This is a genomic window from Ignavibacteriota bacterium, from assembly GCA_016212665.1.
GTDB lineage: Bacteria > Bacteroidota > Ignavibacteria > UBA10030 > SZUA-254 > FW602-bin19.
This window is the reverse complement of record JACREZ010000006.1, coordinates 1-57,671: the sequence shown is the minus strand read 5'-3', so window position 1 is coordinate 57,671 and position 57,671 is coordinate 1. Positions and strand designations below refer to the sequence as shown.

The following is a 57,671-nucleotide window of genomic DNA, read 5'->3' as shown; positions in this document are numbered from 1 at the left end:
CACTTGATGCCTTTTATTGTTTTGGTGAACTACTTTCTTCCCGCTTGATTGCCGCAACTTGTCAGGAAAAAGGTATTGATGCAGTTTGGCTGGATACGAAAGAATTTATGGTGACCGAGGCAAACCACAATCGTGCGATGCCTATTATGGAACTTGTACAGGAAAAACTATCCGTAATTGCATTGCCGTTGATTCGGCAAGGAAAAGTAATTGTTACACAAGGATTTATTGGTATTACACAAAACGGTTTTCGTACCACGATGGGGCGGGAGAGTTCTGATTATTCAGCAACAATAATCGGTGCGGCGCTCAACGCGGATGAAATTCAAATCTGGACAGATGTTGATGGAATTTTGACTGCAGACCCGCGTGTTGTTTCATCACCTAAAAAAGTAAAGACAATGTTACCCGAAGAAGCGTTTGAGTTATCCTACTTTGGAGCAAAAGTTTTACATGCGAATTCAATGCTACCCGCGTTGGAAAAAAATATTCCGGTTTCCATCCGTAATTCTATGAATCCCAGCCATGATGGGACGAAAGTGACAACCGGTTCAAACACGAAATCGTGTATAAAATCTATCGCTTACAAGAACAATGTCAGTGTCATAACACTGAGCCCTTACAAGAGATACGGGCAGTTTATTTTTTGGGAACACGTGTATAACATTCTTACCAAATACGATGTAACAGCAAACGTGACAACAACATCAGAATTTAATGTGGCTCTTGCATTAGATTCGAAATATAATCTGACAGCAATAGTACATGAATTATCTTCAGTCGGAAAAATAACAATGTTCGACAGGAAGGGAATCGTGTGTGTCGTAGGATTCGGAATTCAACAAACCCCTGAATTTCTCAGTCGAATATTTGCATCACTTCAAGGAATGAAACTTTCCGTAATTTCGTTCGGCGCTTCTAAGTCAAGCATTACCCTCGTGTTGAATGAACAGGAAGTTGAACATGCCGTTCGTCAACTTCACAGAGAATTTTTTGAAGGAGAGATTGATGTTGAATTGTTTGAGCAAAATCTTCAGGAGTGATTATTATTTTACAAACTAATAAGGACGAGGGAATATGTGAAGTACAGAAGTAATCATTGGCTATCCTACAAAATGCAGAGAACGAAAGAAAATAGGCAAAGATATTTTTCCCTTTTTCATGTTTCCTTTTGCATTGTTTTCAGAAACTCCTATATTTGCTCGCCTTTAATTCCACTTATCATGTCAGGAATCTTCCATGAATCAAAAAATACTTGCAATGTTGTTTGCCATCGTCATGCTCGGCACGTTCTATTTTGTTGTCCGAACGGGGCAGAGGAGCGCTGATATGTTGTTGGTGAATGGCGCAGTTTATACGCTTGATGAACGAAACACAGTGGCTCAAGCAGTTGCTATCAGAGGCGAGCGGATTGTTGCGGTCGGTTCGACCGGCGAGTTGATGAAGCAATTCAAAGGAGTGATGGCGATTGATTTGCAAGGCAAAACTATTATGCCCGGATTGATTGATGGACACGCGCACATTCTCGGTGAAGGGGGACGAATTGTCAATCTCGATTTGCGGGGAACAACTTCTGCCGAACAAATTGCCGACATGGTTGGACGACGTGCGCAGGAAATTCCCGCCGGACAATGGATTATCGGTCGGGGTTGGGACCAAAATGATTGGGATGTGAAAATGTTTCCGAACAAGGAATTGCTTGACAGAGTTGCGCCGAACAATCCCGTGATGCTTCGTCGTGTTGACGGACATGCGGCATGGGTGAACAGCAATGTGCTGACACTTGCAAACATCACCTCAGCAACACAAGATACTGTTGGCGGAAAAATTCATCGCAGTGCGAACGGAGAACCGACAGGAATTTTGATTGATAACGCAATGGATATGATTACGAATGTTGTTCCGCCATTGACCGATGCAGAAGTCGAACAGCGACTTCTTGCCGCACTGAACGAATGTGCAAGTCTCGGCTTGACGCAAGTGCATGACATGGGAGTTGGACTTCAGACAATACGGGTGATGAAGAAAATAATTGATGAAGGAAAATGCCCGATTCGGATTTACGCGCTAATTGATGGCGCGGGGGAAACGTGGAATGAATATCAGAAAAAAGGTCCGGAAATTGGGTACGGAAATTTACTCACCATTCGTGGAATCAAAATGTATATGGATGGCGCTCTTGGTTCACGCGGTGCGGCTTTGCTGGAAGAGTATTCTGATGAACCGGGAAACAGCGGATTGACTGTAACGACAGAAGAACAACTTCGATTAATTTGTCAACAAGCGTACGCGAGAGGATTTCAGGTCTGCACACATGCGATAGGAGACAGAGGAAACAACATAGCGCTGAATGTGTATGAATCTGTGCTGAAGGATTTACCAAAAGAAACTCCGTCGCCGCGATGGCGCATCGAACATTGTCAGGTGCTTTCGCCAACGGATATTCCCCGATTCGCTCAGTTAGGAATTATTCCCTCGATGCAACCAACTCACGCAACATCCGACATGTATTGGGCGGAGGAGCGGCTTGGGGCGGAGCGTGTGAAATATGCATACGCGTGGCGTTCATTGATTCAAGAAGGAAATAAAATCATCGGCGGCTCGGATTTTCCTGTTGAAAGTGTGAATCCGCTTCTCGGCTTCTACGCGGCGGCGACCCGAAGCGATGTGAAAGGTTATCCCGCCGACGGTTGGCATCGTGAACAGAAAATGACTCGTGAAGAAGCGGCTCGAAGTTTCAGTCAGTGGGCAACATTCGGTTCGTTTGAAGAACATCAAAAAGGAACGATTGAAGTTGGTAAACTTGCAGACTTTACAATTCTCTCGAACGACATTATGACCGTTTCGCCTGCAGAGATTCTATCATCGGAAGTGGAGATGACTATTGTGGCGGGGAAGATTGTTTATCAGAAGTAGTTGAGATTTTGAGTAGTTGAGTAGATGAGAAGTTGAGTAGATGAGAGCATAGAGTTTAGAGCGTAGAGCGTAGAGCGGTAAGGTGTGGACTTAATTCAAACCAATGTTCACTCACCACTAACTATTCACCACTCACTAATCACTAATGACGAATGACCTTCCTGCGTATCAAATGTAACTCCGTCAGGCAAGAAAAAACAAAGTAAAAAAACAAAGACGAAATAATTCGAAATTGACAATTCGCAATTCGAAATAGAAAGAAAGAGATGTACAAGAAACGATTATTCACTCCCGGTCCGACGCCGGTTCCTGAGCAGGTGATGCTTGCAATGGCTCAACCGATGATTCATCATCGTCATCCTGAGTTTATCGAGATATTTGACCGTGTAAATGAGAACTTGAAATATTTATTCCAAACGCAACAGATGGTGTACACGCTGACGAGTTCCGGCACAGGAGCGATGGAGGCGGCTGTCTGTAATTTACTTTCACCGAATGACGTTGCGCTGTTTGTGAACGCGGGAAAGTTTGGTGAACGGTGGGGAGAAATTTGTAAAGCATACGGTATTCAAACAGAAGAAATAAAAATCGAGTACGGAAAAGCAGTAACTCCGGATGAAGTCATCAAACGGCTACAGGCACGACCGGAAATAAAAGTTGTGTTTCTCACACATAGCGAAACATCAACCGGCGTTGCGACGGATATTAAAACGATTGCACAAAAAGTTCGTGCAGTTTCCAACGCGTTGATTGTGGTTGATGGAATTACATCCGTCGGCTCGCTCGAAATGCGAATGGACGAATGGGGACTTGATATAGTTCTCACCGGCTCTCAAAAAGGATTGATGATTCCACCCGGACTTGCGTTTATAGCAGTCAGCGAACGGGCGTGGAAATCAATTGAAGAATCGAAGTTGCCGAAATTTTATTTCAGTCTGAAGAAGGCGAAGAAGGCAATCACCGGAGAAGGAACGCCGTGGACTCCCGCTGTTTCTCTCATCATCGGAGTTGATGTTGCACTGCAAATGATTCGCGATGAAGGAATTGAACATGTGTGGGCGCGTCATCAACGACTTGCGAATGCAGTTCGTGATGGTTGCAAGAAACTCGGGCTGAGACTGTTTGCTGAATCTCCATCGAACGCGCTGACATCAGTTTGTTTCCCGGATGGAATTGACGAGAAGCAGTTCACAAAAATCATAAAAGGAAAATACGGTTTCACACTCGCAGGCGGACAGGGTGAGATGAAAGGAAAAATTTTCCGCATTTCTCACCTTGGATATTATGATGATTTCGATGTTCTCTCTGTTATTTCCGCGTTGGAAATGACTTTAAAGGAGATTCGAGCGGTGAGCACTGAGCAGTGAGCGCTGAGTTGTCAATAGTCATTTGTCATTTGTCATTTGTGGATCTTGTGATACCTTAACAAAAATCGAAAAACTCAAAACCCAAACCTCGAACCTCAAACCCGTAACCAAAAGAAACAATGAAAGTCTTAATTTCAGAACCAATAGAAGAAAAGTGTGTAGAAATCCTGAAATCGGAGGGATTTGAAGTTGATTTCAAGCCAACGATGACTGCGGAGGAATTGAAGCAATCTATTGGAAATTATTCGGCGTTGGTAGTACGAAGCGCGACGAAAGTAACTGCCGACGTTCTTGCGAACGCATCAAACATGAAAGTAATCGGACGGGCAGGAACGGGAGTTGATAACATTGACATCAACGCGGCGACGCGAAAAGGAATTATCGTTCTCAATGTTCCGGGCGGTAACACAGTTTCTACTGCTGAGCATACAATTTCTTTGTTGATGGCGATGGCGAGAAATATTCCGCAGGCGCATCAAAGTATGAGAGAAGGAAAATGGGAGCGGAAGAAATATGTCGGTGTTGAGTTATGCGGAAAGACGCTTGGCGTTGTCGGTCTTGGGAAAGTCGGGAAGGAAGTTGCAAGGCGATGTCTCGGTTTCGAGATGAAAGTGATTGCGTTCGACCCTGTTCTCGCCCCCGAAGTCGCGGCGAAAATGGGATTCGAGTTGGTTGACCTCGACCAATTGCTTCGCCGGTCTGATTTCATTACGGTTCATACACCGCTTACCAACGAGACAAGAAATCTAATTGATGTACGCGCATTGGCGATGTGTAAGAAAGGTGTTCGATTTGTCAACTGCGCACGAGGAGGAATCATCAACGAACAGGCGTTGCTTGATGCGTTGAATGTGGGCATCGTTGCAGGCGCCGCGCTCGATGTGTATGAAAAAGAACCGCCGACAGAAAGTCCATTGGTAAAACATCCGCATGTCGTTGTGACTCCGCATCTCGGCGCATCAACAGAAGACGCACAGGAAAAGGTCGCAGTTGAAATTGCGCGGCAAGTTGCCGATGTGTTGAAGGGAAAAGATATTGTCGGAAGCGTGAACGCAGATATATTCCGTCAGGCGATGCGAGTGGAACTTCATCCCTATCTGACACTTGCAGAGAAGATGGGAAAACTGACGGCGCAACTCATGCAGGGAAAACTCTACACACTGAAACTTCAAACCAACGGAACGATGCTGAGTGAATCAAGCACTGCGCTGACTGCGGCAATGTTAAAGGGGTTGCTCGAGACGATGCTTGATGAACCGGTGAATTATCTCAACGCCCCGTTGATTGCAAAAGAACGCGGGTTGAATGTCAATCTCAGTCGGGAAGAAGACCACGAAGTGTATAATCAATTGTTGACCGTTTCTTATGAAACTGATAAGGAAAAGCGAAGTTTTGCCGGAACGGTCTTTGGCAAAAACATCAGAATTGTAAAGATGGATGGATTCTATTTTGAAATCAAGCCGGAAGGGCATCTGTTGATTTACTACAACGAAGACAAGCCCGGTATGTTGGCGGCAGTCGGTTCGATACTTGCCGGCGCAAGCATCAACATCGCAGGAGTTTCGCTCGGAAGATTCGAACAAGGGAAACAAGCGCTGACTATCATGAGTATTGATTCGCCTGTTTCTCAAGTCGTGATGAATCAAATAGCGGGCGTTGATGGAGTTGTTGGTGTGAAGATGGTCTCTCTTTAGTGAGTGGTGATTAGTAAGTGGTGATTTGTATTCTCAAAATTGTGAATGGTGAATTGTGAATAGTGAATTGTCAATAGTGAATTGATAATTATTATTTGAATCGTGAATAAATTTTATCAAATATTGTTATACCTTTGCTTTGGTTATGGTTGTTTCTATGGGTTGATATTTTCGCAGAAGCAATCAGGCGGAGAAAATCTTTTCGAGCGAAAGTTTCAGGATGCGGTTGCTTCGACTGTTGACCCGTCGGGAAATATTTTTGTGCTTGATAAAGGGACGAGCGAAGTATGTAAATTTTCTCCCGAAGGAAAACTCATTCACAAAATTGGCGGGCAGGGATGGAGCAATGATTCTTTCGACGAACCTTCCGATATTTTTACATCAAACGGACTTGATATTTATGTCGCTGATTATGGCAATCATCGCATTCAACGATTTGATAGAAATCTCAATTACGTTTCAACTCTGAGTTTGCGGGATGAAGAAAATCAAAACAGACGATTTGGTTATCCGGCAAGTGTCGCGGTTGATAGATTCGGCGCGCTATACATTATAGACGGAGAAAACATTCGCATCATCAAACTGAAAGGTGATGAAGTTGAAAGAACCTTTGGTGGTATTGATGCAGGGAAAGGACGTTTGCAAAATCCCCGAAAGATGAGAATCTCAGACGATGATAAAGTATATGTTCTTGATGGTAACGCAATCGTTGTGTTTGATATTTTCGGGAATTACGTACTAACGTATCCTGAAAACATGTTTGCTCAACTTCAGGCGATTGGGCTTTGTGAAGAAAATCTTGTTGTGGTTGATAGTTGCAGGCTTAATTTGTTTGGGAAGTTTGAAGTGGACAGTTCGTTAAGCAAAAGTATTAAAAATGTTCTTTGTGAGGCAGTTGAAGCAATTTTTACAAAAAAGAAAGTACTCGTGCTTACTAAACAAGGGTTGTTTGAGTATGAGAGGGAGAAATTGTTCATCGAAGAAAAAGAAAAATAATTTCAACTTTCCACACTTTTCGCTTGACAAATTCTGATGAAACTGCTATCTTTGTCAAAAATTAAATCCAAAATCTAAAACTAATTGGGAGAAATCCAATGTCATATTCATTAAACAGAGCAACACTTATTGGTCACTTAGGAAAAGATCCTGAAGTGAGTTATACAGCGTCGGGAATTGCCGTCGCTAAGTTTTCTATCGCAACGAACGAGCGATGGAAAGATGAAAGTGGAAATCTTCAGGAAAAAACTGAATGGCACAACATCGTCGCATGGCGGAAACTTGCAGAGATTTGTGGGCAATATCTGAAGAAAGGGAGTAAGATTTTTCTTGAAGGGAAAATTCAAACACGTTCGTGGGATGATAAAAATACAGGCATAAAACGTTACACGACAGAAATTGTTGCTGATAACTTGATTATGCTTGATTCGAAAGGTGGAGAATCCGGAAGCGGAGTTTCAACTCCAACACCGCCGCCACTTGATGATAATTACGCTCCACCACCATCGGTAAAAGATGATTTACCATTCTAATTATCTTTCATAATTATTGAAACGCGTACCGTGCGCAAAGACTTGCTTTCACGGTACGCGTTTTTATTTCTGTTCGATTCAAAACTATGATTCAAAAATTTTTCCTTTGTTTGACTCTCGCTGGAATCTTTTCGTTAAACATGTACGCCGCGGTGAGAGGGAAACATACGATGGTTGTTTCCGCAAATCAACACTCATCGGAAGCGGGGATTGAAATATTGAAACGAGGAGGAAATGCAATTGACGCGGCAGTCGCTGTTGGGTACGCGCTTGCAGTAACGTTCCCTGAAGCAGGGAATATTGGCGGCGGAGGATTCATGCTCATCAGGACGAAAGATGGAAATGCGACCGTGATAGATTTCAGGGAGACTGCACCTGCAAAATCTACTCGTAATATGTTTCTTGATGATTCTGGAAATGTTTCTGATAAAAGTATCAACGGGCATCTTTCTGTTGGTGTGCCGGGAACAGTTGCCGGATTTTCCAAAGCGTTGGAATTGTTCGGCAAGAAAAAACTGAAGGATGTTATCATGCCGGCAATCAAACTTGCGGAGCGAGGGTTTGTTGTTGACCGACGACTTGAATCAAACTTAGAATGGTACAAAGATGCGATGCTTCAATTTCCCCCGACTGCAAAAGTGTTTGCACCAAAGGGAACATTGCTGATGGAAGGAGATACATTTCGTCAGCCGGAATTAGCAGCGACGTTGAAACGCATTCAGAAGTTCGGGAGCGATGAATTCTACAAAGGGAAAACAGCAAAGTTGCTTGTTGAAGAAATGAAGCGAGGCGGTGGAATTATCACGCTGGAAGATTTGAAAAACTATAAAGTGGAAATTCGTCAGCCAGTGGAAGGAATGTATCGCGGGTACAAAATTCTCTCGGTGCCGCCGCCAAGTTCCGGCGGAATTGCTTTGATACAGATGTTGAACATCTTGGAAGGATTTACACTAGATTCGACAGAGTTTCATTCTTCCCGTTCCGTTCATTTGATGACGGAATCAATGAAGCGCGCCTTTGCCGACCGGTACGAATTTGCCTCTGACCCGCTTTTCGTTTCTGTTCCCACCGACCGACTTCTTTCGCAACTCTATCTTTCTCAATTGAAATTTGATATTGATTCAATCAATGCAACTCCTGCTGAAAAAATCAAACATGGAATTTTTCAAACAAAAGAAAGTGATAACACGACGCACTACGTTGTGGCAGATGAAGAAGGAAATGTCGTGAGCGTAACCTACACGCAGAACGATTTATTCGGAAGCAAAGTAACGGTTGCCGGTGCGGGTTTCTTGTTGAATGACATCATGGATGATTTTACAGCAAAACCGGGAGTTGCAAATTTGTACGGACTTGTCGGAACGGAAAAGAATGCAATCGAACCGGGAAAGCGACCGGTAAGCGCTATGGCGCCAACAATTGTTGTGAAGGACAGCCTACCGTTTCTTGCACTCGGCGCTCGGGGCGGACCGAGAATCATAACATCTGTCTTTCAAACAATCGTGAACGTGATTGATTTTAAGATGAGCGTCGAGCGTGCAGTGAACGAGTCGCGCTTTCATCATCAACTGTATCCTGATTCTTTGATGCTTGAACCGTATGCTCTTCCGAATGATGTCATTGCAAATCTTCGAGCGAAAGGACACAACATGATGTTTCCACCTTATTCATTAGCACAAGTTGAGGCGTTGTTTCGTGACCCGCTCACCGGTTGGTATTGGAGCGGAGCCGACAGAAGAGAAGGAGGAGTTGCACTCGGGTACTGAGATTTTGTCCCAACCATTCCACACCTTCCTGCCCTAATCATAAACTTGTGTGACATGAATTCCACACAGAAAAAAAAGTCTTTCTACAAATCTATTAATTGTCTTGATTATGTGTTTATGTTTCCAACGTTTTATTGGCACAGCCTTTGAAATGTTTTAGCGAAACAAAGATGTTCTGTATATTTTCATGGGACGTCTTTTGTTCATCAGTTGTAGTTCAAAATAAAAGAAGTTCTTTTTATCAGTTACGGGTTTTAGTGATGCTTTCTCATCTACAGTTCAATTTTGGAAGAAGCGCATTGGTTGCGGTTCTTCTCTTCACAATCAGTTTTTCTCTCCATTCGCAGTCGTGGACAGGAAGCGGACCTAATCATAAAAATATTCGGGCAGTTGCTCAATCTCCGGTGAGCGGAAATATTCTTTTTGCCGCGGCGTTTGGTTCGGGCGTGTATAAAAGCACGGACGGAGGCGCGTCATGGTTCAACCGCTCTCAGGGAATTATCAACACGTATGCTCGTTCAATACTCGCTATTTCCGATAACGATGTGTTTGTCGGAACAAACGATGGCGTGTTCAAATCAACAAACGGCGGTACTTCTTGGACGCTTGCCGTTACAACTCCTAATTCAGTCAGAGATATCGCGTATGATGTTTCAACAGGATTTTTGTACGCGGCAACGTATGGTGCGAATCTTTATAAATCAACCAACCTTGGAACGACATGGACAAATCATGTGGTGACCGACCCTGTTTCTGGAATGACAATGACGCACTTACGTGCAGTCGAGGTTTACGCACCTGATTCAATCTATGTTGGGGGTTCGATTCTTGATGTTGCTTCCGGCGGCGCGTTGTTCAAAAGTTCAGATGGTGGAGTAACATGGGCGCAAGTGCAACGAAACATCGGTATCAGAAGTACCGTCATGTCCATTGCGCTTTCACGAAATTATCCTGACTATAGTCTCATCATCGGTACTGCATCGAAAGGTGTTTACAAATCTGTAAACTACGGGTTGAACTGGACAGAGATTAACGGCGGCGGGACAACGAACCCGATGACCGATAAAAATACAAGTGCTGTTGCTTTTGGAACAGCATTCAGATATGCGGGAACTGATTCGGCAGGTGATTTTTATCGTCGTTCGCTCGGCGATGTAACAGATGGGTGGCCCAAAGGAACGGGGCTTCCGGGAATTCAGGCAATCATCAACGACATTCATCTTGATAATGTTGATGAATCCAAACTGTTGCTCGCTACTGAAGGAATGGGAGTTTATGGAAGCGTTGACTCAGGAAAGACATGGCAACCGCGAAACACCGGAATGATGGGTGTCTCTGCCCGCGATATTAAAGTTATTACAAATGGAAATGTCGTGCTCGCAAATGGTTTCGGCGATGGGATTTGGCTTTCATCAAATCACGCAACGACGTGGAATACGGCAACAACGTTGACAAGTTCTAACTCGGTTACATCGCTTACAACGACAAATAATGTTTCGATTCTGTACGCAGGTATTTATGGAACCGGAGTGTTCAAGACAACGGATGGAGGAGCGAACTGGGTTGTTTCAGATTCGACAGTCATCAATAAATATATTCGTGCAGTTGTTGCTCATCCTACCAATGCGAGTATTGCGTATGCCGGAACCGGAAACGGCGTGTTCAAAACAACGAACGGCGGCACATCGTGGGTGGCATCGAATAACGGAATCCCGTTCAGCACTTCGATTCGTTCGATTGCGATTGACAAAGCGAATCCGAATGTCATTTACGCAGGAACAGATTTAAATTATCTCTACAAAACATCTGACGGCGGAAGCAATTGGACAAACATCACCAATGCAAATGGATTTTTATTGCAAGATAGTTTTATCAGAACAATTACTGTTGATGCCGGAAATTCAAATATCGTGTATGTCGGTTCGGATAGCGGACGGGTGTATAAGAGTTTCAATGCCGGCGCAAGTTGGACATTACTTTCAAAGATTGCTTCAGTTAATTCGGTTCGTTCGATAGTTCGACATCCAACTGACAGAAGAGTTGTGTTTGCTGCAACGTTCGGAAGCGGTGTGTTTGTCAGCGCTGATAGCGGAAGCCATTGGTTGCCGATGAACGATGGACTTTCGGATTTAGAAATTTATGTTCTTGAGTGTGACAATGCGAATCCAATCAATGTGTATGTTGGAACCGGTTCGACCGGAGTATTTCATACGACCTACTCGTTTGTGAATCAAGCGCCTGTCTTATCAGCGATTGGAAATCAATCACTTCTTGTAACTCAAACTCTTTCATTGAACATTGCATCTGCAGATGGAAACGGAACAATGCCGTCTCTCACGGTTTCGGGATTGCCTTCCGGTGCGACATTTACTGATAGCGGAAATGGTAACGGTTCTTTTCAATGGACGCCGACGTATGCGCAAAACGGAACATACAATCTGACGTTTAAAGCATCTGACGGTTCGCTCGTTGATTCTGAAAAAATTGTAATTACAGTTACAAATCGTCCTCCGGTTTTAACGGCGATTGGAAATAAGTCACTTGTGTTTAACCAATCGCTATCGTTCGGAGTCAGCGCTAATGACCCGGATTTACTGACTCCGACGTTTACACTCCTCAATAAACCCTCCTCCGCTTCCTTTGTTGATAACGGAAACGGGACCGGAAGTTTTTCATGGTCGCCGACGTACTCGGACATTGGAAATTATTTCCTTCTCTTCATTGCTTCGGATGGAGTAATGGCAGACAGTGAAGCCGTTACCGTCACTGTGTTAGATACAACCGGTTCAATTATTACAAATATTTCTGTTGAGGATGGATGGAATCTCGCGTCCGTTCCGGTCGGATTAAATGATATGCGGAAGAATTCAATTTTTCCATCAGCGGCTTCCCAAGCGTTCGCTTATGAGAGCGGTTACATATCCAAAGATACATTGCAAAGTGGCGCAGGGTATTGGATGAAGTTTTCAGGCAATCAGCAACTACCGCTTGGTGGCGCTGTGATAAATTCTGATACGATTGATGTCAATGCGCGATGGAATTTAATCGGTGGAATTTCTACTCCTTTGTTGATTGCTCAAGTCGTTCCTGTCGCGCCTTCTTCGATTGTTTCAAGTTTTTATGGTTTCTCACAATCAGCAGGATATTTTTCAGAAGATACGTTGAAGCCCGGCAAAGCATATTGGGTGAAACTTGACCAAAGCGGACAACTCATTTTGGGAAATACTCTTCTTGGAAAGAACAATCCACGAGGAACTGAATCAGACAATAAGCAAGAAGAATCGTTAGTATTACAATTTACCGATGCAAAAGGAAGGAAACGGAACTTAGCATTGGGCACAAATCCAGCGTTGTTCAATTCGAGTAACGAACTCCCGCCCGTTCCTCCGAGCGGAGTATTTGATGTTCGGTTTGCATCGCAACGTTCTTTGGAAATTATCAATCCGACGAATAATCAAACAAACGAATTTTCTCTTCACATCCGAGGAGCGGAATATCCTGTAACTTTATCATGGAAAGGAAGCGCAACGTTCATGAACTCTACTCTATCATTTCGGGGAATTACGAACACTCAACCACTCAATCTCCGGTCTGATGGATTTGTCACGTTACAATCGGATCCGGAAAAGGCGTTGAAATTATTCATCGGGACAAAGGAAGCGATTCAACATCCAACCACATTTTTGTTGAGTCAAAATTATCCGAATCCGTTCAACCCGACGACAACGATACAGTACAATCTTCCGCAAGATGCGCTGGTGTACATGACGGTGCATAATATCCTCGGAGAAGAAGTAGGACAACTCGTTCAGCAGAAACTGACAGCTGGAGTACACACACAAACCTTCGATGCAAAGTCACTGCCGAGTGGTGTGTATTTTTACCGGCTTCATGCGTTTGATGTTGAAAGCGGATTTTTACTGTTCAGAGATTCAAAACAATTAACCTTAGTAAAGTAATACACCAATGATTGCAGTCGGCTTACTCATCGTTCTCCTTGCGGTGTACGGATTCTGGGAGTTCCGTCGTCATCAGCAAAACATTGATAAAGTTCCGATTCGGATTCTTATCAATGGAACGCGCGGCAAATCATCTGTTACACGATTGATTACCGGTGGTTTGCAGGCAGGTGGATTACGAACGCTCGGAAAAACAACCGGAACCAAACCGCGGTACATTTACCCCGACGGAACGGAAATTCCTATCGAACGAGTCGGACGAGCGAACATCATCGAACAACTGAAAGTATTTCGCAAAGCTGTTGCGATGGATGTGGATGCGCTTGTCGTCGAATGTATGGCGGTGCTACCTCCGAATCAAATCATTATGGAAAAGCAAATGGTGCGTTCAACAGTCGGAGTGATTACGAATGCGCGTGCCGACCATTTGGATGAAATGGGACCGACGGTAGAAGATGTTGCACGTTCGCTTTCACAGACGACGCCGACGAATAGTGTGTTGTTCACTGCAGAAGAAACATATTTTCCTGTTATGTGTACGGTCGCAGAAGAACGAAACAGCAAAGCAGTCCGAACGGTCAGCGCCGATGTTACGGATACGATGATGCAAGGCTTTTCCTATCTTGAACACAAAGACAACGTTGCGCTGGCGCTTGCTGTCTGCGAACATCTTAGCGTTCCACGCGGGCAAGCGTTATTGGGAATGCAGCGTGCGATTCCTGACCCCGGCGTTCTCAGAATATTCAAAGTGCATTACTACGAAAAAGAAATCGAGTTTGTCAACGGTTTCGCGGCAAACGACCCGGACTCGTATGTTGTTATTTGGGAAATGTTGAAGAGTTTCTTTTCAGAAGACAAGAAAGTTATTGTCATCGTCAACAGTCGGCAGGACAGAGTTCAGCGCACGGAAGCGCTCGCGGAATTAATCACATTCAGAATTCGCGCCGACCATTTTATTCTGGCAGGAGAATCCACAACGGTGCTGTACAATCGTGCGCTCGCTCTGGATATTCCTAAATCAAAAATTGCAGACAAAGGCGGTGACTCTGCCGAGGAAATTTTTCAATACGTGGCATCACTAACGCCGCGTAAATCAATAGTTATCGGAATCGGCAATATAGTCGGTTTCGGAGAAGAAATCGTTATGAACTTTACTAACCGAGGGAAAGAAATTGCTTACTGAATCTGCTCGCGAAATAGTATTCCAATCCATTGGTATAGGATTGGTCTTAAGTCTGGTGTTCTCGGAAACACTTGGCATTGCCGCCGGCGGCATGGTCGTGCCGGGATACATCGCTCTGATGATTCATCATCCGTTGAGAATTGTCGGAACAATTCTTGTCAGTTTGATTACATTCTTCACGCTGAAGTTTTTTTCAAACTACATGTTTATCTATGGTCGCCGAAGAATCGTGATGGTGATTCTGCTGGGATTTCTTTTCGGTTGGTTGTCGCGAGAGCTGTTAATCATCCAAACAAATTTCATGTCGTTTGAACTGCACACCATCGGCTTGATTATTCCCGGGCTGATTGCCAACTGGATGGAACGTCAGGGCGTCATCAAAACAATTTCGACAATGTTGATTGTGGCAGTGTTCATTCGGTTAGTGTTGATGATTACAACCGGCGGAGAAGTTTTTTTATATGAGGAATGGGTAATATGAAATGGAAAGATGGAAAAGCAAGTGAAGTGATGCTTGCCGGGCTTGCGTTATTTTCTCTGTTGATTTTTTATCTCGCAGAGCAAACGGCACAGTTGGAACGTCAACCGCATTTCGATAAGAAACTGCAAGCGGCGAAACTTTCGCTTGTCGCGCGTGAAGCAATCAAAAGTTATTCACAAACGCTCGGAATTAAAGTTGATATTCAGAACGACCCATACCGAACAGGAATCATCGGGCAGGAACGAACACCGATTACTTCCGACCGGGGAATTGTGACATCAAAAATTCTCACAACAAATCCGAACTATGCGGCGGCATTTGTTGATATGCTCATCAAAGCAAAAGTGAAAAAAGGAAGCACGATTGCAGTTGGTATGACCGGCTCATTTCCCGGCTGGAACATTTCATTTCTTGCCGCGTGCGCAGCGTTAGAATTGAAACCAATCATCATTACGTCAGTCGGTTCATCCGATTGGGGAGCGAATCTACCCGCGTTAACTTGGCTCGATATGGAACGAGTATTAAACGAACGGGGAATTCTCTCCTTCAAATCTTCTGCAGCATCGGTTGGAGGCGGTGCGGATAACGGGCGAGGTCTTTCACCCGAAGGGCGCGAACTTATCGTTGATGCAATCAGGAGAAACAATGTACACTTGCTTGATGAGGCGACATTAGAAAACAACATTGTGAAACGTATGGCGATGTATGATACGCTCAGCAAAGGACAAGCGATTGCCGGGTATGTGAATATCGGTGGCGGGGTTGCATCCATCGGCGGTTCACAAAACGCACGTCTTGTTCCTCCGGGTATGACACAGCATCTTGCAATAAAAAACTTTCCCGTTCGCGCAGTTATCGTTCGAATGGCTGAGCATGGAATTCCGGTCATTAATTTATTGCAGGTAGAAAAAATTGCCGAGCGGTACGACTTACCTCTGGAAATTGTAGAGAAGGAACCGGAGTTCGGGGAAGGCTCGCTTTTTTTTAAACACAGATATTCGATTACGAACACTGTAATATTGACTATATTTCTTTTGATTGTGTTATTTGTTTTTATTCGCATTGATGTCAAACACTATTTATTAAAACGAACAGCAGTCAAACAAACGAATCCGGAAACTGTATGAACACGAACAAATATTTTTTTATTTTTCTTCTCTTCCTTGTTGCTACGTTGCAAGGATATGCAGCAAAGACAATTACGGTGCGACCGCTTCACGGTGAAAGTGTGAAATTGATGATGAGCGGAAAAGAACGAACGTATTACCGTCTGACAAAATCGAACACCATTACGATTGAAGTTGATGGACCGGGAAAGTTGAAAGTTTTGAACCGGCTTGCATTTGCAAAATCAAGCAACGCCTCTGAACGGTTCACTGTGCGTGCGCTCGAAGGTTCGGAAGAAGTGAAAGTATTTTCCACGCAGACGGAAAAATCAACTATCCCGTACAAGAACAGTGATTTAGTTTCCGGCAAGAATAGAAAATTCACCATTAATGTGCCGGAAGGAACACACACGTATGTCTTTCGCTTGGATGAACCGGTTGCAGGAGAAGCCGCACTGAAGTTTTATTACACGCCATCAAAAATTAAAAAGAAACTTGTTACTATCGAAGCGCTCTCGTACGAGAAAGTTGTTACAGCGGTGGTGAAGGAAAAACTGATTACATACTACATTCACTCGAACAATCACAACGTAAAAGTTCGTGTAGTTGGTCCGACAAGAATGAAAATCAGCGCACGGTTGTGCTACGATGAGAAGATGAAAGGCGGGCAAAAATTTACCGTGACGATGTGGGAAGGGGAGAAGAAAGTGTTGACAAAACCGCTTTCGACGACGAAATCGGTCGGCGTAATATTTCAGGAACTGAAAGATGTCATTCCCGGAAAAGCGAATTCGTTCTACTTCGATGTGCCGGATGGAGAACATACATACAAGTTTAAGTTGGATGAATCTCTTGCGCAGGCAGTCGGGTTAAAGTTTTCCATTCCACAATCGGATTTGGATAATGAAGAATAAGTTTGCAGTTGCGTTTTCATTCATCATTGTTCTTTCATTTTTCGGTGTTGCACAGGAGGAGGATTCGTTGGGAGTAGAAAGCAGAATCTCCGGTGCTCTCGGAGTGACGCAGTATTATAACGACAATATTCTTGATTACTCTGCGAAAGATTTGTCGAAGTTTAACAACTTTGAAACTGAATACCGTGCCGCACTTGACACAAGTGCTCGAAATGCACGATTGTTAAAACAAAAATTCTCCATTGATAAACAAGACGATGCTATTACTGCGCTTCGCATACGGGGCGGAATTTCTACAGAGTTTATCACAAACAATCCGACTACATTCCGTTTCAGGATGGCGCGTTCGCTCTATGCACATAGCCCTATCAAAAATTATACTTCATTCGGCTTCGAGGCGCGACAGCGATTCCTGAAGAAATATTATTTCTCATTCGGTTACTCTCAACTTCCTGAATATTATCTCAGGAATCTTCAGTACAAAGATTACAGTTATCCCAAATCTTCGATTAACTATGTGAAAAATGTTCAGGCATCGCTGAAGAAGAATTCGCTTGAGTTTGAAATCGGCGGGAATCTTACATCGAAATTGTTTTCCTCGCTTCAGTTTGATATTGAACAGACATCGTACAACCGGGAGTTTGAAGAACGCAACAGCACAACAAACGTTTTTGCGCTCGATGGAAGTTACAAACTGACGAGAGCGATGAAACTCAATCTCGATTACACATATTCCAATGCCAAAGCGGACGGTAGCGACAATCCGGACACAAACATTGCCGACGTTACCAACTATTCACATCGTTTCAATGCCGGAGCGGAAGTGGAGTTGAAACGGGCAACAAAACTACCCCTCCAATGGAAATTTGTTGTTGTGTACGAATCTCAATCCTACACTTCGGAAAAGCCAACCGATAAATTTCATCTCGGAAGGAAAGACAATTTCTACAAAATTTTTACCGAGATCGAATACACGGTGTTGAAAAATATCAACCTCTCGTTAAACTATTTTTGGGAAGAAAACACAACCAACCTCGAAGAGACAAGCGACGCGGGAAGTTACCAATCGCATCAGGTGGGGTTAGGGGTTGAGTACTTGTTCAGATTTTAGACCGCTTCGTTTGTTAAGAGAGAACAATGATAGTGGTAAGTTGGGGAGTGAGATTTACGATTCAACATTCAAGATTCAAGGTCAAGATTCAAGATTCATGATTCAGGGTTTATATGTTAAAATTGTTTTTATCTTCATGAATTAGTACAATGCAAATAAAAAGGAATTCCATTGCCAAGAGTAAGCGAATTTTTCGGCGTAATAATTACGATGTATTTCAATGACCATGGACCGCCGCATTTTCATGCACGATATGGTGATGATGAAGCGAAGATTTCGATTGAACGATTGGAAGTCGTGAAAGGTAAACTACCAAGAAGGGCGTTATCGCTTGTTCTTGAGTGGGCTTTTGAACACAGAAACGAATTGTTGAGAAACTGGAATGTAGTTCAGAGTGGAAATCCTGCAACACCCATTAAACCTCTTAGATAAAATTGAAATTATGATTCGCATACAAAATGTAAAGGTTCTTAGTAACTATCGCGTTGAATTAGAATTGACCAACGGAAGAAAAAAAACTATTGACCTTGAACCATTCTTACACGGACCTATATTTGAGGAGATAAAAAATAATCCCAAGTACTTTCGCACTGTCAGAGTAGATAAAGAGTTAGGCACAATTGTCTGGGAAAACGGCGCGGATATTGACCCTGATGTACTGATTGAAGATTTAACTCCTGCATGGATGGAGAACAATTATGCTTATCGAAAAACTTCGGCAAAAGCAGTTGCAGTTATGGAAGGGAAGAGGAAGTATTCTGTTAAGAAAAAGAAATGAGTTGCAGTTGTTTCTGTGTTAGTAAATTCTTACACAGCGAAAAATAATGCAATGATATGAATTCGATAGTTCTTACAATTCTTTCCCTGTATATGTCTTTTGCAACGTCAACATCAATTCTTCAAACCTGTATCCCACCTTCTCCGCCTGATCTCTTACAACAGTAGTTTCTTCAAACAATGTTTGCAATACTTCTTTGGGGGGAGAAGAAGCTTCTTTCTGAGCAATCAAGGTCACTGCTTCTGTAATCATCAACCAATCCAGTAATTCCTCAAATTTTTCTTTACTAAAGTACAACTCATCCTGCCATTGATTGATGCCAATGAATTGCTCGGCGAGAGGTTCATCGAATAATTTTGTGAGTCGCGTGGTGAACGATGGTTCTTGTTTCTTCGAGAACGCGACGAGCAATTTTACAAGTTCGCACTCTCTGAATGAGTTTTGTGTTTCAAGTTTAGAAAATGCCTGCGTGAAGATTCGCTCCATTTTCCAATCATTGATGATGTCAGATTCGGTTGCGCGTAGCGAGGTAAGATGATGCAGGCACATCCAACTGATTCCGACATGCCAACCGCGATGTTCCGCTTCGCCCGAAGTTGCAAGGCGTTGTTTGACTGATGCTTTCAAGGTCTCAGGAACTACCGATTTCTTTGAAGGTTTTGTTTCGTCGAACGTCAGTTCCAGCAACGAAGCATACATTGAATCCAACAGTTCGAGCCGATTTTCTTTTTGAGTGAATTTTCTGTCAAACGTTCTTGCTACGTTGAGCATCTCATTGAAATTGTTTTGTAACAGTCTGAGCGATTTAACAGATGCCTTACGTTTTTTCCTTCCAACGTGTAACGTCGCAAGCGTTTGTTCCGTCAACAAATTTTTGATGAGGTGATGGAGCGGTTCAAGTCGGAGATGCGCCAACTCTTCTTCGATAGATGGAACGCCGTTCCCGTTCAATCGTTCTGCAAGTTGATGATACGGCTTTTCCTCTGATGCAAAATCTTCTTTGAAATTCAGGAAGACATGAACTTTGAATCCATCCAGACGGAATGAAATGCCTTGCTCATACATTTCTCTTGTGGGACGAAGATATTCAAACTTCGATATTTCATCTTTGAGGATGATGAACGAATCGGGATTGAATGAAAGTTGAAGCGCGTCGGTGAGATTTGTTTGCTTCATTGTTCCGTCCACAAGTTGCGGGGCGGCAGTGATGCTTACTGTTCCGCTTGCACGTTCGTACGCGTTGTTGTAAATAACTAACGCACGCTCGTTTCCGAAACGATTGCTGAAGACAAACACATCATCATTCAGCGAACCATCATCATTGAAGAAATCGAACAACTGAAAATTCTCCACCTCGGCAAAGAGGTAACGCTTTTTCAAAAGCGGGAAAATTTCCTGTTCATGCCGCCAGATAAGATGCCCGTCAGGGAATTCGTCGTGATACGCGCGGCGATATTCCATTCCGTACTTTTCCGTGAAGCCCTCGATTTGCCCGTGACCGAACATCGGCAAGCCGGGGAGCGTAATCATCATGATGCAGACGCCGAAATATTTGTCGTGACTTCCGAATTGTGCAATCGCTGTCTCCTCGTCGGGATTGCTCATGAAGTTGACATGCCGCTTCAAAATCTGCGGATTGAACTCCATGACATTTTTTATTGACTGCTTGAAGTTCGCGTTCTCTTCTTTCTTCAACATGTGCATGAACGCGCTGTTATAGACGCGGTGCATTCCCAGCGTGCGGACAAAATATCCTTCCATCAACCAGAATGCTTCTGCGAGGAGAAGCGTGTCGGGAACTTCCTGCTGAACGCGGTCAACAACTTCGCGCCAGAACTCGATTGGCATCAACGAATCGAATTGTTCTTTTGTCAAACCGAACATTGCGCGTGAAGGAACTGCTCCGCCCGTTCCCGGTTGCGGAAACCACAATCGTTGGAAATGTTTTTTCGCCAGCACCATCGCCGCGTCAAAACGGATGACAGGAAACATTCTTGCAACGTGAAGAATAGTTTGAATGACTGCTTCACGAACTTCCGCTTTCAGGAAATTCAACTGTGCGGTATCGTTCCACGGCATGTTGGTTCCATCGTTGCCGTGATACATATATTTCACATCTCCCGTAAATCTATCAACGCGCTTGAACACAACTGCGGCATCGCTGCGTCGCCAATAACCGTCTTCAAGAAAAATTCCGACACGAACATTGTGGCTTAAGTCGGGACCGTTGAACGAATAATTCGGATACGGCGGAAAATCCGTTTGCACAAACCAGTCGGGATGATGAATCACCCAATCGGAATCCATTCCCATGTGGTTCGGAACCATGTCGCACGCCAACCGGATGCCGCGATGTTTTGCCCGCTCACGAAGATTCAGATACGCTTTGTAGCCGCCGAGTTCGTCGCTGACGTTGTAGTTTTCCAGTGAATACGCGGAGGCTTCCGCATCAATATTTCCGTGCAGATGTTTGATGCGTTTTGAAGCGGCGCTCCGGTTCCAGATGCCAATCAGCCACAAGCCGGTGATGCCGTACGAGGAAAGCCGGTCGAGTTCTTCATCAGGTATTTCATCGAGCCGCGTGATGGTGCGCGAATATTTTTTGCTGAGTTGATTGAGCCAGACAAATGCATTCTTTGCTATCAAAATGAGGCGCGGCATCCAACTCAAATCGGGAGAAAATTTTTCCGGCTCCGCTTCAACTATTTCTGTTTTGAATTCAGGAACGGGCGGAGATTCCTTCTCCGTAAATCCGGTAGGGAAGAAAGGCGTTTCAATTGTAGGTGTGATGGTTCGTTCCGCTTCTGCCTGTTGCTTGAAGAGAAAATATTTTCCTTCTTCTTTGATGAAATCAATCGCCTGAAGCAAGGAAAAGTTGAATCGAAGTTTCGGAGAGAACGACTGCCAGCGCGACTGAAGAAACGCAAGCTGATCCATGATGGAATCGGGAGAGCGTTTGATTGGTTCGAGCAACAATTGAAACAGCGGCAGTTCTTCGGAAGCGAATGTCGGTTGTTTCTCAAAAAATTGTTCGATGAGTTTGATTGCCTGAACGTAGGAACTTTGGTTTGCTATTTCAGAATCATCAATCAATTCCCGGACAGAACGGAGCGAAGGATTTTGGTTTTGAAGATAAATGAGGAGCAATTCTTCAAGCATGATATGCTTGTTCGACATCGAACCGGAAAACCCGTCGAGATATTCTTTCGGCGTTTGGTGGCTTTGAAAGACCGGAAGGGGTGGGAATACCTTCGTGACTGTTTGAAGAAGTTTGGCAACAGCATCTTCACCAAGATGTGAGGTCAGAAACTGCTCGCACTTCAAGAACACATCGGGGTTCACCTCTTCACGATAGACTTCCAATAATTGGTGAATCGTTTCGTGGAGCAAACCCATCGCATTGATGTGCGCGGGAGTAACAAATGATTGCTCTTCTGTTCTTGCTTGATTGATTTGTTCGGCGAAGGATTGTGCCGCCTGAAAATTTGCAAAGACAACATTGCCGCGAGTTGAAAAGAACGAATCGGCAAACGCGAACTTGACTCGTGCCGCGCGGTTGATATGAAATTCAAAGAGTGGTTTCATGCGTGTCAAAAGTAAGGAATGTTGACTGACAAAACAAGAAGAATTAACGGATGTATGGAGTTCGGGAGTAATGGAGTATTGGAGTATAAAGACGGACCAACTCTTTCATTCCATAACTCCACGCTCCATTACTCCATTGTTCCACCAATCCGGTTTTCCATACGCCAGTACGGATTGTTGGCAATAACAAGCGGCTCTGTTGGCACACCGGAAGGGAGCGTAGAGCATGACGAACAATGGCGGTGTGCGTCTGAATGAGTTTTGGGGCTTGACCAATGCCTTGGTCGGTACGCCGGTAGGGTTGGTTGGACATGACCGGTGCCTTCGGCGTACGCCGGAAGGGTTGGTCGGGCATAACTAGTGCCTTCGGCGTACGCCGGTAGGGCTGGTTGGGCATAACTAGTGCCTTCGGCGTGCGCCGGTAGGGCTGGTTGGGCATGACCAGTGCCTTCGGCGTACGCCGGAGGCATTGGTTGGAACCAACGAAGGCATCCGGCGTAGAACGAAATAGCTAAAACGTGCTATTTTAATCGTTTTATTGATTTTCCGGGCTGTGGTTCTCCTATACTTGGGTGTAATATTCCATTTGTGACACAAACGTTCAGGTCATGGTCTGTGACCTCCTATCAAAAAGGAGTGATGGAGTATAGGAGTAATAACTACTGCCGGGGAAATGGAGTATGGGGGAATTAAATGAAGGAGTTGGCTTGTCTTTTTACTCCATCACTCCAAAACTCCAAAACTCCATTACTCCAATATTCCACCGCTCCGATTTTCCGAAAAATATTTCTGAAAAAACCTGCTGATCTATTGATTTTCCAAAAATAAAACAGTAAATTTCTCCGTAATTGTATGCCGACTTCTATGGTGAGTTTGGATGTACATCGTAGCGGTGGCAGAGTAAAAAAACAAAATCAATAAAGGAGTACGTTATGAAACGTCGCAGGTTATTTTTCTCGTTGGCATCATTAGTTATTTTTGTTCTTACACTCTCATACGCCGGAAAAGAAATTGGTGTGCAACCTTCTTCCGGTATCGGGAATGGTCAGAAGAAGAGATTGACAAAAACTACTCTTCCTCAAAAGTTGACCGACTCGGATGTATCTGAGTTTCATCTCAACAAAGCCAGGAGTTCCGCCCGAACAGTGAATGCGGATGTGATGAAGTACGCGCACGTCACTCCACAGAAAGATGTTTCCGCTACGACGCCGCTTGCAGGCACGTATCAAATCCCCGGAGATTTTCCCAACATCAGCGCTGCGATTGCCGTTCTCAATTATGTCGGTGTTTCCGATGACGTTACGTTTGAACTTACTGCTTCGTCGTACATTGAGTTTGCCGGAATTGTTATCGGTTCGTATGCAGGGAATGATGACTTCACCGTAACCATTCAACCTGCACCATCAACAGCAGTCACAATCAATTTTTATTCTTCCGCGACGAACGGAAAAGGATTTGCATTTTCCCACGCGAAAAATTTTACCATTGATGGTTTGAATTCCGGCGGCGCGAGTCTCATGGTACAATGGGATGCTACGCAACCCTTTCCGTTATCAGACGGATTTGGTGCGACGGTGTACATCACCAACGCATGTGAAAATATCGCGGTGAAGAATGCTCACATCAAAGGTCACGTCAATAATGTTGTGTGGGCAAATCAGACGGAAGGAAGATCCGGAGTGTTTGTGTTTACGTCGGATTCTGACCCGTACGAAAGTTACGGACTCACATTCGATGGATGCACAATTACCGGTGCAACATACGGAATGAAGTTTTTGAATGGTGAGATGAACCTTTCTGCAGGAGATGTTACAATTTCACATTGCCGTATCGGTGGCGCGTTCGGTGACCCGGTTGTTATCGGTATTTTGGCGACGTTTACATATTATGTGGATTTTCATGACAATGTTATTGATGGCACAACATTCCTGCAGTGGTATTGGAACAATACATATTCGGAGTACGATGATGAATATGTGTTTAGTTGGGGTACACCATTCTTACACGGTTATGGACAGGCGACCGGAATGCACTGGCTGTTGGTTGATGCCGGAACATTTTCAAATAACATTATCCGGAATGTTGGAACCGATGCAAATGCAGGAGAAGGGATTCTGACGTATGGCACAAGAATTTATTCATTCAATCTTGGATTGAATATCGGCGCGAAAGTATTCAATAATCTTATGTATGGGCTTTCAAATCCAGGTGGATCAGGGAGCCAGATTACAGGAATTCGTGGTCCTGCGGGATATGTCAATCACAACTCAGTTCGCTTAACCGGAGTTTCGGATGCTTCGATGTATTCAACATGTATCTATGGTGCTACCTCTGCATATAACAACGCGTTCTCCAACGAAATGACAGGAGGGGATTCGTCGAAGACTCGCGGGATAACCAGAACCGGAACATTTGATAACAATGCAATTTACTCGACCGGATATTATGTCGAAGGGTACGCAACGGTTGCCGGTGTGCTTAATGCAGGAATTAATCCGAACGGACTTTTCGGTCCAATCAATTTTAACAGCGACCTGACTGTTTCAACCGGACCTTCGACCGCTGAAGATATTGGAAAACCCGGACTTGTCACTGATGACTTTGGTGGAACTCCCCGCGACTCAACACCCGATGCAGGCGCATACGAATTTATCAGCACGATGCCGTTGATGCCGATTGATATTGGTCCCGTTTCCCTTCAGACAGGATATGCAGGGACTCTTATTCCTCTGGGAGTGACGGTTACTCCGAAATCGCTTATCAAGAATTTTTCCAATCAGGCAGTAGGTTCATTCACTGTCTCGTTGACATGTACTGATGGTTATTCAAATGTAAAAACAGTTTCAGGTATTCCGGCACATTCCTCAGTTACCGTAACATTTGATAACTGGATTTCTTCAACACAAGGAAGTGTAACACTTAATGTCACAACAAATCTAAGCGATATTGATAATTCAAATAATACTACATTTAAGACTTTCACAGTCATTCCGGGTGACCCGTTAACAGCGGATAGAGTATTCACTTGGGATGCAAGTGACGAAGGCTGGACTCGGACAGGGGATTGGGTACGCAACAACACATTCACAAAACTCGATGGACCGTACTCCGGCTCTTCGATGGTAACGGAACGACCGAATAGAATCTCAACTTATACAGAAGGCGCGTATGCAAGTACACAAGGATATTCAACAAATTATCCGGGTGCAAATATTTTGACCTCGCCGTGGCTTAACCTTACGAACATTGGAGCAGGGACAGATTTATATATTTCATTTTTCCATTCGATGAGAACAGAGTGGAACTGGGATAGAAGTTTTGTGCAGTACACAACAGATGGAATTACGTGGAAACATGTCGGAGTATTAAACGATCCGAATGGTCTGAATTGGTACGATGAATCTCTCTATCATTATGCGCGATACACCCAAATGTGTGATTTTCCACCCTGTTATGTAGGTCCGGATAGTTTCTTTATAGGTGATCCAGATGATTGGCCTTCTTGGACTTCGAATGAAGATGAACTAACTCCTGAAGGTTGGGTATTTTGTCAATTGAAAATGACCGATGCAAATTACCCGGGTGTAACCCGCTCATCTCATGTACAATTCCGGTATGTTGCATTTTCAGATGCAGTGTATGCGCCTGACCCGGGCGGCTGGGCGATTGATAATTTTGCAATTAGTGCCAACCCATGTGCGTGCCAAGGTGGGAGTATATCGGGAGAACTGTTTCAGGATTTTGATGGTAACGGATTACATGATGGTACTGACACAACGATGGAAGGTGTAACTGTTAATTTGTATCGGTATGGTGAGCAAATTGCACAAATAACAACTGATAATAATGGCATGTATCTTTTCGGAATTGAAGTAGTAAACATCCCTGGAACGTATGAAATTGAAGTAGTCCTTCCAGATTACGGATTTACTACTCCGGAAGATGCTGCAACTACAGGAAAATTTACTTTAAATAATAATGCAGACTTTGACGACGACGTTGTAAACTTCGGTGCTTTCTTTGGCTCTGTGAGTGGTAAAAAATTTAATGATGTGAACGGCAACGGAATTGATGATAGTGAACCCGGATATTCTGGCTGGACAATTCAAGTTCACAAAGATTCATGCAACGGAGAAGTCATCGGTTCAGCAACAACAGATGCAAATGGAAATTATTTGATTGGCTTACCTCCCGGCACTTACTACATCTCTGAAGTTTTGCAAGACGGATATAAAGCGACAACTTCTACCTGTGAGATGATTACTATTTCTGTGGGTTCGCCGACGGCGATTGTAAACTTTGGGAATTTCAAGTTTGGTATTATCAAATACGAAGCGTTGAATTATTTTGATTGTGATATTTGTACTGATTATTCTTTACCCGCGGGCGTGTTTGTAAATTTTGAGGTTTATAAAAACGGAGTGCGGATTGATTCCTCTACGATTGGGAGCGGAACTGCTTCAAAATCATATTGGGATTTGGATGTCGGACAATATGTGTTTAAGCAAATTAATGTCCCGAACGGTTGGATTGTCTCGAACGGACTCGAACCTGACACGGTTAGTATTGCAACGAGCGGACAAAACGTTACAATAACTCAACTCCTTTTCAAGAAACCGAAAGTGAACGGCTATGTTTTTGAGGATATTGATGGTGACGGAGTAAAAGATGTCGGCGAGCCGCCGCTTCAAGGTTGGACAATTAACATAAGCGGGAACGGTGGCGGAACATTTATCTCCGATTCGAATGGATTCTATGAAACGTATGTCGAAGGCGGAAGTCATACAATAAGTGAAGTTCTTCAATCGGGATGGTCATTCACTCTGCCTGCTGATTCAGGAATCTATACGTTCGAAGCAGTTTCAGGCACTGTTCCGGGCGCGGATAAAACCAATAAGAATTTTGGCAACTTCAAGAAATACAATGTCAGCGGAACAGTCTTCCGCGATTACAACGGCAATGGAGTACAAGACGCATCGGATGAAGCGATGAGTGGTGTAGAACTTACTTTGTCTGATTCCGGCAGTACGCCTCAATTCAGTTCAGGCGATGGCTCGTTTGCATTTTCCTCGATTGGTCCCGCAAATCATACACTCACTGTCATTCCACCAGCAGGATTTGTTGTCCGCTCTCCTATGAGTGGAAACCACGCCGTTACCTCAACAAGCGGAATGGATGTTTCGGGAAAGAACTTCGCCCTGTTCCAAATCTCGGACAGCACGAATACGTATCGTACCTTCACAGCAGACTCGTTGAGAGCATGGGCAACATTGAAGGCAGTCGCACGAACGAAGACAAATCAACAAATGCCGAACATTCAAAACATGTACAATGAATTGTACATTCAAGCAAAAGCGGCAGGTAGTGCAACGGGAATTATTGTCGGTGAAGCGAATGTCCCGTTATCTGTCGGTTCACCGAAAACGAAAGGCTACATTCTCCCGTTCAAAGGAAGCGACATCAATGCTACACTGTATGATAAGAAAGTTCCGAACGTTCACACGGGAATACCGCGTGGTCTTGATTTCTTCAAAGGAAATGAAAAGCGCATTACCAAGTTGAATAAAATTCTTCCGCCATCAAAACATGATAACGAATTGGTTGCGAACATGCTGGCGCTTGCCATCAATGTTGCGGCGAGCGAGTGGAATAAAACACCTCAGGGATTTGCAGACCTTCTCTTCGATGATGGTGAAGATGACAGTTGGTGCGGATTAACAACAGCGGCAATTGTCGAGCAAGGTGGAAGAATCATGACGAACTGGGAAGGTCATACATCGGCTGAGTTTAATCGGTTGAATGAAGTTTGCAGGAAAATCAATGAAGAATGTTCTGGTGCGCTTGATACAATCCGATTCCTTGATAGTCTTAAGTTGAAATGGGCTGGCGTAAGAAGTATTCATACAAGTTCAATTCTCCGGGCAAACCCATCTCCGCAACCGCGTGTAAAACATCCATGGGTTGATAATCTAACGCCGGAACAGTTCGCTCTTTCACAAAACTATCCGAACCCATTCAACCCGTCAACAACATTCCGGTTCGAACTTGTTCAACCATCAGTTGTCACGTTGAAAATCTACAACATGCTGGGGCAGGAAGTCGCAACAGTGATTGATGCGGAAGATTATTCGGACGGAGTTTGGGATGTTCAGTTCGATGCAAGCAGTCTTACTTCCGGCGTATATTTTTACCGGTTGACTTCATTAGTAGTTGATGAAGAGACCGGAGTACTCTCGACTATCAACCAGACGAAGAAGATGCTTCTGACCAAGTGATTTCAATGTAGGGTGGAGGTAATTACATGGAGTATAATGTGGTGTCAGGTTTCTTCCCTGCACCACATTTTCTTTTCTCCGGATGTCACTTTTTCATTGCTTTCGCCTCTCTATTTTATTATATTTAACGCCGTAAGCCTAAAATATTGCTTGAAATCAACAACCTTCATCATTAGCTCTGATTAATACCATCGAGGTTTCATCCATAATACGATACCCGTGTAGGATTTTTTCTACCGTTTTGCTGATTTTCAGCCTTTCCTGCACAATTTTCCCGCAAATCAAGTTTCTTGAGAATGGACAGCCATCTCCAAAAGGAAGCAGTGCCGCGGCATTTTTTGATTCGCCAAACCGCGTCAAAATTGACTTATCCGGTCAGTGGCGTTACTCACTTGACGGAACCGAATGGTCGGAGACAATGATTCCCAGTGCATACGATGCTATCCACAAAGTTACATTTGAGCGTAACTTCGAAATCAAATCTTCGATGCTGGATGCTTACACGTTTCAGTTGGTGGCGTTCGGCATTAATTATCAAAGCGAAGTAACGATGAACGGAACGCTCATCGGTCGGCATTTGGGTGGCTACTCTTCGTTCGTCGTCCCGATTCCCTCGAACGTGTTACAGGCGGGGAGCGAAAATGTTATTTCAATTTCGGTTGATAATGAACTGACACCGAAGACAACATTGCCGCTTCGACAGCAAGTCGGCGGGTGGCGTTCGTACGGAGGAATTACCCGCGACCTGTTCATCATAGCAACTCCGAAGTTGTTTATTGATGAGGCAGAAATCAACTATATCATTTCACAGGATGGACGCGTAGCGACGTTACAAATCAAACCGGAAATTCTTGACAGAGGATTTTCTGAAAGCGAACAATCGAGCGGAACTGGATTTGTTGTTGAAGCATATCATGCGGGAACGGATTCACTTGCGGGACGCAGTCAAGTTGTGCCGTTGAATTTTCAGAAGAACAAACCGTACATCATCGAAACACAACTAACGTTGAACGAGCCGAAACTTTGGTCGCCGGAGTTTCCCGATTTGTATGTGGTGAAATGTAAAATCATTCATGATGTTGCCGGTGTACCGGAGACGATTGACGAGTTCACAACAGAAGTGGGACTTCGACAGTTCACATGGAAAGCGGGAGAGTTGTACATCAACAACAATCAGACAACGCTGAAAGGAATTTTCTATCACGAAGACCATCCGTCGTACGGTTCTGCGCTCACATACGATGTCATGAAACGGGACATTGTCAGTATCAAGTCGCTCGGAGCGAATCTTGTCCGGTTTCCATATCCGCCGCATCCGTATCTTATCAGACTGTGCGACCAATACGGTTTGCTTGTGATGGAAGATATTCCGTTGGTTGGAGTCCCGAATGAAATTTTGCTGAAAGATTATTTTCAGGAAATCGCGGTCACCTATTTGAAGGAGATGGTCGCACGGGATAAACAACACGCGTCGTTGCTCGCGTGGGGAATCGGAGATGATTTTGAAATAGAAGCGGGCGGCAAGTGTGAGTATGTAAGCACAGCAAGAAGTATCATCAAATCGTTGGATGACCGACCGGTTTATTTTGCAAGCCGGAAAGTGAACGAACCCTGTTTTGAATTTGTCGATATCATTGCCGTGAATGGGTATGAAACCGAACCTGAACTATTACGGAACGTTTTGAATCAATATCGTTCTGCAAGTACGAACAAACCAATTGTGTTAGCGCGTTACGGAAAAACAATCGAGAAGGGAAACCGGAACGGCTACAGCGACCCTCGTTCACTCGAAGCACAAGGTCATTACATCAAACAATGTGTGGAACTCATCAAGCAGGTGAAGATTGCAGGTGGAATTCTGTGGTCATATTCGGATTGGCGCGGTGACCGACCTGCGCTGACAACATATTCTTCCGACCCGTACATGCAGACGATGGGAATTGTCAGTTATGAACGGGAAAAGCGGGTTGCGTTCGATGTTGTCCGTTCGTTATACAGCGGAGATAAAGTGCAGGCGCTTTCGTTCGGGAAGTTCTCTCCGAGCGCGCCGATTATTTATGTCGTTGCCGGACTGATTGTGTTGATTAGTTTCGCGTTTTTCTATAATGGCAACCGCCGCTTCAGGGAAAGCGTGAACAGGGCATTGATGCGGAGTTATAATTTCTTTGCCGATATTCGCGACCAACGTGTTGTCGCGTGGACTCATTCAATTGTGTTGGTGCTTGTCTATTCGGTGACGTGGTCAATCATACTTTCGAGCGTGTTTACTCATTACCGCGAAAGTATTTTGCTCGATAACATGCTCAGCCAATTCCTGAATGACACAATCAAAGAATGGTTTGTGCGGCTTGTGTGGATGCCATCGAAATTCATTCTCATGATTTCGCTTCTCATCGCAGTGAAGATTGTCCTGCTTGCTGTGTTCGTGAGGGCATGTGCTGTTACTGTTCGGGCGCACGTACATTTTTATCACGCGTTTTCTGTGACAATGTGGTCCATGTTGCCATACATCGTTCTCATCCCGATTGCAATGATATTGTACCGGTTGATGGAAAGTCCGACGTATGTTTACGCTGTCGTTGCAATTATTTTTTTAATTTCGGTTTGGGTGTTTCTCCGTTTGCTCAAAGGCATTTCCATCATTTATGATGTAAAGCCGATGAAGGTCTATAGCGGCGGTGTTTTGCTTCTCATCCTTTGTGTCTTCGCTGTGTATGCCTATTTCGATTACACGCAATCAACTTCGATTTATTTGAAATATCTTCTTCAGTCAATGAACGTGACGTACTGAGATGTATTTATCAAGTTTAGAAGTCATAGGATTCAAATCGTTTGCGCAACGCGTTGACCTGAAATTCGATTCGGGTGTGACCGCAATTGTGGGACCGAACGGTTGCGGCAAGACGAATATCGTTGATGCGCTTCGTTGGGTGTTGGGCGAACAGAAATACAGTACGCTCCGAAGCGATAAAATGGAAGACGTCATTTTCAATGGAACGAGAAATCGCCGTGCGCTTGGGATGGCTGAGGTTTCGCTCATCATCGAAAACACAAAAGGAATTCTCCCGACCGAATATTTACAGGTAACAATCACTCGCCGCGTTTATCGCTCCGGTGAAAGTGAATATCTGTTGAACAAAGTTCAATGTAGGTTGAAAGACATTCTCGATTTGTTCATGGACACGGGAATGGGACCCGATGCGTATTCAGTCATCGAATTAAAAATGGTCGAGACGATTCTCAGTGAGACGGCTGACGAACGACGGAAATTATTTGAAGAAGCGGCTGGAGTGACAAAGTACAAACATCGCCGCAAAGCCGCGTACAGAAAACTGGATGAAGTCCGGGTTGATTTGTCGCGCGTGAATGACATCGTCAAGGAAGTGCAAAAAACAGTCAACCAACTTGAACGACAGGCGAAGAAAGCGGAACAATTCAACGAAGTTGCCGACCGGTTGAAAGCGGGCGAGATAGAATTGCTTGAACGTCAGTACAGCAATCTCCACAAAAAACTTGAGTACTATACAAGTCAATACGCAGAAGCGAAAGCGCGACGGACACAACTTCAACAAACGTTAAACGGCGAAGAGACGCATGCGGATGAATTACGAGCCGGAATGTTAGAGATTGAGCAACGATTGACCGAAATGAATCGCATGGTCAATCAACAGCGAGACCAACTTCACAAGTTGGAAGAGAGTTTGTCCATCGCGAAAGAGCGGAGAAATTTCCTCAGTTCCAACATCGAGCGGAATGAAAAAGAAAAACTTGACTTGCGTTCGCAACGCGACAAGTTAGAGCAGGAACAATTCGGACTTCAGGCAAAAAACGGACAACTTTCAAAAGAGTTTGAAGAAGCAAAAATCACTCATACGCAGGCGTTGTCTGAGAGAGATTCTGCATCGAAAGAATTTGAAGCGAAGAAAACCGAAGTCCAATCGCTGAACGAGTTACTCCTTCAACTTGCACACGAAATTGTTGAAAAGCGGGGCGAGCATGAACGGCTTCGCACAAAGATTGACAATTCGAAAGGAAGAATTGACCGCTCGCAGGAAGAAATTGAATTGTTCGAGCAGGGAGTCATTCAGCGCGAAGAGTTTGTCACGAAACTGACGATGCAGGACAGAGAACTCCGACGGAATTATATCCAAGCCGAACAGCAATTGCTGGAGAATGAACGCGCACAGGTCGTGTTGAAGCGTGAACTTGAAACGCTTCAGATGAAGTTGATGGAACTTCAGAACGAAATTGATAAGCGGACAGAAAAAATTGCCTTTATGCAAGGTCTGTTTGAGACGTCGGAAAGCGAACTTGAAGGTGCAACCTATTTGCTTCAGCAGGAAGAATGGAAGAAGCGAAATCTTGTCAGCGTGACCGATGTGTTTGAAACGGATGACCGCTACCAACTTGCGCTTGAAACTGCACTCGGCGAGTTGACGAATGTTTTGATTGTCGAACATGAACGGGACGCACTCGAAGCAATGGATACTCTTGTGCGACAGAAACGGGGCAAGGCAACCTTCGTTTGCATGGAACGCGTTCCGACGCTCAATCGTATCAGTAGAGAGGATGAACACAGTTCACTCTTCTATTTGAAAGATGTTGTACGATGTGAAGAACAATATCGCCCGCTTGTTGAACTGTTGTTGGATGGTGTTGCGTTGGTTGATTCTGTCGAGGCGGCGAATGAAGTGTTCTCGCATCATATCGGTTACCGATGCGTTACTCCTTCAGGACAATTGTTGAGCAGCGCCGGAATTGCATTCGGCGGAAGTCAGAAGCCGGAACAGCAATCGTTCTTCGGAAAGAGAACGAAGATTTCTGAAATCGAAAATGAAATTCTTCTCTATCAAAAGGAATTGGAAACCGCCTCGGAAGAATTCAGGACGAAACAGGAACAATTCAACAACACCGACACGAAGGAACTTGCCGCTCAGGTAAAAAACATCGAACGCGAGATGACACAGGTGGAAATGCAGATTGCGCAAGTTGAGTTTGAAAAGAAACATGCGCAGGAAGGAATCAACCGGCATCATCAGGAACAGGAGAGTTTGTTGAATGAAATCTCTGCGTGGCAGGAACAGGTAACGCACGCATCATCCGAGTTGCAGATTCTGGACAGAAAAAAATCCGAGACGGAAGCAACTGCGGCGAAAGCGCAGAACGAATTAGAAGTTGCTGAGAAACAGTTCAAAGAAAAAGCGGGGCGTGCAAGTCAACTTGGAATTAAAGTCGTTACGATGCAAGGCGAGTTGACGAACATCGGAAAAGAAATTGAGCGCGTGACAAAATCGCTCGCGGAAAACCACACGACATTCGTCCGACGGGAAGAAGAAATCGTACGGGCGAAAACGGAAATCAATCAAATAACCGGAACGATTGAAACGCAGACGTTGGAAATCGGGAAGATGCAAAGTGAGTTCGAGGCGAATGAACTCGAGCGGAATGAAATCGAAATCGTTCACACGGGAAAGCGTGAAGAGTTGCATCGCATCGAATTGAAATTGAAAGACGAACGTCGCCTGCACGAGGACGCGGTTTCTTCATCGCATGAGTATGATATGAAGCAGACCGAAGTGCGAGGGAAGATTGAGCATCTGAAACGAAAAGCGGATGAAGAGTTCGAAATGCAACTTGAACTCAAAGATTTCCCCGACATGACGGAAATTGAGATTGCGTTGCTTGAAGATGAAGTGAAAATGTTGAAGGAACGGAAGAAGACGCTCGGCGCGATCAACTTTGAGGCGTTTGCGGAGTTCAATTCGGAAAGCGAACGGCTCACGTTTCTCACTCAACAACGGGACGATTTGATTGAAGCGGAACAGACGTTATTGAAAACGATTGACGAAATCAATACGACGGCACAGAATAAGTTCATCGAAACGTTTACCAAGATTCGGGAAAACTTCATCACGATTTTCAAAGAGTTGTTTGACCCGGGCGACGAGTGCGACCTCCGATTGCAGGAAGATGTTGACCCGCTTGAAGCGAACATCGAAATTATTGCCAAGCCGCGCGGCAAACGCCCGACTTCGATTGATTTGCTCTCCGGCGGAGAGAAAACCTTAACGGCAATCTCGCTTCTGTTTGCAATTTATCTTGTGAAGCCGAGTCCGTTCTGTATTCTTGATGAAGTGGACGCTCCGCTCGACGATTCGAACATTGACCGCTATACTCGGATGATTAAGAAATTTTCCAACAACACGCAGTTCATCGTCGTAACGCACAACAAACGGACGATGGAAGCCGCGCAAGCATTGTACGGTGTGACGATGGAAGAAGAAGGTGTCTCAAAACTTGTTACGGTTCGGTTTAATGAACAGGCAAAAGTTCGTTCGGCGACTGTGGCGAGCGGAGTTGCGTTCGGGTAAGTCTCTGTTGTTTTATAACTCATCCCCCGCCCCTTCTCTTAAAAAAGAGAAGGGGAGCGTTAAAGTCCCTCTCTTTTTAAGAGAGGGATTTACGGTGAGTTAAGATAAAGCATATTTACAATATTATCTTATGCTGAAGTTTTTTATTGATTTCGACGGCACCATCACAAAGCAGGATGTTGGCGATGCGTTGTTTGAAACATTCGGCGGTGAGCAGTGTAAAGAGTTCGTCAGGGAATATCATGAAGAAAAGATTTCAGCCGTCGAATGTTTCAATAAAGAAACTGGCGCATGTGGTGAAGTTGATAAAAATAAACTTGATTACTTTCTTGATTCACAGGAAATTGATGCGACGTTCTTTGAGTTTGTTGAGTATTGCAAGTCGAATAGTTTCGAGTATTACATTTTAAGTGATGGAATGGAATACTACATCAAACGAATTCTTGAGCGTCATTCGCTTGGCGAAGTTCCGGTGTACGCGAACATTCTGCATCTTGAGCCGGTGAACGGAAGTACGAGCGTGATGTTTCGTCCTGAATTTCCATTCACGGATGAAGTGTGTAACCGTTGTGCAAGTTGCAAGCGAAACCATATCCTCACGCTTGCAGGCGATGATGATATCATCGCGTACATCGGCGAAGGATATTCCGACCGATGCCCGGTTCGGTACGCAGATGTTGTGTTTGCGAAAGATGATTTATTAAAATTTTGTCGGCGTGAAGAAATTCCTCATGTGGAATATCAAACATTCGCCGACGTTGTTAAGTATGTTGAAAAGATGATTCATAAAAACGGAAGAACAAAAGTCAAATTAAAGAAACGACGGCTTGCAGAACTTGCAAGACGGGAAGTGTTTGCAGGCGGGTAACGTGGAATTCCGTCAACTGCTCTTTAAGAATCGAAGTTACATCCCGATTCCGTTTCTCATTGTGATGTTAATATTTGCCAAGCCAACACTCGTTTCGTTGATGTATGGATTAGTCTTGGTTATTCTTGGTGAATATTTCCGGTTATGGGGCGTTGCCATTGCCGGAAGTGAAACGCGCACGACCGGTCCTGTCGGCGGGACGTATTTGATTACAACAGGACCATTTGCGTACGTCAGAAATCCGTTATACCTCGGCAACATGCTGATTTATTTTGGTATTGGCACGATGTCATTTGCACTGTTTCCGTGGCTGACAGTCGGAGCGTACATCTATTTTTATTTTCAATATTCACTCATTGTTTCGCTTGAAGAAGAACATCTCTCACAAAAATTCGGTGAAGAGTACGAGCGATATACAAAGTCGGTTCCGAGATTTTTCCCATCGTTGTTTCCATATAAACGGGGAACGAACGAGCAACCGGTACTTGATTGGAAGCGAGGATTCATTTCCGAGAAACGGACGCTTCAGGCAATCGTGTTGCTGACGATTCTCCTTGTTGTACTCTGGCAGGTCAGAGCATAGCGGATGAAAATATTGATTATTGCCGGGGAGGCGTCTGGTGACCTCCACGGCGCAGGTGTCGTCAGCGAGTTGAAACGCCGTCATCCCGATGCAGAAATTTTTGGTATCGGCGGCGACAAAATGCAGAACGCCGGAATGAAACTCATCTATCACATCAATGAAGTTTCTGTGATGGGATTTTGGGAAGTAGTGAAACATCTTCCTGTGATTCGCTCTGTTGAGAAAACGTTGTTGATGATTGCACGGACAAAAAAGCCGGATGTAATTTTGTTGATTGATTATCCCGGCTTCAATCTTCGCTTCGCGGAAAAAGTTCGCAGTGTCGGTTCGAAGATTGTGTATTATATCAGCCCGCAGGTGTGGGCGTGGAATTCCGGTCGTGTGAAAAAAATGAAAGCATTGCTCGACAAGATGCTCGTTGTCTTTTCATTCGAGGAAGAGATTTACCGGAACGAAGGAATTCCGGTTGAGTTTGTCGGACATCCGTTGCTTGAAGTATTAAAAGAGTCGCATAGCAAAAAAGATTTTTGCAAACGATATGGACTTGATGAATCAAAACCAATCATCGGGTTATTTCCCGGAAGCCGTCGGCAGGAGATAGAAAGAATTTTTCCGCCGATGCTCGGAGCGGCAAGAATTTTACATGCCGCAGATGAAGCGCAAACTGTTGTTGGCGTTGCGTCAGTGTTGGATATGGAATACATGAAATCATTTTTGCGTGATGATTTTCCGGTTCAACTCCTGCAACATGCAACGTACGATGCAATGGCGTGTGTAGATGTAGCGCTTGTAACTTCAGGAACAGCGACGCTCGAAACGGCGTACTTTAAGACGCCGATGGTTGTCGTCTATAAAACTTCATGGCTGACCTATTTGATAGGTCGAATGTTGGTGAAAGTGAAAAATATCGGATTGGTGAACATCGTTGCTGGTAAGCAGATTGTCCCTGAGTTGATTCAGGATAAAGTAAAACCGCTCAAACTCGCAGTCGAAGCGGCGGCAATGTTGGAAGATAAAGTACGACGTGAAAGAATTATTCAGGAACTCAGTTTGATTCGGACAAAGTTAGGAACAGCAGGTGCGTCCGGTCGTGTCGCCGATGCAATTAGTACGTTAGCAGGGAACGCCTGAGGACGAAGTGTGTCGAACCTGTTGCGTCCTTTTTCGTGGCTGTATGGATTCATCGTATGGATTCGGAATTGGTGTTACGATGTTGGATTGTTCAAAATCGAACGAGTAACTGTGCCGGTGATTTCAGTTGGAAATATGACAGCCGGCGGAACGGGCAAGACTCCGTTTGTTGAATATCTTGTACGATATTGTTCAAGCAAAGGGAAGAGAGTTGCTGTGTTAAGTCGCGGCTATAAACGGAACAGTCAAGGAACGATAGCAGTCGGTTCCGGTGAAGTATATCGTGGAAATGCAGATTCGCTTGGCGATGAGTTATTTCAGATTGCAAGAAAGTTTCCGAACGCAACGGTTATTGCCGATGAAAAGCGAATTCGTTCTGCAAAACTTGCTGTAAAAAAATATCAGGCAGAAGTAATTCTTCTTGATGATGGATTTCAACATCGCTCACTCGGTCGAAATTTGGATATTGTCATGGTGAGCGGTTCAACTCCATTAGAAAACATTCCATTGCTTCCGGCTGGACTAAGACGTGAACCAATGTCGGGCTTGAAGAGAGCGAATGTCATTGTTGAAAGTGGAACTACGGTACAGTCGCTTTCCGATTTTGATTCGATAATGAAAATCAAAACGGAAGTGAAGGTGAAACATCTGAAGCAAGTATTCAGGAACGGGTTGTTCGAACCGAAGGAAATGCAAGGTAAGACAGTCATTGCAGTCTCGGGAATTGCAAACCCGGAACGATTTCATTCGACATTAGAATCGCTTGGTTTGAACGTCAGAGAATCGTTACGGTTTTCCGACCATCATCGGTTTTCGATTGATGATTTGAAGAAGATTCAGTCATCCTCCGAGAAGGAACAAACAGAATATATCATCACAACAGAAAAAGATGCCGTTCGGTTGTTGGGGATGAAAGAAGCAGAAACCATGTTTCACGAACGGTTGTTGTATGTAGAAATTGAAATGGAAATCAGACAAGGAAAAACAGAGTTTCATACTATGTTGGATTCAATCATAGGTGTTCATTGATGAGAATCGCGGTGACAGATAACATGGGAGCCGAACAAAAATTTTGGCTCTACATAGATTGGCTGAAAAGCGGCGCACCCGATTTGGAGTGGGTGAAATTATCGTATGTTGACGACAATCTTTCGGAGATTAAGAAGTGCGATGGAGTCTTGCTCACCGGCGGCGGTGATGTTGACCCGACATTGTACAGCAATTCAGCCGCTCACCCGAAAGTGTATGGCGTTGACAGATTACGTGACGACTTTGAACGAAAAGTAATTGATGAAACGCTTCGACTGGAAAAACCGTTGCTCGGAATTTGTCGTGGTTTGCAGATTGCGAATGTTCATTTCGGCGGTACGCTCATTCAAGACCTTGAAGAAATCGGGCACATGGAACACTCGACGAAAGAAGGGTACGAACAACGCCATTGGATTGAACTTGCTAACTCAGAAATATTAAGGACTTCAATTGACAGGTTAGTAGGAAATGTAAATTCGTTTCATCATCAGGCGGCAGATAACATCGGAAACGGACTTGCCGTTGCCGCACGTTCCGAGGATGGAATAGTCGAAGCAATCGAATTTGAAGATGCACTTGCAAAGCCGTTCTTCCTGTGCGTTCAATGGCATCCGGAACGAATGAAGGATTCAGACAATCCTTTTTCAAAAAATATTTTAGAGAGATTTTTAACAAGTATCAGAAAAAGTGAAACCGCTAAAGCGGTTTGATAAGTTATTATTTTTTCAAATAACCCCAGACTTAAGTCTGGGGTTAGAGACAAAATAATATTTTCAAAACCGTTTCAACGGTTTTTTGACGGAAGAATTAACAGCAATAAACAAGAAGAATTTTTATTGAACAAAACGAAAACATTAATTAAGGAAAATAAAACAATGGCAAAGAAATATGTTTACACATTTGGAAACGGAAAAGCCGAAGGCACGGCAGAGATGAAAGGTCTGCTCGGCGGTAAGGGTGCAAACCTCGCTGAGATGACGAACATCGGTTTACCGGTTCCGGCGGGCTTCACGGTTTCGACGGAAGTCTGCACGTACTATTACGCGAACAAGCGGACGTATCCGCAAACACTGAACAGCGAAGTCGTGAAGGCGCTGAAGAAAGTGGAGAAGATGATGGGGATGAAATTCGGGAATCCGAAAAACCCGTTGCTCGTCTCCGTTCGTTCTGGCGCACGTGCTTCGATGCCGGGAATGATGGATACAATTCTCAATCTCGGTTTGAATGATGTCGTTGCGGAAGGACTTGTGAAGAAAACAAAGAACCCGCGCTTCGTGTATGATTCGTACCGTCGCTTCGTTCAAATGTACGGTGATGTTGTGTTGGGTTTGAAACCGCAACACAAAGATGAGATTGACCCGTTCGAACTCATCATCGAAAAGATGAAGGAAGAAAAAGGTGTGCATCTTGATACCGAACTCGATGCAAACGATATGAAAGAACTTGTCTCACGGTTCAAGAAAGCAATCAAAGAAAAAACAGGACACAGTTTTCCCGACGACCCGATGAAGCAATTGTGGGGCGCAGTCGGTGCAGTGTTTAGTTCGTGGAATAACGACCGGGCGATTGCGTACAGAAAGATGTACGATATTCCCGAATCGTGGGGAACGGCAGTCAATATTCAATCCATGGTGTTCGGAAATATGGGTGAAGATTCCGGAACAGGCGTTGCATTCACACGTGATGCGGCAACCGGGAAGAATATTTTCTACGGTGAGTATCTTATGAACGCGCAGGGCGAAGATGTCGTCGCAGGAACACGTACGCCGTTGCCGATTTCTAAACTTGCAAAAGAGAATCCGAGAATCTACAATCAACTCGACAAAATCCGATTGAAACTTGAGAAGCACTATCGGGACATGATGGATGTAGAGTTCACGATTCAACAAAAGAAATTGTACATGTTACAATGCCGTGTCGGAAAGCGAACAGCGTTTGCCGCAATCAAAATTGCGGTGGATATGGTTGGCGAAGGTTTGATTTCCGAGAAAGAAGCATTGAACAGAATTGAACCGGACCAACTCAATCAATTGCTCCGTCCGATTTTTGATTTGAAAGAGAAAGCATCTGCGATTCAAGCAGGCAAATTGCTTGCGAAAGGATTGAACGCCGGACCCGGCGCGGCAACAGGTCGTGTTGTGTTCAACGCACCTGATGCTGAAGAATGGAAAAAGCGTGGTGAAAAAATCATTCTCACACGAATTGAAACATCGCCGGAAGACATCAAAGGAATGGATGCCTCGGAAGGAATTCTTACGGCACGCGGCGGTATGACTTCGCACGCGGCGTTGGTCGCACGGCAGATGGGAAAAGTTTGTGTCGCAGGTTGCTCGGTGTTGAATATTGATTACGCAACGCACACGATGGTCGTGAACGGAAAGACAATCAAAGAAGGAGATTGGATTTCGATTGACGGAACGACGGGTGAAGTAATCGAAGGAAAACTTGCGACGAAACCTTCTGAGGTTGTTCAGGTGTTGATTGATAAAACGCTCGAACCGCGCAAAGCGCCAGTGTATCAATCGTATGCAAAGGTTATGAAATGGGCTGACCAATATCGCCGTCTGAAAATTCGAACGAACGCTGACCAACCCGACCAATCAGCAAATGCAGTTGCCTTTGGCGCTGAAGGAATCGGGCTGTGCAGAACCGAGCACATGTTCTTCGGCGAAGGAAAAATCGGGCCGATGCGCGAGATGATTTTAGCAGATACGCTTGAAGCACGAAAGATTGCTCTCGCGAAATTGCTTCCGTTGCAACGTGTTGACTTTGAAGGAATCTTTGAAGCGATGAACGGACGACCGGTAACAATCAGAACGATTGACCCGCCGTTGCACGAGTTTGTTCCGCATGAAGAAAAACAACAGCGTGAACTTGCAAAGCAAATGGGAATCAGTTATGAAAAAGTTCGTCAACGGGTTGAGGGATTACACGAGTTTAACCCGATGCTTGGTTTCCGTGGTTGCCGGTTGGGATTAATTTTCCCGGAGATTACCGAAATGCAGGCACGAGCAATTTTTGAAGCCGCAGCAAATGTGAAAGCACGCGGCATCAAGGTAGAACCGGAAGTGATGATTCCGCTCGTCGGCAATGTGAAGGAACTTGCGCATCAGGAAAAAATCGTCCGGCAGGTTGCTGAAGAAGTTCTGCGTGAAAAGAAAGTGAAGTTCAACTATCTTGTCGGGACGATGATTGAAGTTCCCCGCGGTGCAATTACAGCAGACGAAATTGCAAAGTCGGCAGAGTTCTTCAGTTTCGGAACGAACGATTTGACACAAACAACGCTTGGTGTCAGTCGTGATGATGCCGGAAGATTTCTTACTCCGTATGTCGAGATGGAAATTTATCCCAAAGACCCGTTCGAAGCAATTGACAGAGCCGGTGTCGGCGCATTGATGAAAATTGCCGTCGAGAAAGGTCGTTCGGTTCGGAGCGATTTGAAGATTGGAATCTGCGGCGAGCATGGCGGCGAGCCATCGTCTGTCGAGTTCTGTCATCAACTCGGATTGAACTATGTCAGTTGTTCACCGTACCGTGTGCCGATTGCGCGGCTTGCCGCCGCAAAGGCAGCGCTTGCAGATGAGAAATCTGTCGAGACAGGAAAGAAGAAAAAATAATTTACTCTCCTCACTCCTCTCCTTCATAAGGAAGGGGAGGAGTGAAGGATTGATGGAGTAATGGCGTAATCGTTTACCTACGATACACTATTTACTACTCACCATTCACCACTAACAAGCACAATAGAAGGAAACGAAAAATATGAGCATGAAATTATCAGACTTTAAATACCCAACGCCGCGCAACTTAATAGCAAAGTACCCTGCAAAGCCGCGTGACTCTGCACGACTGATGGTCATCAATCGAGCAGATGAATCAATTGAAGAGAAACGGTTTAGTGACATAGTTGATTACTTCAAAAAAGGAGACTCACTTGTTCTGAACAACACGAAAGTATTTTCCGCGCGGATGGTTGGACGCAAGGAAAAAACAAACGCGAAGATTGAAGTGTTTCTTCTCCGTCAGTTAAATGCGGAAGAAGGAATCTGGGATGTTATTGTTGACCCGGCACGAAAGGTTCGAATCGGCAACAAAATTTATTTCGACGACGGAAAATTATGGTGCGAAGTTGTTGACAATACAACCTCACGCGGGCGAACAGTTCGGTTCAACCAAAAAGGAAATTTGTACGGATTGATTGACCGCATCGGTTTGACGCCGCTTCCATACTACATCAAGCGTGAACCGGAAGATGCAGACAAGGAAGCATATCAAACAGTGTTTGCAAAATATATCGGCTCGGTTGCCGCGCCGACTGCCGCGCTACATTTCTCCCAACGTCTTCTTACTCAGTTACATGACAAGGGAGTTTCGGTTTCGCACGTCCTGCTTCATCTTGGTTTAGGTTCGTTCAGACCGGTGGAAGTGGAAGACCTTTCGAAGCATCGGATGGATTCGGAATATTTTGAAGTCCCGCTCAGTGCGGCTGATGCTGTTAATAAATCAATCAATAACAAAGGGAATGTCTTTGTTGTCGGAACGAGTGCAACTCGCGCTGTTGAATCGGCAGTAACAACCACAGGTCATCTTAAAATGGCTCGTGGTTGGACGGATAAGTTTATCTTCCCACCGTATGAATTTAAAATCGCCGACAAATTGATTACCAATTTCCATTTGCCGGAATCAACGATGTTAATGATGGTGTGTGCATTTGCCAACCGTGATTTGATTATGAAAGCGTACAAGAAAGCAATCAAAGAGAAATGGCGCTTCTACAGTTACGGCGATGCGATGCTGATTTTGTAATCGTCAATGTTCCGAAATAAAAAAGTTGGACTCATTATTCCCGCCGCCGGAAGCGGAAGTCGTTTTGGCGGCGGTGTGGCTAAGCAATTCCTGGAACTCGGCGGCAAAACGATTCTTTCAACAACATTGCACCGATTTCAAAATAATTCTTTTGTTGATTCTATTGCCATTGCTGGTTCACAAGATGGAATCGAGCAAATCAAAGAACTTGTCACGTCGGAAGATGGTTCTAAAGTATGTTGGATTGGACTTGGCGGCATTGAACGTCAGGATTCTGTCTGGAATGCGCTTCAATCGTTTCACTCTTTACCGCCCGATGTTGTTCTTGTTCACGATGCTGTCCGTCCTTTTGTGAGCGACGAAATTATCGAACGAGTGTTGCAAGCAACAATCGAACACGGTGCGGCAATACCCGCTGTTCGCACGAAGGATACAATCAAAATATCCGATGGGAATTTATTGGTGACTGAAACTCCGCTACGAAATCGGTGCTGGCAAGTGCAAACTCCTCAGGGGTTTGTGTTTGATGGTTTGTTCAAAGCGTTCGAGCGAGCGCGGCGCGATAATTTTATCGGAACTGATGACGCGAGTTTAGTCGAACGAATTGGTCTGCAGGTAAAAATTGTCGAGGGAAGTTATGAGAATTTCAAAATTACAACACAAGAAGATTTGGCAATCGCCGAACTTCTTTCTCAGAAGAACATGAAATCATGATTCATCAAAAAAGAAAATATACATTAGTAAACATACTCCGCGTTGTTCTACCGGTTGTCTGTTTCGCGCTCTTCATACTTTGGACGATTCAAAAAAATCTTCCGACAAACATTCAGGATTTTGTTCCTTCACGGTTGAAGGCAACCTTCGCCTATCAAGCCGCAAAATGGTACAACGATCGTAGAGCGTTTCCGAGCGGAACCATTCCGGTGGATTGGAAAGAGAAAGCGCTCAACCATATTGAGCAAAATCAAAACCGTTTTGCAAAGACTTCCGGTGTTACTCAACTGTCGTGGCAATCGCTCGGTCCGGTTAATATTGCCGGTCGGCTTCGTTCGATTGTTATTGATAAAGACCACCCAGAAACGTTGTACGTTGGTTCGGTAAGCGGTGGAATTTGGAAAACGATGAACGGTGGAAGTTCGTGGGCTTCTACTTCAGACTTCGCGACAAATATTTGTATCGGAACGATGGTCATGCATCCGACAAATCCGAATATTCTCTATGCAGGAACGGGCGAAGGATATTTCAATATTGATGCGTTGCGCGGCGCAGGTATTTTGAAATCTACCAATGGCGGAGGAAGTTGGACAACCATCACGAATTTTTCAAATGAAGATGTAACGCTTCAATCGGGAAGAAAACTCAAAGCATATCATTATATCAACAAACTCATTATCAGGCCGGATAATCCTGACGTTCTTTACGCTGGTGTCGTTGGGGGAGTTTGGAAATCAACCGATGCAGGAAGTTCGTGGAAGAAACTGAATGTTGGAAACACCGACCCGTTTTGCATGGACTTGGTAGCGAATCCTGATTTTCCCGACGTCATGTATGCTTCGTTCGGATTATTCATGCCGTACAACGATGGCATTTATAAAACAACGGATGGTGGCGCAAATTGGACGAAACTCACAAACGGTTTTCCTTCAGCAACAACGGGATATACTCGAATAAGTTTGGCTATTGCACCGAGCGAGCCTGACATTATTTATGCTTCGCTCTCCGATTCTAATTTTTATACACACAGCATTCAGAAATCAACCAACGCAGGGGGAAGTTGGTTTGCAGTTTCCACACCATACGATAATTCACCATATGTACGGGGAACTCATCTCGGCGGCCAGGGATTTTACAACAACGTTTTAGCCGTTCATCCCACGAATGAAAATATTGTGTATGCCGGGGGAATAAATATTTTTCGTTCAAGTAACGGTGGTACAGGATGGACGCGTCTTATTGATGCGAATGGCGTGGCAAACTTTCACGTTGACCAACATGTCATAACATTTCATCCGAAGAATCCATCCACAATATTTTTCGGGAATGATGGTGGCATCTATAAGACAACAAACGACGGAGTTTCATTTGGTGAGTTGAATAACGACCTCGTTGTTACACAGTTTTACAGCGGCGCTACGCATCCGACATTGAATTACTATTTTGGCGGAACGCAGGATAACGGAACATTGATGAGGTCAACTTCGACTTCGTGGCAACCAATTCTTTCAGGCGATGGCGGTCCGGTGATTGTTAATCCTCAAGACCCGAACATTGTGTATATGACCTATGTTTATTTATCCGTATGGAAGTCAACGAATGGCGGTACAGGTCCGACAAGAATGATGTCCGGAATACCGACCGAAATAGGAGTATCATGGACTTCTGACCGATGTTCGTTCATCGCACCGTTAGTGATGGACCCGAACAATCCGAATGTATTAGTCGGAGGAACGTACCGGCTATTCAAAACATCAAGTGCGGCTGAATCATGGTCGGCGATTACTGAAGATTTAACAGGAAGCGGCGCGGGGAGTGTCCAATCTTCCGGCGCAACCATCACAGCGATTGCCATTGCTAAACAAAATTCCTCAGTGATGTATGTCGGAACGAGTGGATGGAGCGGGGTTCGTTCAAGAGTGTTAGTGACGACCAATGGAGGAGGCGGTTGGGTTGTTCACGACCAACTCCCGCTTCCGAACAGAGAAGTTACTTCAATCGCTATTGACCCGCTCAACGCGAGCAAAGCGTATGTCGGATACTCAGGGTATGGATTGGGAACCGCGACGACAGGTCATGTCTATTTGACAACAAACCGTGGTAGCAACTGGTCGAACGTCAGTGGAAATTTGCCGGATGTTCCGGTCAACTCGATTGTGATTGACCCCAAACAATCTACGCATGTCATCATCGGAACAGACCTTGGTGTGTTTGAGACCACAAACGGAGGAACAACATGGACTCAGGAAAACGAGGGGCTTGCCAATGTTGCAGTTCATGATCTGGACATTCGTGAAGATGGCTATATTCTTGCCGCGACACATGGGCGTGGGATGTTCCTTTCAAAAACGGATTTGTATTCCGGGCTTGCGCTCTACTTTCCGTCACAAAATGCATCCAACATTTCAACATCTCCCACGTTACGTTGGAAACATTCAGACTCGGCAACCACGTATCGTTTACAAGTAGCGACAGACCCAACATTTGCTGCCGGAATTGCTTATAGTGATTCAAACCTGACTGATACCGTTCATGTAATTTCCGGCTTGTCATTGAACACGATGTATTACTGGCAAGTGAGTATCAAAAAACTTTCAGGGAAAATTTCCTCTTCGCCGATTTGGAGTTTCACGACAATCGGAACGTATCCGACTTCATTCTCCGCCAGCGCTACAATTGATTTCCCGAATTATTCTTCTCAAGAAAGTTACGCAACGAAAGACTACCGTCTTGTCGGACTTCCCGGCTTAAGCAATTTGAGAATTGATAGTTTGCTCTCCGGCACACATAAAACAGATTGGCAGATTTATTGGGATAACGGCGCGGCTTCAGAATATTTAATTGAGTATAACGGCAGTTCTGATTTTCGTTTCTCTTCCGGGCGCGCGTTTTGGATGCTGAACAAGAGGGATTGGAATTTTTCAGGAACACTCAATTCGATGCCGATGAATAATGATGCGGTCGAAATTCCGTTGCATCCCGGCTGGAATATGATTACAAGTCCGTATCCGTTTGCCGTAACATGGGCGACAATCAAATCTGCAAACAGTGTCAACGAATCGTTGTGGGGATTTAAGGGAAGTTTTACCGCATCAAGTTCTCTTGAGCCGTACTATGGTTTTTATTTTTTCAATGCAACAAATCTGTCTTCACTGAAAATTCCGTACGGCAGTTCCCTCGGCAAAACAATCGCAGACGAAGTTGAATCGGAATGTGATTGGCAAGTGAGCATCGGGCTTCAAACAAAGACATATACGGAAAATGTTGTTGCCTTCGGAGTTGTTCAAACGTCATCGAACGGCTTGGATAGGTATGATGTTCGTCGTCCCCGTGCAGTTGGAGAAACTCCTTCTGTAATTTTTTCAAGGAAGGAGTGGGATGATTTATACAGTTCGTTTGCTACCGACTTCAAGCCGGAGATTCAGGATTCGCAACGTTGGAGATTTGAAGTGTTGCATACGAACAAGCAATCCGTGAAACTTTCGTTCGATGGAATTGCCACAATACCGGAAGAGTTTGATGTATATTTAATTGATGAGGAACGGGGAGTCAAACAAAATCTGAGAAGCAATCCTGCTTATAGTTTTTCTTCAACAAGTGATAAGAGTGAATTTGTTGTGTTGGTCGGAAAAAATGAAGCGATTGCGGAGTTGTTGAACAATGTCGCACCGAAGGAATTCTACCTGAGCGATAATTATCCGAACCCGTTTAACCCGACTACGAATTTCGAATTTCGAATTGCCAATTTCGGATTGGTATCATTAAAAATATATAATCTCGCAGGTCAGGAGGTCGCTACGCTTATCAATGAAGCAAAACAAAGTGGGACATATACGGTCGAGTGGAACGCAAGCGACATGCCTTCGGGAGTTTATCTTGCTCAGTTACGGGCAGGAACATATTCTTCCGTCAAGAAAATCTTGTTGATAAAGTAACCGGAGTATCCCATGAAATTATTTTACCACTCAAAATCGTTCAGACTGTTTCTTCTCGTCTGTTTCCTCAAACTGATTTTCACAGATGAATCAGCCGCGTCAACCAATCAAGCGAACGTCAGCAATGTTCGGTTTGAACAGATGAATGACCGGATTATCATCAACTATGATTTATCGGGCGAAACCACAAAAGAATATCACGTCCTCTTTTCATTGAAGAAAAAAAGTGACCCTGATTTCGCGTTTGTTCCTGAACATCTGACGGGAAGTATTGGAGATGGAATTGCATGCGGAGAAAATCTTTCCGTTGAGTGGAATGTGAATGATGACTTTCCTGAAGGGTTGAATGGCGGCGATTATTATTTTGTCGGGTACGCCTCTGAGGAAGAAGAGACTTCTATCAGTCCGTGGATTTGGATTGGCGCTGCATTAATAGTCGGGGGAATTGTTTTTTTGCTTGTAAACAAGTCAAAAGAAGACACTCCGAACGAATTCCCCTCGCCGCCCGGGCGACCGAATTGACGAGAATAAAAAAAATATCCTGATTTTTTCAATAAAACACTTGATTTTATCAAAAACGTTTTGTAAGTTTCCACCGCAATCAACTAATCCAAAGTACTTCTTATTTCCATTTGGGGAAAGACCATGAAAAAACATTTACCGTTTCTCTCTGCATTTCTTTTACTTGCATTTGTCTTACTCTCGTTAGAGACAGCAACTGCACAAGCGCCAATGAAGTTCAGAACTTTTCGTGCATCAGATTATCGTTCTTTATCAACTCCCAAAAGTCGCTCAGGATTTATTATCCGCGGCAGATTACCGAATGCCGGGAACGTTCGCGACACAGTATTTCTCAATCGCGGTTTCAGTTGGGAAGCGCCGGAAGATGGCGGCTTCTTACGCGTCGGGCATCGTTTTACAGATAGTTCGCGTTGGTATGGATGGTTCTTCTACTTCCGATGGCACTACAGCGCTCCCGAAGTGCGATACTATATTTTCAGTCCTTCCGCATTAGCGAAGAGTCCCGATTACCTGAAAATCCGGGGTGAAATCAGGACAACGACATATTTTGGAAATGCCGGAAATGCGCTTACTCAACATCTCACTGCAATGAAAACGAATATTGCCGCAAGTGATTTGGGAATTATGCCGGCAGGATTCGGTGACCTTGTTTTCAATCAACCGAGTGGTCCCGAAACAATTCTCAACGGTAAAACAATTCGTGAAATTGTGATGCTCGGTGATTCTGCAATCACGCTTGGTAAGTTACAGAAAACGAAATATCCCATGTCATTAGTGAATGTTATTAATACAGTCATCGCTCGCATTAATAACGAGTTTTATTCCCCGGTTGTTGAAACAACGAAAACCAATCCGTTGATTCTCCAGGGAGCGAAGTTACTCTCTGCCGTTCCGTATTTATATTATGACCCAACCCGGCTGATGCCATGGAACAGAAACAGAACAGAAGCGCGCATCAGCAATCCGAACCCGATGATTGAAATGCCGGAAAGTTATTCGTTGCAACAGAATTATCCCAACCCGTTCAACCCGACGACGATGATTCAATATCAATTAGCATCTGAAAGCAAGGTTACACTTACTGTCTATGATGCAGCTGGTCGTGAGGTAGGAAGACTGGTTGACGATATTCAAAATGCAGGCGAACAAACTTCAATGTGGAATGCCGAAGGACTTGCAAGCGGAGTCTATTTCTACAAACTTGAAGCGACAAGCATGACGCAACCTGATGAGTCATTTGTTCAGACGAAGAAGATGTTGCTCTTGAGATAAGGACATTTATTCAATGAAATATTAGAGTATAAAGAAACTCTATCAATTATGTAAAGGAGACGATGACTCTTCACAAGAGTATAAAAAACCCGTTCACGTGTTTTAAGAAAGTAAAACACGGAGCGGGTTTTTGTGTTTTTGCTACAGTAAAGCATTGGTTCGTTATTGTTGTTATGCATATTTTACCATGCAGTTATTCACAGGCGCAATGGCCGTGGCAAAATCCAAATCCTCGGGGAGCGATTTGCTACAGGTCCATTTCAACAATCAACAGCGAGGTTGGATACATGGAGAAAATGGTACGCTGTAAGACCACAGATGCAGGAACTACATGGATTTAAATCCCTTTAGGAATATTTATTACGCTGACTATGATTCAGTCGCTTGATGGGCGTAGGACTTTTTTCTTCTAATTGTAGATTTACACGAGTAAAAAATAACGCTTGCTATGAAATATATAAAACGAGTCTTATTTATGATAATAAGACATTATGCATTGATTGGTTATTGGAAAAAATCGTTTTTTGTAACGTCATTGATTGTATTCGTTATGATTACAATGCAAGATTACTGCTATCCACAGTGGACACATGTCGGTCTGACAGGGTATGTGTCGGTGCTTCATAAACAAAATGATACTTTGCTTGCAGGTAGTGGATTGGTATATCGTTCCACGGATTATGGAAATCACTGGGATGCACTTGAAGATCCTTACGTTTTTAATGTTTCCACTATTGAAACGATAAACGAGACGATTCTTGTGGGTGGAAATTGGGGATGCATTTATTGTGAAGAACGATCGCCGGCAGTATCCCGTTCTCAAGATTATGGAAATACTTGGACGACAGTTCTATCATCATATTACGGTGTTCAATCAATTCTAAAAAGTAATAGGCACATTTTCACAAATCCTGATGGAATGCTATATCGTTCTGATGATGGGGGAGCCAATTGGAATCGTGTTCCATCTGATTCTATATTTGGATGGCGAACTTATCTATTATATGCTGATGAAACTGAACTTTATGCGGCAAATGAAAATCAATTGTTTTACACAACCAACGAAGGGGAAACTTGGCATTCAATGACTACGGGCTGGGGAAATGCATATGTCTATTCGCTTGTGAAAAGGGATTCGTTGCTCTTCACAGGTACGAGTTATGGCGTGTACCGTTCTACAAATCACGGAGTGAACTGGGAAAAAAATAGTCCGGGAACTAACATTAGTTTTGCTCTGCTCCTTTTTGGTGATAATCTCTTCGCCGTTTGGAGTGATTCAATTTACACGACGAAAATCGATTCACTGAACTGGCAAAATGTAAGCGCGGGATTAGTTCTTCCAGATTATCGGAATATCAGTTCACTCGCATATGCAGGGAAATATCTTTTCGCCGGAACAAATTATGGAGTCTGGCGGCGACCGTTATCAGAAATGGTTCCTTTAGATGAAATAAAGGTTAAAAGAGGTTGGAATTTGATTTCGCTACCGGCTATAACCACCGATTGTAGAAAAACCGATTTGTTTCCTACGGCAACATCGCACGCGTTTTCCTATAACAGTTCTACTTATACCCAGCATGATACACTTCAAAAAGGTATAGGATATTGGATAAAGTTCAGTAGTGAGCAGAAAATATCAATCATTGGTTCAAAAATAAATATAGATACGATTAATGTACAACCAGGATGGAATATGATTGGAGCAATTAGTAATCCGGTTCCGGTTGGATTTACTACTTTCATCCCCCAGGACATGCAGGTAAGTGAATTTTTCAAATACGACCGATCATACTTTACGGCTGACACACTTCTGCCGGGGAAAGGTTACTGGATAAAAGTGAATCAGGACGGAAAGCTGATTCTTTCGTCTTCGACTACGATGGGCTTGTCGAACCGGATCAATATCGTCTCGGATGAGGAATCGCCACCACCACCGCCGGATGGTGAAATCACAAATCTCAAATCTCAAATACCAAACCATTTTGCACTTAGCCAAAATTACCCGAATCCTTTCAATCCAATAACCATCTTTCGTTATCAGTTATCAGAGGATGTCCATGTGAGGTTAAGCGTCTTCAACACACTTGGAGTTGAAGTAGCAGCACTTATTGATGGAGTTGAATCAGCAGGATACAAGTCATTAGAGTTTGATGCTTCATCATTACCAAGTGGTGTTTATTTCTATCGCTTACAAGCGGGTACATTCACCGATGTAAAGAAGATGTTATTAACCCGTTGATGAGAAGCCGAAATTATTTTGAAATCCCGCGTAACCAAAACCTACGCGGGATTTATTTTATGTGAACTAAAGCAATCAAGGTAATCATGAAAATCATAAAAATCCCGGTCTGATTTGTTCCTTCCTCGTTTTGTTCGTACTTTTGCTCATCGTATGGAGAAATACAATTTAGCAATAGCATGGAACTGGGAGTACGACGAAGATTTTCTCGTCTCAATAGAACGGGAATGTGTGCGTCGTGAGTTAACAACGCTTCGGGTAGAAGATAACAATCTTTCCGACGTCTTTCGAAAAATTCATTCGGGTGAATTTTTCGTTGATGCATTATTCGACCGTGCCTCCGATAGCGACGATATGTACGCTCATTTTGTTCATGAATGTCAGAAAAATCAAACCCGGATTTTCAATAACTATCATCTCGCAGAGCGGTCACGCGATAAAGCAACAATGCACCTCGAACTGATGACCGCCGGATTGTTCGTTCCCCATTCAATTATTCTCCCGCCATTCCATGCTCAACAGTTCCTTCATAGTACGGAAAGGGAACTCAAAACTCTTGGGAAACCCTTTATCATCAAACCGGCAAACACGACCGGCGGCGGAACAGGCGTGCATCTCAATGCACATTCGTTGCGGGACATTCATCACGCACGACAAGAACATCCGCAGGATAAATATCTGATTCAGGAAAAAATAATTCCCAAGGTAGTTGATAAACGCAGAGCATGGTTCAGAGTGTTTCATGCGTTCGGTGAAGTAATTCCCTGTTGGTGGGATGACCATACGCATGTCTATAACGAAGTAACGCTTGAAGAAGAATCCCTCTACGAACTATCACCATTACGAAACTATGCTCACACAATTCAGAGAGTCTGTAATCTCGATTTCTTCTCTTCGGAAATTGCCTTGACGTCCGAGAACAAATTCGTTGTTGTAGATTATGTGAACGAAGTATGCGACATGCGCTTGCAATCGAAAAGCGCGGACGGCGTCCCCGATGATATTGTCGAACGGATTGTCTCGCTCTTGGTGAATGAAGTGGAAATTACCTTGCATCGTTCACAAGTGACCGATTAAAAATCAAAAATAAATAAGAAAACGGAAATGAAAAAACTCACCGATAACGTTGCCGCCATTATTTTGGGCGGCGGTCGCGGAACGCGACTCGCGCCATTAACTAACTACCGCGCGAAACCGGCGCTCCCGTTGGCAGGAAAATATCGCTTGATTGATATTCCTGTCAGTAATTGCATCAACTCCGAAATCCAAAAAATGTTTGTGTTGACGCAGTTCAACTCGGCTTCGCTCAACCAGCACATTTCCAACACGTACAGGTTTTCTCCCTTCTCAAAAGGATTTGTTCATGTTCTTGCGGCTACGCAAACGCCGGTAAATCCCGATTGGTTTGAAGGAACCGCCGATGCGGTACGAAAAACCCGTGCGGCTATCGAACCCTGGAAGATGGACAATCTCTTAATATTGTCGGGCGACCATTTGTACAGGATGGATTACAGGGCGTTTCTCCAACATCATCACGATACGAATGCCGATATTTCCATCTCGGTCGTTCCTGTGAATGAATCGGATGCAACAGGGTTCGGGTTGATGAAAATTGATAACAAGGGACGCATTATCAACTTCAAAGAAAAGCCGAAGGGGAAAGAATTGTCGGCGATGAAAGTGAACACGGAATCCATCGGGCTGAACAAGAGCGAAGCAAAACAAAAACCCTACATCGCTTCGATGGGAATTTATGTGTTCAAGCAACATATCTTGTTTGATTTGCTCGACAAGGAACGCAAACTCATAGACTTCGGAAAAGATATTATTCCCGCGGCAATCAAAAAGTATCATGTACAGGCATTTTTATTCAAAGGGTATTGGGAAGATATCGGAACGATTGAGGCATTCTATAACGCGAACCTGAAATTGGTAAAGCAACCGACGCCGGAGTTTAGTTTTTACGATGTGGACTTCCCGATTTACACACACCCGCGATTTCTCCCGCCGAGTAAAATCCTGAGCAGTGAAATCAGCGAGACGATGGTTTGCGATGGCTGTATCATCAAAAGCGCGCGCCTGCATAACTCTATTATTGGAATTCGCTCGCGGTTAGATGAGGGAACGGTGATTGAGAATTCACTGCTAATGGGATTGGATTATTATGAAATGAACGATGCTCGGGAGAAAGCAATCGCATTGGGAAAACCGCCGATGGGAATTGGCGCCGGTTCAATTATCAGGAATGCGATCATTGATAAAAATGCACGCATCGGGAAGAATGTGAAAATTATTAACTCCAAGAATGTGCAGGAATACTACGACAAGAAAAAACGATTCGAAATCCGTTCGGGGATTACTATTGTTTTAAAGGATGCGGTGATTCCGGATGGAACCGTTATTTGAGATTTGCGATGTGTGAAATGGGATGTGAGTTCTTACTCAATTTAATTATCCAAAGAAATTGGTAAAAATTATGGTTGAACAACAACATGTCATCATGGTCGCGTCTGAGAACGCGGCGTTGAAAGGGGGAAAGGTCGGTGGTGTAGGAGATGTCGTTCGGGATTTACCACGTGCACTGGCTTCACTCGGATGGCGAACGACCGTACTCATTCCTTCGTACTCATTTCTTCACCTGAACAATCCATCGAAGTTGCTTGTAACGTTGGATGTCCCGTACCGGGGCGGAAGATTTTCGGCCGAGTTCTGGGAAGCGGAGTCGAACAAACCCAATCCATCTGTCAGGCATATCCTTGTTCATCATCCGTTGATTGGCGGCGAGCCGATTTATTTCAATGATTCTTCCGACCAACCGTTTGCCCGTGATGCTTCAAAGTATGCCCTCTTCTGTTCTGCCGCCGGGCAATTTCTCCGTACGCCGGGAATGGAAGGAGTCTTACATCTTCACGATTGGCACACAGCGACACTGTTGCTGTTACGGGATTTGCATCCCGAGTTTTTTCATCTCCACAAGTTCAAAACAATCTTTACTATCCACAACCTCGGCATTCAGGGAACGCGCCCGATGAGGAATCATGACTCTTCGCTTGAGGCATGGTTCCCGGAATTATTTCGTTCGGGAGATTGGATAGAGTATTGGAAAGACCCGCGGTACGATGCGTTGATGTTCACTCCGATGTTTACCGGGATTCGTTTTGCACATTTCGTCAACACTGTATCGCCAACCTATGCACGGGAAATCCTCCACACAAGCAACCACGCAAACGGCTTCTTCGGCGGCGAAGGACTTGAAGCGCTCCTCCGGTTCGTGAACAACGAAGGACGGCTACACGGAATTTTGAATGGATGCGAGTATGAACCGATTCACGATTCACAATTGATGATTCAAGATTCAAAATTCTCAAAGCACTCACTACTTTCACCCGCCGCAGGCGGGCAAGCCACTCACGATTTACTAAGTTTGATTCTTGATGAACTCCAAACCGGTCAAGTAAGTATCGGTGGGTTATCCCGCGAGGATAGTCTTGGCAGACTTCAATGGCTTCAGGAACAGGATATTGAATTGCTCCTGACGAGCGTAACGCGGGTAACGGAACAGAAGGTCAGATTGTTTTGCGAGAAAGATTCTGTCGGGACAATTGCGATTGATTCCATTGCGGCTATGGTGAATGAGAACAACGGACTCTTCATCATGCTTGGTACCGGCACGCCCGATTATGAATCGTATCTTAGCGGCGCATCAGCATACCACGAACGGTTTCTCTTTGTGCGCGGCTTTTCTGAAAAGATTGCTCAGGCATTGTACGCAAGCGGCACAATGTTTCTCATGCCGAGTTTGTACGAGCCGTGCGGCATCAGCCAGATGGTCGCAATGAGGAACGGGCAACCGTGCGTTGTGCATGGCACAGGCGGATTGAAAGATACCGTGTGGCACGACGTGAATGGTTTTGTGTTCGAGGGATGGACGATGAACGATAAGTGCGATAATTTTACCGGCACAGTCCGGCATGCGATTGATGTCTTCGTCCACGATAACGAACGATGGCAACGCATCAGGCACGCCGCCCATGCCGCCCGTTTCGGTTGGGAAGATGCGGCGAGGAACTATGTCGAAATGTATCAACGAAGTTGACGATTTTTTCATTGAATCATTTTCTAAGAGGAGTTCTCCAACATTGTTGTTATCTGACATCCGAACATCAAGAGAGCAAATAATTCCGCGATTTAATTGGAAAGAACAACCGGCGACCACCGGACATTTATTCATAACTAATGGGGATAGTACGTGCAGGAAGTAGAGAGAAAAAAGGAAACAGAAGCGTTACAGACACTCATCGCCTCTTTGAAGGAAGAGAACGAAGCGTTACAAGAAACAATCCGCACACAAAAGCGGACCATTTCTGTGTTGAAGAATTTAGTAGCATCGCAGAAGAAGATGATCGCCCTTCAAACCACGTTGGATAGAACTTCAAACAGTCGGGGTGATTCTTCAAAGAAAAATGAAGATACTACAATCGAAAAAGGAGATACATCAAACGACTTTGCAGATAAGGCAATCGAAAAAGGAGATACATCAAACGACTTTGCAGATAAGGCAATCGAAAAAGGAGATACATCAAACGACTTTGTAGATAAAGCAATCGAGAAAGGAGATACATCAAACGACTTTGTAGATAAAGCAATCGAGAAAGGAGATATATCAAACGACTTTGCAGATAAAGCAATCGAAAAAAGAGATATGTCAAACGACCTTTCAGATAATTCAATCGAAAAAGAAGATGATACAATCAAATTGACTGATAATTCAATCAAGAAAAAAGATGTTGCAATTGAAGGAAATGATAATGTAATTGTGATTGCCGAACCGGAAAAGAAGCCGGAAAAGCCATTAACCCCTGTTGAATTGATAAAAAGAGAACTCTATGGGGTATTATATCAAAACTCCCGTCGTTTGGCTCCTGAGACATTGATGCGAATTATTGATGAGTTAATATTTATTGCCGGCAAGGGGGTGGTGAACGCAAAGGAGGTTCGTACAAGGTTCGGAATTGCGGTTGCAACGTTCCAACGGGATATGCTAACCTTACGAAAAATGAAGTGGATAATATCTGAGGGAGGAACCAAAATCAGAAACTACCGATTGACGGAAGAGGGGAAGCGGGTGTTACGCCCGAAGGTATTGTCTGATGGCATGTGATATGATACCACCCCTTCGGGGTTGTAATTATAGATTTATATGTTCTCTATAATCATGTCACCCCTTCGGGGTTTTGAATGGTGTTTTTGTGAGGGTATAATCATGTCACCCCTTCGGGGTTTTGAATGGTGTTTTTGTGAGGGCTATAATCATGTCACCCTGTTGGGGTTATGAATGTGTTATAGTGAACGTTAAAATCATGTCACTCCTTTGGGGTGAAAGTAACACACGACTATGAAAAATACAAACAACAACAATCCCGAAGGGATGAGATGATTATAGATTTGAATGAGCTGATGGAATGAATCCCGAAGGGATGAAATGATTAGGGAATTATATAAAATATTTTCCAATGTGTGTGATATGATGTCACCCCTTC

At 44.3% G+C, this 57,671-nt stretch carries 36 protein-coding genes (1 of these 36 running past the window's edge); 35 read left to right on the top strand and 1 reads right to left on the bottom strand.

The window, feature by feature from the left end; all coding sequences use genetic code 11:
* The 15 genes from HY960_02045 to HY960_01975 form a co-directional block, all read left to right on the top strand.
* Positions 1 to 1,043, top strand: partial view of an aspartate kinase gene (locus HY960_02045; GenBank protein ID MBI5214515.1) — the 3' portion only. Its footprint begins 349 nt before the window's first position; only the last 1,043 of its 1,392 coding nucleotides appear in the window; the start codon falls outside the window, past its left edge; its stop codon occupies positions 1,041 to 1,043.
* A 196-nt stretch (positions 1,044 to 1,239) separates the two neighbouring features.
* Positions 1,240 to 2,916: an amidohydrolase gene (locus HY960_02040; protein ID MBI5214514.1), complete on the top strand. Its 1,677-nt coding sequence runs from the start codon at positions 1,240 to 1,242 to the stop codon at positions 2,914 to 2,916.
* A gap of 266 nt (positions 2,917 to 3,182) precedes the next feature.
* A complete protein-coding gene (locus HY960_02035; protein MBI5214513.1) occupies positions 3,183 to 4,283 on the top strand; it encodes an alanine--glyoxylate aminotransferase family protein in 1,101 nt (366 codons plus the stop codon).
* 119 nt (positions 4,284 to 4,402) lie between these two features.
* On the top strand, positions 4,403 to 5,977 hold the full coding sequence (locus HY960_02030) for a phosphoglycerate dehydrogenase (protein MBI5214512.1): 1,575 nt from the start codon (positions 4,403 to 4,405) through the stop codon (positions 5,975 to 5,977).
* 102 nt (positions 5,978 to 6,079) lie between these two features.
* Positions 6,080 to 6,973 (top strand): NHL repeat-containing protein, encoded by an 894-nt coding sequence (locus HY960_02025; protein MBI5214511.1) that lies wholly within the window; start codon positions 6,080 to 6,082, stop codon positions 6,971 to 6,973.
* Positions 6,974 to 7,071: 98 nt separating this feature from the next.
* Positions 7,072 to 7,506, top strand: a complete 435-nt coding sequence (locus tag HY960_02020) for a single-stranded DNA-binding protein (GenBank protein ID MBI5214510.1) — start codon at positions 7,072 to 7,074, stop codon at positions 7,504 to 7,506.
* 86 nt (positions 7,507 to 7,592) lie between these two features.
* Positions 7,593 to 9,272 carry a gamma-glutamyltransferase gene (ggt, locus tag HY960_02015; GenBank protein ID MBI5214509.1) on the top strand — a complete coding sequence of 560 codons (1,680 nt, stop codon included), beginning with the start codon at positions 7,593 to 7,595 and terminating at the stop codon, positions 9,270 to 9,272.
* 260 nt (positions 9,273 to 9,532) lie between these two features.
* Complete coding sequence (locus tag HY960_02010) at positions 9,533 to 13,231, top strand: T9SS type A sorting domain-containing protein (protein ID MBI5214508.1); 3,699 nt, start codon at positions 9,533 to 9,535, stop codon at positions 13,229 to 13,231.
* A gap of 7 nt (positions 13,232 to 13,238) precedes the next feature.
* Entirely contained in the window at positions 13,239 to 14,414 is a 1,176-nt protein-coding gene (pgsB, locus tag HY960_02005) for a poly-gamma-glutamate synthase PgsB (protein ID MBI5214507.1), read from the top strand.
* Positions 14,404 to 14,895 carry a poly-gamma-glutamate biosynthesis protein PgsC gene (gene pgsC / locus HY960_02000; protein MBI5214506.1) on the top strand — a complete coding sequence of 164 codons (492 nt, stop codon included), beginning with the start codon at positions 14,404 to 14,406 and terminating at the stop codon, positions 14,893 to 14,895. Before pgsB ends, pgsC begins: the two co-directional genes overlap by 11 nt.
* A complete protein-coding gene (gene pgsW / locus HY960_01995) occupies positions 14,892 to 16,022 on the top strand; it encodes a poly-gamma-glutamate system protein (GenBank protein ID MBI5214505.1) in 1,131 nt (376 codons plus the stop codon). Before pgsC ends, pgsW begins: the two co-directional genes overlap by 4 nt.
* Positions 16,019 to 16,915 carry a hypothetical protein gene (locus HY960_01990; protein ID MBI5214504.1) on the top strand — a complete coding sequence of 299 codons (897 nt, stop codon included), beginning with the start codon at positions 16,019 to 16,021 and terminating at the stop codon, positions 16,913 to 16,915. Before pgsW ends, HY960_01990 begins: the two co-directional genes overlap by 4 nt.
* Positions 16,905 to 18,026, top strand: a complete 1,122-nt coding sequence (locus tag HY960_01985) for a hypothetical protein (protein MBI5214503.1) — start codon at positions 16,905 to 16,907, stop codon at positions 18,024 to 18,026. The genes HY960_01990 and HY960_01985 overlap by 11 nt, the downstream gene beginning before the upstream one ends.
* 171 nt (positions 18,027 to 18,197) lie before the next feature.
* Positions 18,198 to 18,458, top strand: coding sequence for a DUF4160 domain-containing protein (locus tag HY960_01980; GenBank protein ID MBI5214502.1), 261 nt, complete (start codon positions 18,198 to 18,200; stop codon positions 18,456 to 18,458).
* Between the two features lie 10 nt (positions 18,459 to 18,468).
* A complete protein-coding gene (locus tag HY960_01975) occupies positions 18,469 to 18,804 on the top strand; it encodes a DUF2442 domain-containing protein (GenBank protein MBI5214501.1) in 336 nt (111 codons plus the stop codon).
* 72 nt (positions 18,805 to 18,876) lie between these two features.
* Here HY960_01975 and HY960_01970 read toward each other — a convergent pair whose 3' ends face one another.
* Complete coding sequence (locus HY960_01970; GenBank protein MBI5214500.1) at positions 18,877 to 22,389, bottom strand: alpha-amylase; 3,513 nt, start codon at positions 22,387 to 22,389, stop codon at positions 18,877 to 18,879.
* 18 nt (positions 22,390 to 22,407) lie between these two features.
* Between HY960_01970 and HY960_01965 the strand changes: the two genes are divergently transcribed.
* The 20 genes from HY960_01965 (at position 22,408) to HY960_01870 (ending at position 57,292) form a co-directional block, all read left to right on the top strand.
* Positions 22,408 to 22,647 carry a hypothetical protein gene (locus tag HY960_01965; GenBank protein MBI5214499.1) on the top strand — a complete coding sequence of 80 codons (240 nt, stop codon included), beginning with the start codon at positions 22,408 to 22,410 and terminating at the stop codon, positions 22,645 to 22,647.
* 674 nt (positions 22,648 to 23,321) lie between these two features.
* Complete coding sequence (locus tag HY960_01960) at positions 23,322 to 28,664, top strand: T9SS type A sorting domain-containing protein (protein MBI5214498.1); 5,343 nt, start codon at positions 23,322 to 23,324, stop codon at positions 28,662 to 28,664.
* Between the two features lie 241 nt (positions 28,665 to 28,905).
* On the top strand, positions 28,906 to 31,455 hold the full coding sequence (locus tag HY960_01955) for a hypothetical protein (protein MBI5214497.1): 2,550 nt from the start codon (positions 28,906 to 28,908) through the stop codon (positions 31,453 to 31,455).
* A 1-nt stretch (position 31,456) separates the two neighbouring features.
* Complete coding sequence (gene smc, locus HY960_01950) at positions 31,457 to 35,035, top strand: chromosome segregation protein SMC (protein ID MBI5214496.1); 3,579 nt, start codon at positions 31,457 to 31,459, stop codon at positions 35,033 to 35,035.
* 130 nt (positions 35,036 to 35,165) lie between these two features.
* On the top strand, positions 35,166 to 35,903 hold the full coding sequence (locus HY960_01945) for an MtnX-like HAD-IB family phosphatase (protein MBI5214495.1): 738 nt from the start codon (positions 35,166 to 35,168) through the stop codon (positions 35,901 to 35,903).
* Between the two features lie 64 nt (positions 35,904 to 35,967).
* Positions 35,968 to 36,486 carry an isoprenylcysteine carboxylmethyltransferase family protein gene (locus HY960_01940; protein ID MBI5214494.1) on the top strand — a complete coding sequence of 173 codons (519 nt, stop codon included), beginning with the start codon at positions 35,968 to 35,970 and terminating at the stop codon, positions 36,484 to 36,486.
* Between the two features lie 3 nt (positions 36,487 to 36,489).
* Complete coding sequence (gene lpxB / locus HY960_01935) at positions 36,490 to 37,617, top strand: lipid-A-disaccharide synthase (protein MBI5214493.1); 1,128 nt, start codon at positions 36,490 to 36,492, stop codon at positions 37,615 to 37,617.
* 9 nt (positions 37,618 to 37,626) lie between these two features.
* Complete coding sequence (lpxK, locus tag HY960_01930) at positions 37,627 to 38,646, top strand: tetraacyldisaccharide 4'-kinase (protein ID MBI5214492.1); 1,020 nt, start codon at positions 37,627 to 37,629, stop codon at positions 38,644 to 38,646.
* Positions 38,643 to 39,356: a type 1 glutamine amidotransferase gene (locus tag HY960_01925; GenBank protein MBI5214491.1), complete on the top strand. Its 714-nt coding sequence runs from the start codon at positions 38,643 to 38,645 to the stop codon at positions 39,354 to 39,356. The genes lpxK and HY960_01925 overlap by 4 nt, the downstream gene beginning before the upstream one ends.
* Before the next feature lie 165 nt (positions 39,357 to 39,521).
* Positions 39,522 to 42,263 (top strand): pyruvate, phosphate dikinase, encoded by a 2,742-nt coding sequence (locus HY960_01920; protein MBI5214490.1) that lies wholly within the window; start codon positions 39,522 to 39,524, stop codon positions 42,261 to 42,263.
* 148 nt (positions 42,264 to 42,411) lie between these two features.
* A complete protein-coding gene (gene queA, locus HY960_01915) occupies positions 42,412 to 43,449 on the top strand; it encodes a tRNA preQ1(34) S-adenosylmethionine ribosyltransferase-isomerase QueA (protein ID MBI5214489.1) in 1,038 nt (345 codons plus the stop codon).
* 6 nt (positions 43,450 to 43,455) lie between these two features.
* Positions 43,456 to 44,163: a 2-C-methyl-D-erythritol 4-phosphate cytidylyltransferase gene (gene ispD / locus HY960_01910; GenBank protein MBI5214488.1), complete on the top strand. Its 708-nt coding sequence runs from the start codon at positions 43,456 to 43,458 to the stop codon at positions 44,161 to 44,163.
* On the top strand, positions 44,160 to 48,098 hold the full coding sequence (locus tag HY960_01905; protein ID MBI5214487.1) for a T9SS type A sorting domain-containing protein: 3,939 nt from the start codon (positions 44,160 to 44,162) through the stop codon (positions 48,096 to 48,098). Before ispD ends, HY960_01905 begins: the two co-directional genes overlap by 4 nt.
* 12 nt (positions 48,099 to 48,110) lie before the next feature.
* Positions 48,111 to 48,620 carry a hypothetical protein gene (locus tag HY960_01900; protein ID MBI5214486.1) on the top strand — a complete coding sequence of 170 codons (510 nt, stop codon included), beginning with the start codon at positions 48,111 to 48,113 and terminating at the stop codon, positions 48,618 to 48,620.
* Positions 48,621 to 48,743: 123 nt separating this feature from the next.
* Positions 48,744 to 49,892: a T9SS type A sorting domain-containing protein gene (locus HY960_01895; GenBank protein ID MBI5214485.1), complete on the top strand. Its 1,149-nt coding sequence runs from the start codon at positions 48,744 to 48,746 to the stop codon at positions 49,890 to 49,892.
* Between the two features lie 475 nt (positions 49,893 to 50,367).
* Entirely contained in the window at positions 50,368 to 52,131 is a 1,764-nt protein-coding gene (locus tag HY960_01890) for a T9SS type A sorting domain-containing protein (GenBank protein ID MBI5214484.1), read from the top strand.
* Between the two features lie 153 nt (positions 52,132 to 52,284).
* On the top strand, positions 52,285 to 53,208 hold the full coding sequence (locus HY960_01885) for a hypothetical protein (GenBank protein ID MBI5214483.1): 924 nt from the start codon (positions 52,285 to 52,287) through the stop codon (positions 53,206 to 53,208).
* Positions 53,209 to 53,235: 27 nt separating this feature from the next.
* Positions 53,236 to 54,537 carry a glucose-1-phosphate adenylyltransferase gene (locus HY960_01880; GenBank protein ID MBI5214482.1) on the top strand — a complete coding sequence of 434 codons (1,302 nt, stop codon included), beginning with the start codon at positions 53,236 to 53,238 and terminating at the stop codon, positions 54,535 to 54,537.
* Between the two features lie 70 nt (positions 54,538 to 54,607).
* A complete protein-coding gene (locus HY960_01875) occupies positions 54,608 to 56,227 on the top strand; it encodes a glycogen/starch synthase (protein ID MBI5214481.1) in 1,620 nt (539 codons plus the stop codon).
* Positions 56,228 to 56,380: 153 nt separating this feature from the next.
* Positions 56,381 to 57,292: a hypothetical protein gene (locus HY960_01870; GenBank protein MBI5214480.1), complete on the top strand. Its 912-nt coding sequence runs from the start codon at positions 56,381 to 56,383 to the stop codon at positions 57,290 to 57,292.
* The last annotated feature ends 379 nt before the right edge of the window (positions 57,293 to 57,671 follow it).

Coding starts and splice junctions, on each gene's coding strand:
- HY960_02040 (MBI5214514.1), top strand. CDS start 1,240: ATGAATCAAAAAATACTTGCAATGTTGTTTGCCATCGTCATGCTCGGC.
- HY960_02035 (MBI5214513.1), top strand. CDS start 3,183: ATGTACAAGAAACGATTATTCACTCCCGGTCCGACGCCGGTTCCTGAG.
- HY960_02030 (MBI5214512.1), top strand. CDS start 4,403: ATGAAAGTCTTAATTTCAGAACCAATAGAAGAAAAGTGTGTAGAAATC.
- HY960_02020 (MBI5214510.1), top strand. CDS start 7,072: ATGTCATATTCATTAAACAGAGCAACACTTATTGGTCACTTAGGAAAA.
- ggt (MBI5214509.1), top strand. CDS start 7,593: ATGATTCAAAAATTTTTCCTTTGTTTGACTCTCGCTGGAATCTTTTCG.
- HY960_02010 (MBI5214508.1), top strand. CDS start 9,533: ATGCTTTCTCATCTACAGTTCAATTTTGGAAGAAGCGCATTGGTTGCG.
- pgsB (MBI5214507.1), top strand. CDS start 13,239: ATGATTGCAGTCGGCTTACTCATCGTTCTCCTTGCGGTGTACGGATTC.
- pgsW (MBI5214505.1), top strand. CDS start 14,892: ATGAAATGGAAAGATGGAAAAGCAAGTGAAGTGATGCTTGCCGGGCTT.
- HY960_01990 (MBI5214504.1), top strand. CDS start 16,019: ATGAACACGAACAAATATTTTTTTATTTTTCTTCTCTTCCTTGTTGCT.
- HY960_01985 (MBI5214503.1), top strand. CDS start 16,905: ATGAAGAATAAGTTTGCAGTTGCGTTTTCATTCATCATTGTTCTTTCA.
- HY960_01975 (MBI5214501.1), top strand. CDS start 18,469: ATGATTCGCATACAAAATGTAAAGGTTCTTAGTAACTATCGCGTTGAA.
- HY960_01970 (MBI5214500.1), bottom strand. CDS start 22,389: ATGAAACCACTCTTTGAATTTCATATCAACCGCGCGGCACGAGTCAAG.
- HY960_01965 (MBI5214499.1), top strand. CDS start 22,408: ATGTTGACTGACAAAACAAGAAGAATTAACGGATGTATGGAGTTCGGG.
- HY960_01960 (MBI5214498.1), top strand. CDS start 23,322: ATGAAACGTCGCAGGTTATTTTTCTCGTTGGCATCATTAGTTATTTTT.
- smc (MBI5214496.1), top strand. CDS start 31,457: ATGTATTTATCAAGTTTAGAAGTCATAGGATTCAAATCGTTTGCGCAA.
- HY960_01945 (MBI5214495.1), top strand. CDS start 35,166: ATGCTGAAGTTTTTTATTGATTTCGACGGCACCATCACAAAGCAGGAT.
- HY960_01940 (MBI5214494.1), top strand. CDS start 35,968: ATGTTAATATTTGCCAAGCCAACACTCGTTTCGTTGATGTATGGATTA.
- lpxB (MBI5214493.1), top strand. CDS start 36,490: ATGAAAATATTGATTATTGCCGGGGAGGCGTCTGGTGACCTCCACGGC.
- HY960_01920 (MBI5214490.1), top strand. CDS start 39,522: ATGGCAAAGAAATATGTTTACACATTTGGAAACGGAAAAGCCGAAGGC.
- queA (MBI5214489.1), top strand. CDS start 42,412: ATGAAATTATCAGACTTTAAATACCCAACGCCGCGCAACTTAATAGCA.
- ispD (MBI5214488.1), top strand. CDS start 43,456: ATGTTCCGAAATAAAAAAGTTGGACTCATTATTCCCGCCGCCGGAAGC.
- HY960_01905 (MBI5214487.1), top strand. CDS start 44,160: ATGATTCATCAAAAAAGAAAATATACATTAGTAAACATACTCCGCGTT.
- HY960_01900 (MBI5214486.1), top strand. CDS start 48,111: ATGAAATTATTTTACCACTCAAAATCGTTCAGACTGTTTCTTCTCGTC.
- HY960_01895 (MBI5214485.1), top strand. CDS start 48,744: ATGAAAAAACATTTACCGTTTCTCTCTGCATTTCTTTTACTTGCATTT.
- HY960_01890 (MBI5214484.1), top strand. CDS start 50,368: ATGATAATAAGACATTATGCATTGATTGGTTATTGGAAAAAATCGTTT.
- HY960_01885 (MBI5214483.1), top strand. CDS start 52,285: ATGGAGAAATACAATTTAGCAATAGCATGGAACTGGGAGTACGACGAA.
- HY960_01880 (MBI5214482.1), top strand. CDS start 53,236: ATGAAAAAACTCACCGATAACGTTGCCGCCATTATTTTGGGCGGCGGT.
- HY960_01875 (MBI5214481.1), top strand. CDS start 54,608: ATGGTTGAACAACAACATGTCATCATGGTCGCGTCTGAGAACGCGGCG.